Source organism: Sphingomonas sp. Leaf23 (assembly GCF_001421585.1).
GTDB lineage: Bacteria > Pseudomonadota > Alphaproteobacteria > Sphingomonadales > Sphingomonadaceae > Sphingomonas.
The window spans coordinates 1-56,640 of sequence record NZ_LMKR01000008.1 but is presented as its reverse complement, the minus strand read 5'-3'; the positions used below and the strand labels follow the sequence as shown (position 1 = coordinate 56,640).

56 protein-coding genes, 1 tRNA gene and 2 pseudogenes (1 of these 59 only partly in view) are annotated in these 56,640 nt (G+C 64.7%); 26 read left to right on the top strand and 33 right to left on the bottom strand.

Annotated features, from left to right (window positions below; genetic code table 11):
• The 4 genes in view from ASE67_RS17575 to ASE67_RS17560 are tightly spaced (at most 9 nt apart) and all read left to right on the top strand, a layout consistent with a single transcriptional unit that may run on beyond the window.
• A protein-coding gene (locus ASE67_RS17575) for a sodium:solute symporter (protein ID WP_055764341.1) crosses the window boundary here: on the top strand, positions 1-602 show its 3' end. Its footprint begins 961 nt before the window's first position; the window shows 602 of its 1,563 coding nt (coding positions 962-1,563); its start codon lies off the left edge, out of view; it ends in the stop codon at positions 600-602.
• Complete coding sequence (locus tag ASE67_RS17570) at positions 599-1,480, top strand: N-acetylmuramic acid 6-phosphate etherase (RefSeq protein WP_055764338.1); 882 nt, start codon at positions 599-601, stop codon at positions 1,478-1,480. The genes ASE67_RS17575 and ASE67_RS17570 overlap by 4 nt, the downstream gene beginning before the upstream one ends.
• A complete protein-coding gene (locus tag ASE67_RS17565) occupies positions 1,480-2,208 on the top strand; it encodes a GntR family transcriptional regulator (RefSeq protein ID WP_055764335.1) in 729 nt (242 codons plus the stop codon). Before ASE67_RS17570 ends, ASE67_RS17565 begins: the two co-directional genes overlap by 1 nt.
• 9 nt (positions 2,209-2,217) lie before the next feature.
• Positions 2,218-3,417 (top strand): FAD-dependent oxidoreductase, encoded by a 1,200-nt coding sequence (locus ASE67_RS17560; RefSeq protein WP_055764332.1) that lies wholly within the window; start codon positions 2,218-2,220, stop codon positions 3,415-3,417.
• A 31-nt stretch (positions 3,418-3,448) separates the two neighbouring features.
• Here ASE67_RS17560 and ASE67_RS17555 read toward each other — a convergent pair whose 3' ends face one another.
• A complete protein-coding gene (locus ASE67_RS17555; RefSeq protein ID WP_055764329.1) occupies positions 3,449-4,525 on the bottom strand; it encodes an aldo/keto reductase in 1,077 nt (358 codons plus the stop codon).
• Positions 4,526-4,604: 79 nt separating this feature from the next.
• On the opposite strand from ASE67_RS17555, the gene ASE67_RS17550 reads away from it, so the two are divergent.
• Both ASE67_RS17550 and ASE67_RS17545 read left to right on the top strand, forming a co-directional pair.
• Positions 4,605-5,264 (top strand): TetR/AcrR family transcriptional regulator, encoded by a 660-nt coding sequence (locus ASE67_RS17550; protein WP_055764326.1) that lies wholly within the window; start codon positions 4,605-4,607, stop codon positions 5,262-5,264.
• Positions 5,265-5,305: 41 nt separating this feature from the next.
• The gene (locus ASE67_RS17545) at positions 5,306-6,004 is read left to right on the top strand and encodes an NUDIX hydrolase (RefSeq protein ID WP_055764323.1); all 699 of its coding nucleotides are present in this window, start codon (positions 5,306-5,308) and stop codon (positions 6,002-6,004) included.
• 34 nt (positions 6,005-6,038) lie between these two features.
• On the opposite strand, the gene rtcA is transcribed toward ASE67_RS17545, so the two are convergent.
• The 5 genes from rtcA to ASE67_RS17520 form a co-directional block, all read right to left on the bottom strand.
• On the bottom strand, positions 6,039-7,052 hold the full coding sequence (gene rtcA / locus ASE67_RS17540) for an RNA 3'-terminal phosphate cyclase (RefSeq protein ID WP_055764320.1): 1,014 nt from the start codon (positions 7,050-7,052) through the stop codon (positions 6,039-6,041).
• On the bottom strand, positions 7,049-7,846 hold the full coding sequence (locus ASE67_RS17535) for a nucleotidyltransferase domain-containing protein (RefSeq protein WP_082457257.1): 798 nt from the start codon (positions 7,844-7,846) through the stop codon (positions 7,049-7,051). Before ASE67_RS17535 ends, rtcA begins: the two co-directional genes overlap by 4 nt.
• Positions 7,847-7,925: 79 nt before the next feature.
• Positions 7,926-9,152 (bottom strand): RtcB family protein, encoded by a 1,227-nt coding sequence (locus ASE67_RS17530; protein WP_055764370.1) that lies wholly within the window; start codon positions 9,150-9,152, stop codon positions 7,926-7,928.
• A gap of 413 nt (positions 9,153-9,565) precedes the next feature.
• Positions 9,566-11,101, bottom strand: coding sequence for an RNA-binding protein (locus tag ASE67_RS17525; RefSeq protein WP_055764314.1), 1,536 nt, complete (start codon positions 11,099-11,101; stop codon positions 9,566-9,568).
• Positions 11,102-11,125: 24 nt separating this feature from the next.
• Positions 11,126-11,197, bottom strand: a tRNA-Pro gene (locus ASE67_RS17520).
• A gap of 251 nt (positions 11,198-11,448) precedes the next feature.
• On the opposite strand from ASE67_RS17520, the gene rtcR reads away from it, so the two are divergent.
• The 5 genes from rtcR (at position 11,449) to ASE67_RS17495 (ending at position 15,296) form a co-directional block, all read left to right on the top strand.
• Positions 11,449-13,035, top strand: coding sequence for an RNA repair transcriptional activator RtcR (gene rtcR, locus ASE67_RS17515; protein WP_055764311.1), 1,587 nt, complete (start codon positions 11,449-11,451; stop codon positions 13,033-13,035).
• Between the two features lie 135 nt (positions 13,036-13,170).
• A complete protein-coding gene (locus ASE67_RS17510; protein ID WP_055764309.1) occupies positions 13,171-13,635 on the top strand; it encodes a nuclear transport factor 2 family protein in 465 nt (154 codons plus the stop codon).
• Positions 13,632-14,213, top strand: a complete 582-nt coding sequence (locus ASE67_RS17505; RefSeq protein ID WP_055764307.1) for a TetR/AcrR family transcriptional regulator — start codon at positions 13,632-13,634, stop codon at positions 14,211-14,213. Before ASE67_RS17510 ends, ASE67_RS17505 begins: the two co-directional genes overlap by 4 nt.
• Before the next feature lie 61 nt (positions 14,214-14,274).
• Positions 14,275-14,883 (top strand): pyridoxamine 5'-phosphate oxidase family protein, encoded by a 609-nt coding sequence (locus ASE67_RS17500; protein ID WP_055764368.1) that lies wholly within the window; start codon positions 14,275-14,277, stop codon positions 14,881-14,883.
• Complete coding sequence (locus ASE67_RS17495) at positions 14,880-15,296, top strand: VOC family protein (protein WP_055764304.1); 417 nt, start codon at positions 14,880-14,882, stop codon at positions 15,294-15,296. Before ASE67_RS17500 ends, ASE67_RS17495 begins: the two co-directional genes overlap by 4 nt.
• 498 nt (positions 15,297-15,794) lie before the next feature.
• Here ASE67_RS17495 and ASE67_RS17490 read toward each other — a convergent pair whose 3' ends face one another.
• Genes ASE67_RS17490 through ASE67_RS17480 form a run of 3 tightly spaced genes read right to left on the bottom strand, consistent with a single transcriptional unit; the run spans position 15,795 to position 17,419 of the window.
• On the bottom strand, positions 15,795-16,574 hold the full coding sequence (locus tag ASE67_RS17490; protein WP_055764301.1) for a sulfite exporter TauE/SafE family protein: 780 nt from the start codon (positions 16,572-16,574) through the stop codon (positions 15,795-15,797).
• 7 nt (positions 16,575-16,581) lie between these two features.
• On the bottom strand, positions 16,582-17,100 hold the full coding sequence (locus tag ASE67_RS17485) for a rhodanese family protein (protein WP_055764298.1): 519 nt from the start codon (positions 17,098-17,100) through the stop codon (positions 16,582-16,584).
• Positions 17,101-17,104: 4 nt separating this feature from the next.
• Complete coding sequence (locus ASE67_RS17480; protein WP_055764295.1) at positions 17,105-17,419, bottom strand: ArsR/SmtB family transcription factor; 315 nt, start codon at positions 17,417-17,419, stop codon at positions 17,105-17,107.
• 68 nt (positions 17,420-17,487) lie between these two features.
• Between ASE67_RS17480 and ASE67_RS17475 the strand changes: the two genes are divergently transcribed.
• Positions 17,488-18,357, top strand: a complete 870-nt coding sequence (locus tag ASE67_RS17475) for an MBL fold metallo-hydrolase (RefSeq protein ID WP_055764293.1) — start codon at positions 17,488-17,490, stop codon at positions 18,355-18,357.
• Positions 18,358-18,438: 81 nt separating this feature from the next.
• Here ASE67_RS17475 and ASE67_RS18695 read toward each other — a convergent pair whose 3' ends face one another.
• The 5 genes and pseudogenes from ASE67_RS18695 to ASE67_RS17445 form a co-directional block, all read right to left on the bottom strand.
• Complete coding sequence (locus tag ASE67_RS18695; protein WP_268795384.1) at positions 18,439-18,735, bottom strand: alginate export family protein; 297 nt, start codon at positions 18,733-18,735, stop codon at positions 18,439-18,441.
• 147 nt (positions 18,736-18,882) lie between these two features.
• A complete protein-coding gene (locus ASE67_RS17465) occupies positions 18,883-19,566 on the bottom strand; it encodes an alginate export family protein (RefSeq protein WP_082457256.1) in 684 nt (227 codons plus the stop codon).
• On the bottom strand, positions 19,488-19,829 hold the full coding sequence (locus ASE67_RS17460; protein WP_156348706.1) for a hypothetical protein: 342 nt from the start codon (positions 19,827-19,829) through the stop codon (positions 19,488-19,490). Before ASE67_RS17460 ends, ASE67_RS17465 begins: the two co-directional genes overlap by 79 nt.
• Positions 19,830-19,936: 107 nt before the next feature.
• Positions 19,937-20,999, bottom strand: a pseudogene (locus tag ASE67_RS17450) (endonuclease/exonuclease/phosphatase family protein).
• A 52-nt stretch (positions 21,000-21,051) separates the two neighbouring features.
• Positions 21,052-22,353, bottom strand: a complete 1,302-nt coding sequence (locus ASE67_RS17445; protein WP_055764274.1) for an SLC13 family permease — start codon at positions 22,351-22,353, stop codon at positions 21,052-21,054.
• 115 nt (positions 22,354-22,468) lie between these two features.
• Here ASE67_RS17445 and ASE67_RS17440 point away from each other — a divergent pair, with 115 nt between their 5' ends.
• Positions 22,469-23,362, top strand: a complete 894-nt coding sequence (locus ASE67_RS17440) for a hypothetical protein (RefSeq protein ID WP_055764271.1) — start codon at positions 22,469-22,471, stop codon at positions 23,360-23,362.
• An 11-nt stretch (positions 23,363-23,373) separates the two neighbouring features.
• Here ASE67_RS17440 and ASE67_RS17435 read toward each other — a convergent pair whose 3' ends face one another.
• From ASE67_RS17435 to hsdR, 11 genes and pseudogenes are all read right to left on the bottom strand, one after another.
• Entirely contained in the window at positions 23,374-24,333 is a 960-nt protein-coding gene (locus ASE67_RS17435; RefSeq protein WP_055764366.1) for a serine hydrolase, read from the bottom strand.
• Between the two features lie 266 nt (positions 24,334-24,599).
• Positions 24,600-25,340 carry an arsenical resistance protein ArsH gene (arsH, locus tag ASE67_RS17430; RefSeq protein WP_055764267.1) on the bottom strand — a complete coding sequence of 247 codons (741 nt, stop codon included), beginning with the start codon at positions 25,338-25,340 and terminating at the stop codon, positions 24,600-24,602.
• Positions 25,340-26,626: an arsenic transporter gene (locus ASE67_RS17425; protein ID WP_055764264.1), complete on the bottom strand. Its 1,287-nt coding sequence runs from the start codon at positions 26,624-26,626 to the stop codon at positions 25,340-25,342. Before ASE67_RS17425 ends, arsH begins: the two co-directional genes overlap by 1 nt.
• Positions 26,626-27,054 carry an arsenate reductase (glutaredoxin) gene (gene arsC / locus ASE67_RS17420; RefSeq protein ID WP_082457255.1) on the bottom strand — a complete coding sequence of 143 codons (429 nt, stop codon included), beginning with the start codon at positions 27,052-27,054 and terminating at the stop codon, positions 26,626-26,628. Before arsC ends, ASE67_RS17425 begins: the two co-directional genes overlap by 1 nt.
• Before the next feature lie 11 nt (positions 27,055-27,065).
• Positions 27,066-27,396: pseudogene (locus ASE67_RS17980) on the bottom strand (ArsR/SmtB family transcription factor).
• Positions 27,397-28,125: 729 nt separating this feature from the next.
• Positions 28,126-29,370 carry a type II toxin-antitoxin system HipA family toxin gene (locus tag ASE67_RS17410; RefSeq protein WP_055764258.1) on the bottom strand — a complete coding sequence of 415 codons (1,245 nt, stop codon included), beginning with the start codon at positions 29,368-29,370 and terminating at the stop codon, positions 28,126-28,128.
• Positions 29,370-29,651: a helix-turn-helix transcriptional regulator gene (locus ASE67_RS18765; protein ID WP_268795383.1), complete on the bottom strand. Its 282-nt coding sequence runs from the start codon at positions 29,649-29,651 to the stop codon at positions 29,370-29,372. Before ASE67_RS18765 ends, ASE67_RS17410 begins: the two co-directional genes overlap by 1 nt.
• A gap of 101 nt (positions 29,652-29,752) precedes the next feature.
• Entirely contained in the window at positions 29,753-30,673 is a 921-nt protein-coding gene (locus ASE67_RS17400) for a restriction endonuclease (protein ID WP_055764252.1), read from the bottom strand.
• A 14-nt stretch (positions 30,674-30,687) separates the two neighbouring features.
• Positions 30,688-32,154, bottom strand: a complete 1,467-nt coding sequence (locus ASE67_RS17395) for a restriction endonuclease subunit S (protein WP_055764249.1) — start codon at positions 32,152-32,154, stop codon at positions 30,688-30,690.
• On the bottom strand, positions 32,151-33,632 hold the full coding sequence (locus ASE67_RS17390) for a class I SAM-dependent DNA methyltransferase (protein WP_055764246.1): 1,482 nt from the start codon (positions 33,630-33,632) through the stop codon (positions 32,151-32,153). Before ASE67_RS17390 ends, ASE67_RS17395 begins: the two co-directional genes overlap by 4 nt.
• 33 nt (positions 33,633-33,665) lie before the next feature.
• A complete protein-coding gene (gene hsdR, locus ASE67_RS17385; protein WP_156348705.1) occupies positions 33,666-37,070 on the bottom strand; it encodes a type I restriction-modification system endonuclease in 3,405 nt (1,134 codons plus the stop codon).
• A 218-nt stretch (positions 37,071-37,288) separates the two neighbouring features.
• Here hsdR and ASE67_RS17380 point away from each other — a divergent pair, with 218 nt between their 5' ends.
• The 4 genes from ASE67_RS17380 (at position 37,289) to ASE67_RS17365 (ending at position 39,882) form a co-directional block, all read left to right on the top strand.
• A complete protein-coding gene (locus tag ASE67_RS17380; RefSeq protein ID WP_055764242.1) occupies positions 37,289-37,660 on the top strand; it encodes a hypothetical protein in 372 nt (123 codons plus the stop codon).
• Between the two features lie 42 nt (positions 37,661-37,702).
• Positions 37,703-38,356, top strand: a complete 654-nt coding sequence (locus ASE67_RS17375) for a hypothetical protein (RefSeq protein ID WP_055764238.1) — start codon at positions 37,703-37,705, stop codon at positions 38,354-38,356.
• Positions 38,357-38,405: 49 nt separating this feature from the next.
• Positions 38,406-39,257, top strand: coding sequence for a hypothetical protein (locus tag ASE67_RS17370; RefSeq protein WP_055764235.1), 852 nt, complete (start codon positions 38,406-38,408; stop codon positions 39,255-39,257).
• Between the two features lie 103 nt (positions 39,258-39,360).
• A complete protein-coding gene (locus tag ASE67_RS17365; RefSeq protein WP_055764232.1) occupies positions 39,361-39,882 on the top strand; it encodes a hypothetical protein in 522 nt (173 codons plus the stop codon).
• 1,169 nt (positions 39,883-41,051) lie between these two features.
• Here ASE67_RS17365 and ASE67_RS17360 read toward each other — a convergent pair.
• On the bottom strand, positions 41,052-41,702 hold the full coding sequence (locus ASE67_RS17360; protein ID WP_055764229.1) for a BON domain-containing protein: 651 nt from the start codon (positions 41,700-41,702) through the stop codon (positions 41,052-41,054).
• A 283-nt stretch (positions 41,703-41,985) separates the two neighbouring features.
• Between ASE67_RS17360 and ASE67_RS17355 the strand changes: the two genes are divergently transcribed.
• The 3 genes from ASE67_RS17355 (at position 41,986) to ASE67_RS17345 (ending at position 43,356) form a co-directional block, all read left to right on the top strand.
• A complete protein-coding gene (locus ASE67_RS17355; protein ID WP_055764227.1) occupies positions 41,986-42,642 on the top strand; it encodes an NAD(P)H-dependent oxidoreductase in 657 nt (218 codons plus the stop codon).
• A 179-nt stretch (positions 42,643-42,821) separates the two neighbouring features.
• Entirely contained in the window at positions 42,822-43,001 is a 180-nt protein-coding gene (locus ASE67_RS17350; RefSeq protein ID WP_055764224.1) for a hypothetical protein, read from the top strand.
• A gap of 85 nt (positions 43,002-43,086) precedes the next feature.
• The gene (locus ASE67_RS17345; RefSeq protein ID WP_156348704.1) at positions 43,087-43,356 is read left to right on the top strand and encodes a hypothetical protein; all 270 of its coding nucleotides are present in this window, start codon (positions 43,087-43,089) and stop codon (positions 43,354-43,356) included.
• An 18-nt stretch (positions 43,357-43,374) separates the two neighbouring features.
• Here the strand turns inward: ASE67_RS17345 and ASE67_RS17340 are convergent, their stop codons facing one another.
• The 5 genes from ASE67_RS17340 to ASE67_RS18760 all read right to left on the bottom strand — a co-directional run bounded on the left by ASE67_RS17340 (position 43,375) and on the right by ASE67_RS18760 (position 46,733).
• A complete protein-coding gene (locus ASE67_RS17340; protein ID WP_055764358.1) occupies positions 43,375-43,785 on the bottom strand; it encodes a low affinity iron permease family protein in 411 nt (136 codons plus the stop codon).
• Complete coding sequence (locus tag ASE67_RS17335) at positions 43,778-44,221, bottom strand: response regulator (protein ID WP_055764218.1); 444 nt, start codon at positions 44,219-44,221, stop codon at positions 43,778-43,780. The genes ASE67_RS17340 and ASE67_RS17335 overlap by 8 nt, the downstream gene beginning before the upstream one ends.
• 78 nt (positions 44,222-44,299) lie before the next feature.
• The gene (locus tag ASE67_RS17330; RefSeq protein ID WP_055764215.1) at positions 44,300-44,932 is read right to left on the bottom strand and encodes a response regulator transcription factor; all 633 of its coding nucleotides are present in this window, start codon (positions 44,930-44,932) and stop codon (positions 44,300-44,302) included.
• Positions 44,925-46,478, bottom strand: a complete 1,554-nt coding sequence (locus tag ASE67_RS17325; protein WP_235511982.1) for a PAS domain-containing sensor histidine kinase — start codon at positions 46,476-46,478, stop codon at positions 44,925-44,927. Before ASE67_RS17325 ends, ASE67_RS17330 begins: the two co-directional genes overlap by 8 nt.
• Positions 46,479-46,601: 123 nt before the next feature.
• Positions 46,602-46,733, bottom strand: a complete 132-nt coding sequence (locus tag ASE67_RS18760; protein ID WP_268795059.1) for a hypothetical protein — start codon at positions 46,731-46,733, stop codon at positions 46,602-46,604.
• A gap of 253 nt (positions 46,734-46,986) precedes the next feature.
• Between ASE67_RS18760 and ASE67_RS17320 the strand changes: the two genes are divergently transcribed.
• The 3 genes from ASE67_RS17320 (at position 46,987) to ASE67_RS17310 (ending at position 51,487) form a co-directional block, all read left to right on the top strand.
• Complete coding sequence (locus ASE67_RS17320) at positions 46,987-47,685, top strand: VIT1/CCC1 transporter family protein (protein WP_055764212.1); 699 nt, start codon at positions 46,987-46,989, stop codon at positions 47,683-47,685.
• Between the two features lie 161 nt (positions 47,686-47,846).
• A complete protein-coding gene (locus ASE67_RS17315; protein ID WP_235511981.1) occupies positions 47,847-48,845 on the top strand; it encodes a L,D-transpeptidase in 999 nt (332 codons plus the stop codon).
• A 56-nt stretch (positions 48,846-48,901) separates the two neighbouring features.
• Positions 48,902-51,487: a cation-translocating P-type ATPase gene (locus ASE67_RS17310; RefSeq protein WP_082457253.1), complete on the top strand. Its 2,586-nt coding sequence runs from the start codon at positions 48,902-48,904 to the stop codon at positions 51,485-51,487.
• On the opposite strand, the gene ASE67_RS17305 is transcribed toward ASE67_RS17310, so the two are convergent.
• On the bottom strand, positions 51,488-52,771 hold the full coding sequence (locus ASE67_RS17305) for a glycoside hydrolase family 130 protein (RefSeq protein WP_082457252.1): 1,284 nt from the start codon (positions 52,769-52,771) through the stop codon (positions 51,488-51,490).
• Between the two features lie 145 nt (positions 52,772-52,916).
• Positions 52,917-53,471, bottom strand: a complete 555-nt coding sequence (locus tag ASE67_RS17300) for a GNAT family N-acetyltransferase (protein WP_082457258.1) — start codon at positions 53,469-53,471, stop codon at positions 52,917-52,919.
• 281 nt (positions 53,472-53,752) lie between these two features.
• Between ASE67_RS17300 and ASE67_RS17975 the strand changes: the two genes are divergently transcribed.
• The 3 genes from ASE67_RS17975 (at position 53,753) to ASE67_RS17970 (ending at position 56,202) form a co-directional block, all read left to right on the top strand.
• Positions 53,753-53,965, top strand: coding sequence for a BON domain-containing protein (locus ASE67_RS17975; protein WP_082457251.1), 213 nt, complete (start codon positions 53,753-53,755; stop codon positions 53,963-53,965).
• On the top strand, positions 53,962-55,095 hold the full coding sequence (locus tag ASE67_RS17295; RefSeq protein ID WP_055764206.1) for an AI-2E family transporter: 1,134 nt from the start codon (positions 53,962-53,964) through the stop codon (positions 55,093-55,095). The genes ASE67_RS17975 and ASE67_RS17295 overlap by 4 nt, the downstream gene beginning before the upstream one ends.
• Positions 55,096-55,206: 111 nt before the next feature.
• Entirely contained in the window at positions 55,207-56,202 is a 996-nt protein-coding gene (locus ASE67_RS17970; protein ID WP_235511980.1) for an L-lactate dehydrogenase, read from the top strand.
• Positions 56,203-56,640: the final 438 nt, after the last annotated feature.

Here is a 56,640-nt window from a genome sequence, read left to right as displayed (position 1 = left end):
CGGGCCAGGCATTCGAGGGTGAGAAGATCAGCATCTTCATGCACTATATCCTGACGGAGCTGCCGGGCGGTTTGCGCGGGCTGGTGACGATCGGCATCTGCGCCGCCGCGGTCGCGACGACCAATTCGGCGCTGAACGCGATGTCGTCGGTGCTGGTGCAGGACTTCTATCGCCCGTGGCGCGAACTGCGCGGGAGCGTGGCGGAGCGGCATTATGTCAGCGCCGGGCGCGCGGGCATGGGCGTGATCGGCCTCGCCATGCTCGTGATGGCGGTCGCCTCCTATTACTGGCAGCGGCATAGCAGCATGGGCCTGCTGGAGTTCGCGTTGCAGGTGATGGTGTTCACCTATGCCGGGCTGCTGGGGGTGTATTTCACCGCGTTGTTTACCGCGCGGGGGAACACGAACTCGGTGGTGGCCGCGTTGCTGGTCGGCTTTGCGGTGATCGTGCTGCTGCAACCGGGCATCGCGCGGGCGATCGGGTTGCCCGGCATGCTCACCGGCCTCGCCTTTCCGTTTCAGCTGTGCATCGGCACGCTCGTTGCATTCCTCGTCTGCGCTGCCCCGGCGGGGCGGGGCCAACCGGATGGACTCCTGCCATGAATACCGAAACGCTGGACCCGCGCTATCAGGGCGTCGAACACTGGCCGACGACCTGCGCGGTCGAGGCGATGCTGGAGGGGCAGATGGCGGCGATCGCCGCGCTGCAGACGCAGACCGCCGCGATTGCCGCCGCTGCGGATGCTGCTGCGACCAGGCTGGCGACGGCCGGGCGGCTGGTGTTCGTGGGGGCCGGCACGTCGGGGCGGCTGGCGGTGCAGGACGGGACCGAGCTGCACCCGACCTTTGGCTGGCCGGGCGAGCGGCTGGTGTTCCTGATGGCCGGTGGTGCCGACGCGCTGACCCGCGCGCGGGAGGGCGCGGAGGATGACGCCGATGCCGCTCGGGCGGAGGTTGCCGCGGCCGGGATCGGCGCTGAGGACGTGATGATCGGCGTGGCGGCGAGCGGGCAGACGCCCTTTACGGTCGCCGCGATCACAGCGGCACGGGACGCGGGCGCACTGACCATCGGCATCGCCAACAACCCCGCCACGCCGCTGACGCAGGCCGCCGAGCATGTCGTGGTCGCCGCTACAGGCAGCGAGATCATCGCCGGATCGACCCGGATGAAGGCGGGGACTGCGCAGAAGGCCGCGCTGAACCTCTTGTCGACCACGATCATGATCCGCTTGGGCCTCGTCTATGACGGGCGGATGGTCGCGATGCGGGTGTCGAACGCCAAGCTGCTGCGCCGCGCGCGGGCGATGGTGGCGGAGCTGACCGGGGTTGAGGCGTCTGCCGCCGCCGATGCGCTGGCGCGCGGCGGCAACGACATTCGCCGCGCGGTGCTGATCGCGCGCGGGCTGGCGCCGGATGCGGCGGCGGCGTTGCTCGACGCGCATCATGGGCGGCTGGACGCCGCGATCGCGGCGATCGGCTGATGCGCCAGATCGCATGGCCCAGCAGTGACGAGGACACGCCGCTCTACCTGCAACTCGCCCGCAGCCTGCGCGATCATATCAGCGACGGCGGGATCGGGCCGGGGGGCGCCCTCCCGTCCGAACGCGACCTGAGCGAGATGGCCGGCCTGTCGCGGGTGACGGTGCGCAAGGGCATCCAGCAGCTGATCGACGAGGGCATCGTCGTGCGCAAACAGGGGTCGGGTACCTTCGTCGCCCCCCGGATCGAGGCGCGCGGCAGCCGGCTGACCAGCTTCAGCGACGACGCCCGCCTACGCGGCGAGGCGCCCGGCGTCGTATGGATCTACAAGAGCTATGCGCTGCCGACCGAGGAGGAGGCCGCCGCGCTGGAGGTCGCGGCCGATACCCGCGTTGCGCGGCTGGGCCGGGTGCGGCTGTCGGGCGGCGATCCGCTGGCGATCGAACATGCCGTGGTGCCGGCCGAGTTCATGCCCGACCTCGCCCGGCTGCAGGATTCGCTGTACGAGGCGCTCGAGGCGCATGGCTTTCGCCCGGTCGGCGGCACGCAGCGGGTGCGCGCCTCGCTCGCCACCGCGACCGAGGCGGGGATATTGTCGATCGAGCAATTGTCCGAAGTGCTGCGCATCGAACGCCGCACCCGCCTGTCCGACGGGCGGATCGTCGAATTCACCCGCTCGGTCTATCGCGGCGACCGCTATGAATTCGTCACCGAGCTGAACGAGGTATAGGCTGACGCGATGCAGCGTCTCCATATCGCCATTGCCGGCTGCGGCCCGGCCGGTCTTGCCACCGCGTTGCTGCTGCACCGCGACGGACACCATGTCACGCTATTCGAACGGTTCGATGTGCCGCGTGCGGTCGGATCGGGGCTGATGATCCAGCCGACCGGCTTTGCCGTGTTGCGCGAACTCGGGCTGGACGGCGCACTGCTCGACCATGGCGCGCGGATCGACCGGCTGCATGGCGAGGCGGGCAGCAGCGGGCGCGTGGTGCTGGGCGTGCGCTATGCCGCGCTTGGCAAGCGCGCCGGGTTCGGCGTCGGGGTCCACCGCGCCGCGCTGTTCGCGCTGCTCCACGATGCGGTCGCGGCCGAGGGGATCGCGATCGAGACCGGCTGTGCGGTGATCGGCAGCGACGCCGCCGCCGGCGGTCGCCGCCTGCTGGTGCTGGAGGGCGGACGACGGACCCCGCCGTTCGGCCTGATCGTCGATGCGCTGGGCACGCGCACCCCGCTTGCCCCACCCTGCGGCCGGGCGCTGGCCTATGGCGCGCTGTGGGGCACGCTCGACTGGCCCGAGGACGCCGGCTTCGACCCCGCCGCGCTCGAACAACGCTATCGCCGGGCGAGCGTAATGGTCGGCGTGCTGCCGATCGGGCGCTTTCCCGGCGCGCGGCGGCGGCAGGCGGCGCTGTTCTGGTCGCTGCGTGCCGATCGGCTGGCGGCATGGCACGCGGCGGGGCTGGACGCGTGGAAGGCGGAGGTCGCCGCGCTATGGCCGGCGACGCAGGCGCTGCTCGACCAGATCGCGTCGCCCGAGCAACTGACCTTCGCCCGCTATGCCCATCGCACGCTCAGCACCCCCGCCGAGCCGGGCATGATCCATATCGGCGATGCGTGGCATTCGGCCAGTCCGCAGCTGGGCCAGGGCGCGAACATGGCGCTGCTCGACGCATGGGCGGTGGCGCGGGCGCTGCGGCGGGCGTCCGATATCCCCGCCGCGCTGGCCGATGCGGTCGCGATGCGGCGGCGGCACGTCCATCTCTATCAGGCGCTGACCGCGCTGTTCACGCCGGTCTACCAGTCCGACAGCCGCGTCCTGCCGTTCGTGCGCGACCGGATCGTCGGGCCGCTGTCGAAACTATGGCCCGCGACGCGTATCCAGGCAGCGATGGTCAGCGGCCTGATCGGCAGTCCGATGCGGCCGCTGTTCGACTGAGGCAGCGGGAAGGCCGACCGGGCCGGCAATCTCAGTCACCCCACCCCACGACGTCGTGCCCGCCATAGACCATGCGGCGGATCGTGGGCGAGGTCAGCGCGGCGCTGAACCCCGCCGGCGGGGTGCTCGCCTCGTCCAGCAGCGCGAGATGCGCGGCATCGAGGTGCAGGTCGGTGGCGGCGATGTTGCTGTCGAGCTGCGCGACCTTGCTGGCGCCGATCAGGGTCGATCCGACGCCCCGTTGCGCCAGCGTCCAGGCGAGGGCGACCTGCGCCACCGGGCGGCCAAGGTCGGTTGCCACCTGCTCGACCGCTTCGAGGATCGCCCAGTTACGATCGGTGAACTTGCTGTCGCCGAACGGATTCGCGCCACTCAGACGCCCCTTGCCGGCGATATCGCCGCGCCGGTATTTTCCCGACAGGAACCCGCCGGCCAGCGGGCTCCACGGCATGATGCCCATCCCGCCATCGCGCGCCGCCGGGAAATGCTCCGCCTCCACATCGCGCGCGACGAGCGAATATTCGACCTGCAGCGCGATCGGACCGGGGACGCGCCGTTCCGCCGCGATCGTCGCGGCCTTCGCCGCGACCCATGCCGGCATGTCGGACAATCCGTAATAGCGGATCTTGCCGGCGCGTACGAGGTTGCCGAGCGTCTGGACGATCTCCTCGACCGGCGTCACCCCGTCCCAGATATGCATCCAGTACAGGTCGATATACTCGGTCCCCAGCCGCCGCAGCGAGGCGTCGAGCGCGCGGTGGATGTTCTTCGCCCCGGCACCGCCCGCATTCGGATTGCCCCGCCCCGCCTGCGCCGCGGCCAGCGGACTGGCCGATCCATTGAAGGCGAACTTGGTCGACAACACGATCGCGTCCCGGTCGCCGCGCTCGGCGATGAACCTGCCGACCAGCCGCTCGCTTTCGCCGCCCGCATAGATATCGGCGGTGTCGATGAAATTGCCGCCGGCGGCACGATAGGCGTCATACACCGCCCGCGCGGTCGCTTCGTCGGCACCCCAGTCGCCGGGGCCGAAGGTCATGGTGCCCAGCGCCAGCGGGCTGACGATCAGGCCGGAGCGGCCAAGGGCACGGAAAGCAGTCAGGGACATGGCGAATCTTTCATAGCGGTCGTTATGGAAGTCATGCTAGGAGTCGGGCTGACCGTCAACGAGTTTCCGAGTGAATACTATGAAAGTGGATCAGGCCCCGGCCGCGCGAAAGACCAGGACCGGCCGCCCGCTGTCGTTCGACCGGGATGCGGCGTTGGAACGCGCGATGCTGACCTTCTGGCGGCATGGCTATGAAACCACGTCGATCACCGACCTGACCGATGCGATGGGGATCAGCACCCCCAGCCTGTACGGCGCATTCGGTGACAAGCGGCGGCTGTTCCTCGAAGCGATGCAGCGCTACGCCGGCGATCCGGCGGCGACGGCAGCGGCGATCGACGCCGCGCCGACCGCACGGGCGGCGGCGGCGGAGCTGCTCGCCGGAGCCATCGTGCGCTATACCGGCGAGACGACCCCGCCGGGCTGCCTGCTGGCCAGCGCGACGGCCAGCGGATCGGCCGCCTCCGCCGAGGTCCAGCGGGCCGTCGCCGATATTCGCGGTTTCGTGATCGACCGGCTGCAATCGCGGATCGCGCGCGATGTCGCGGCGGGCCTGTTGCCGGCGGCGACGGAGGCATCGGCGCTGGCCGGGCTGGTGATGGCGATGCTGCAGGGACTGTCGGTGCTGGCGCGCGACGGGCTGGACCGGGCATCGCTGCACGCGATCGCCGAAACCGCACTACGGGCCTGGCCGGAAGCGGGCGGTCGCAACGGCGATGCGCTTGCGACAGGCGCATAACGAACCTATCTAAAGCGCGTAACGCATATAAGGTTGCCGCGATGGATGAGGCCGCTTTCCTCGACAGCTATGACCCGACAGCGTTCGAGCGGCCATCGGTGGCGGTCGACCTGATCCTGACCAGCGTCGTGGACGGTGCGCCCGCGGTGCTGCTGCACCGGCGCGATGCGCCCCCGTACCGGGACAGCTGGGCGCTGCCGGGCGGGTTCGTCGGTATCGGCGAGAGCATCGACGATGCGGCGCGGCGGGTGCTGGCGGCAAAGGCGCGGATGGATGGGGCCTATCTCGAACAGCTCTATACCTTTGGCGCGGTCGAGCGCGATCCGCGCATGCGCATCGTCAGCGTGGCGTATTTCGCGCTGCTCCCGGCCGAGCGTTTCGCCGCTGCGCCGGGCCTGACGCTCGCGCGGGTGGCGGCAGACGGGGATGGCGTGGCAACCGCGTGGGTGGATGGCGCCGCCGTCCCCCTCGCCTTTGATCATGGCGCGATGCTCGACCTTGCGATCCGGCGGCTGCGCGGCAAGCTGGACTGGTCGCCGGTCGCCTTTGCCCTGCTGCCCGAACGCTTCACGCTGCGCGCGTTGCAGGACGTGCACGAAGCGATCCTGGGCCGTGCGCTCAACAAGCCCGCCTTTCGCCGCCGGCTGATCGAGAGCGGACGGATCGCCGCCACCGGCGAGCGCGAAACCGGCGCATCCTTCCGCCCGGCCGAACTCTATCGCTACACCGGAGGGCGTTGACGGCCCCGGTCAGGGGGCTGCACCCGTGCGTGCGTCAGGCGATCGTCACCGCATGGGTCCCGCCCGCCTGCTGCACGAACCGGGTGCGACGCCCCGTAAAGCGCTCGATCACCGCCGCCGCCGTGCGGGCATGCTCGCTCGGCTTGACGGTAGTGAACGCGCCGCCGCCCGCCAGCGCCATCGGCAACAGCAGTTGGTCGGCGAGATACGGCCCGGCAAACGCATCGCATGCCAGATAGCCGCGCATCCGCCCGATCGCCGTCTTCGCGACGCGCTCGGCGGTTACGCCCAATTGTGCGAATCCGCTGACGATCTCGGTCGCCTGTTCGAACCGCGCCTCCAGCAGCAGGATGTTGCCCGGCCCCTGATCAACGGGCAGTTCGCGGACGAAGCATTCGCGGTCGCTCCAGTCGAACGCCTTGCGCACCATCGCAATCTCCCGCTCGGCGATCGACAGCGGCAGTGCCGCGATCAGCGCGCAGGCCGATACACTGACCGGCGCACCGCGCGTCAGGCACGCGATCGGCTGCAGCGAACCGGGGGTGATATCCACCTCGATCCGCCCGCCGCCGCGCGGGTAGAAGCCGTGCCGGATCAACCGCGCCTCGACCTGTCCGCCCATCCGCCGGACGACCGGCAGGAAGCAGCGATCGATGAACTCGAACGGCGGGGCCAGCATATTGTGGGTGCCGCCTTCCAGCACCAGTCGCGACGGCGCGTCGGCGAGCAGCAACGGCATCAGCACCGTCTGCAACACCAGCCCCGTCGATCCCGCCGTACCGACCGAAAAGCGATAGTCGCCGGCGACGACCCGGCCGGGACGGAAGGTCAGGTCGCACGATCCGACGACCAGCCCCTCGCAGGTCGCGTTCCCGATCGCGCACGCCGCCTCGATCGCGGTGACGTGCTGGCGCATCAGCCCCGGCTTCGACCGTTTGGCGCGGATGTTCGTGATGCGAACCGCCGTACCCGTGACGAGCGACAGCGCGCACGCGTTGCGCACGACCTGTCCCCCGCCCTCGCCTTCGGCACCGTCGATTACGATCATGTGTTCACCAGATGCAGGAACAGTGCCTCCGCCCGCTCGCGCGAGCGCGGATCGATGGTGCCGCCCGGCACCTCGCCGGCGCGGGAAAGCTCGTCACGGATCAGCGCGTCGAGCGCGGGGATGCGCGCGGTATTGCTTCGCTCGTTGCTCCGCCGCTTCGCCGCCACGAGCGCCGCGATATCTTCCGCCAGCGCGTCCGACAGGCCGACGGCATCGACCAGCGACTGCAGGTCCATCGGCGGGCGGCCCCTACCCTCGCGCCGCAGCCAGCGGATCGCGAGCGCCGGACGCAGCGCATAGAAATATTGCTTCACCGGCACCGCGCCGTCATCCTCCAGCCAGCGATCGGCGGCGTTCCGCCCGAGGCTGGCATAATGCAGGGCGAGCGATCGCGCATCGATCACGCTGTCGGCCAGCGCCGCGAGGTTGGCGACGATCGCATCGTCCGGGCGATAGCGGATCGGGCTCTCGATCCATTCGCTGACGACGGCATTCGACTTCAGCAGCAGCCCGAGCGCCTTGCGGATGTCCCAGCCGCTCAGGTCGATGTCGTCGACGATCGGTGCCTCGATCACGTCGCGGCCGGGCGTCAGTGACAGATACCAGTCGCGCGGCCGGACATAGACGAAGCGCACATCGTAATCGCTGTCGGGTGACGGAAATCCCCATGCGCGCGAGCCGGATTCGACCGTTAGCAACAAGCGCACCCCCTCGTTCGCCTCGACGGCGGCAAGGCGCGCGTCGATCTCGGATCGCACCCCGGCGGGAATGGCTTCGTTCGTCAACGGCAACACGGTTCGTTCCTTTCATCCTTCCGCCCGATCAGGCAGCCGGCGAAGCGGCGGCGACGGGCTCCCCGCCCGTTGCCCCGCCTCACCCCTTCACGCACACCACCTGTTTCAGGGTGTGGACGATCTCCACCAGATCGGCCTGTGCGGCCATTACGGCTTCGATCGGCTTGTAGGCCCTGGGCGTCTCGTCGATTACGCCCTCGTCCTTGCGGCATTCGACGCCCGCCGTGTCGGCGATATGTTCGTCGAGCGTCACCAGCTTCTTGGCCGCCGTCCGGCTCATCACCCGACCGGCACCGTGCGAGCAGCTGTCGAACGACTCCGGGTTGCCGAGGCCACGGACGATGAACGACTTCGCGCCCATCGATCCGGGGATGATCCCCATCACGCCCTTCGCCGCGCGCACGGCCCCTTTCCGCGTCACCAGCACGTTCTCGCCGAAATGATTTTCGCGCGTGACGTAATTGTGGTGGCAGTTGACCGCCTCCAGTTCCGCCTCGAACGGCTTCGTGATCACCTTGCGCAGCGCAGCGATGACATTCGTCATCATCATCCGCCGGTTGAGCGCCGCATAATCCTGCGCCCAGCCGACCGCCTCGACATAATCGTCGAAATGGTCGGTTCCTTCGGGGAAATAGGCGAGGTCTTCGTCAGGCAGATTCAGGTGCCATTTGCGCATGTCCTGCTTCGCCAGTTCGATGAAGAACGTGCCGATCGCATTGCCGACGCCGCGTGAGCCCGAATGCAGCATCACCCACACCGCACCCGCTTCGTCCAAGCACAGTTCGATGAAGTGGTTGCCGGTGCCCAGCGTCCCCAGATGCACGAGGTTGTTCGTGTTCTTGAGCCGCGGATGCTTTTCGCACAGCCGATCGAAACGCTGGACGAGCGTCGACCACGCCGCGACGATGGCGGGCGGAGGCGAACCCCAGCTGCCATTGTCACGCTTGCCCCGCCCGACGCTGCGCCCATGCGGCACCGCCTGCTCGATCGCCGAGCGGACACCCTCCAGATGGTCGGGCAGGTCGCTCGCCAGCAGCGAGGTGCGCGCCGCCATCATGCCGCAGCCGATATCGACCCCGACCGCCGCCGGAATGACCGCGCCCTTGGTCGGGATCACCGACCCGACGGTCGCGCCGATGCCGATATGGACGTCGGGCATGGCGGCGACATGTTTGAAGATGAACGGCATCTGCGCCGCCCGCGCCAGCTGCGCACGCGCTCCGTCCTCGACGGGCACGCCGCGCGTCCATGCCTTGATCGGCACGCCGCCGGGAACGTCAGTATATTCGTACGTCGTTGCGGTCATCATGACCTCCTTTAGATTTCGGTGCCGGCGACGAGGATTGGCGAGACGTTTCCGGGTTGCCCCGGGGCGGATTCGAACCGCCTGAACCGATGTAGTCCCGCCGGCATTCGCCAGCTTGATAGGGTCACGGCGACGAGGGGTTGACCGGACATCTCCTGCTCTAACCACTGAGCTACCCGACCGAAGCCGGGGCGGGATTCGAACCCGCGACCTGGGGATGAAAAGTCCATGTAGTCCGGTCGGCATTCGCCGTGTTGAAATGGGCCGTAGCGACGAGAATTGGCGAGACGTTGGTCGACCTTGAGCTACATTCCCATGGCGGGATTCGAACCCGCATCTCCCGGTTGTCCGGGTGCTCTACTCTCCGGTCTGGCACGGGATGTAGTCCCGCCGGCATTCGCCACGGCCTTCCTTCAAACCTCCGTTTCGTTGATGCGTTCTACCCAGTCGCGCGTCTGCCCGGCGGCAAAGCGCGCGATCGTGTCGAACACCGCGTCGGAGAATCCCCCGACATTCAGTATCTCCGGCCGGCCCGCCGCCTGGGTGGTCCCATGCGGCTGGATGTCGACGCAGACGAGCCGCGCCGCCGGGTTGCGGCGCTTCAACCGGTCCCATTCGCGCATCGTCTCCGTCGCGCCATGCCGCGTGGCATCGACCCATGACTCATTGTCGGAGACGATGACCACCAGGTCGACCTTTGCCCCCTCCCGATTGAGCCGGGCGAGCGGGGCCGATACCGTGGTGCCGCCCCCGCCCACCGCCGCCAGCCGCGCCGCGTTCACGGCGAGACGGGCATGGGGATCGAGCGTGCAATTGACGACATCGACGGCGAACGGCAGCACGCGTGCATGGCCGTTGGTCCGCAGCATCGCCGAGGCGACCAGCGCCGCCACATCGACACAGCGCACCGTCGTCGACGCGCCCTTGCGATAGCCGGTTACCGGCGACTGCATCGAACCCGACACATCCGGACAGACCACGACGTTGCCCGGCACCACCGGTACGCTTGCCAGCGACGCCTCCAGCGCCGTCTCCAGCGCGGCCTGCACCGCCAGCGGCACCCCGCCCCCTACCGATCGCAGCGCGACCAGCAATTGGTAGGGCAATGCCCCCGGTGCCGGTACGGCCAGCCGCGCTGCGACAGCCTCGGTCACCCCCGGCACTCCGAATGCGCCGCTCCGCGCCAGCGTGTTGAGATTGATCCGGAGCGCCTGCCACCCCATCCGTGTCGCCAGTTCGCCCCATTGCTCCGCGCACAGCGGAAAGGCGGTCAGCCACTGAAACGGCACGGGCGGCAGCGGCAACGTGGTATCGCGCTTCCACGCCTCGAAGGCGGCGATCTCCACCGGCAAGGCGGCAAGGTCGTACGGCTTGCCGATCAGCCAGCCATAGAAGGCGCGCCGCGTCGCATCGGCCGGCTTCGGATGCACCATGCGGACGATATCGGCGAGGCTCGGGTCGTTGCCGGTCGCCGCCGCCATCAGATCGCGCATCGACGCCCGCTCAAGCCACTGCGTCACCAGCCGCTTCGGCCGCGTGCCGAGCGACGTCCGCCCGACCTGCCCCGAACGCAGGATCTGCACATAGCTGCGCAGCATCCGTCCGGTGTCGACGACCTGCCCGAACACCGGCACCGCAAGGTCCGGATCGGCAATCGTCAGATAGGCGGCCAACAGCGCCGGCATGTCCTTCATCGCCCCCGCCCGCCGCGCATAGATCGCGGCCTTCGCAACGAACATCGGATCGCAGGCCCGCGCCGCCGCCAGCGCCTCGACAAGATGCTGCTCGGCAGGCGCGTAGAAGCTGTCGGCCAGCGTGCCGGTTGAGACAAGCTGCGCCAGTTTCGCCTCCGGGCCATAGGCATAGGCCGCCGCCCCTGCGCGGTTCAATGCGTCGGTGCGCGGCAACAGCCGCGCCACCGCGCTTGCGAACAATCCTCTGTTGGCCATCGTCCAACTCCCTTCAAAATCCGGTCAGGGCGGCAGTTCGACCTGCGACATCCTGCTCCCAAAGCAGGCGCGCTTCGCGGACTGGGCCACGCCCTGTTCGCTTTGGGGGCGGTCGGCCCATTCCGACCGCCCCTGCCGCGCATCGGGCCGTTCGATACCATGCGACCCGATGCCGAATACTTTGCGAGAGACGTGCCAACTTCCCCCAGACAACCAAAATTACCTATAATATCGTTTATTTTCAGATTTTTATTGGATTAACGGGCAGATCGAACGTATCGGCGGCCGGAAAGCTGGCTACCGGATAAACGATCGACAGCAATCGTATTTTATCCCATAGGATAGACATGCGCCCAACGACCGTTATCGGCTTTCTCGGCTCCACGCTCGACGCGAGCAAGTTCGGCCCGTCCCGCTGGTCCAAGTGGCGACCAACCGTCGGCCTGACGATGCACGAGGATTTGCGGGTCGACCGGCTGGTCCTGCTGCATGGCACGCGTCACGAGCGACTGGCCCATTATGTCGCCGAGGATATCGCCTCGGTTTCCCCCGAAACGCGGGTGGAGCCGCATGTCCTCGACTTCACCGATCCGTGGGATTTCGAGGAGGTGTACGGCAAGCTGCTCGACTTCGCGCGGGCCTATCCGTTTGATCCGGAAAGCGAAGATTATCTCATCCACATCACCACCGGCACGCACGTCGCGCAAATCTGCCTGTTCCTGCTGAGCGAGGCGCATTACCTGCCCGGTCGCCTGCTCCAGACACAGCCCAGCCGGGGCGGGGGCAGCGCAGCGGGCAACTGGAACGCGATCGACCTGGACCTGTCGCGCTACGACAGCATCGCCACGCGCTTCGCCGCCGACCGCGCCGAAGGCACCAGCTTCCTGAAATCGGGGATCGACACGCGCAACACCGCCTTCAACGCGATGATCGACGAGATAGAACAGGTCGCGATCCGCAGCCGCGCGCCGCTGTTGCTGATGGGGCCGACCGGGGCGGGCAAGAGCCAGCTCGCCCGGCGCATCTACGAATTGAAGCGCCTGAAACGGCAGGTGAAGGGCCCGCTGGTGGAGGTGAATTGCGCGACGCTGAAGGGGGACAGCGCGATGTCGGCGCTGTTCGGCCATCGCAAGGGCGCGTTCACCGGCGCTGCCGCCGATCGCGCGGGCCTGCTGCGCACCGCCGATACCGGCGTCTTGTTCCTTGACGAGATCGGCGAACTGGGCCTCGACGAACAGGCGATGATCCTGCGCGCGATCGAGGACAAGCGCTTCCTGCCGGTCGGCGCCGACCGCGAGGTCGAAAGCGAATTTCAGCTGATCGCTGGCACCAATCGCAACCTTGCCGCCTGCGTGGCGGAGGGCAATTTTCGCGACGACCTGTATGCCCGGCTCAACCTCTGGACCTTCGCCCTCCCCAGCCTTGCCGAGCGGCGCGAGGATATCGCCCCCAATCTCGACTATGAACTCGATCGCCATGCCGAGCGCGAGGGCGATCGCATCACCTTCAACAAGGAAGCGCGCGACCGTTATCTCGACTTCGCGACCAGCGGCCAGGCGCGCTGGCCCGGCAACTTTCGCGACTTGGCGGCCAGCGTGACGCGCATGGCGACCTTCAGCCCGGAAGGCCGGATCAACGTGGAGTGCGTCACGACCGAGATCGCACGCCTGCAACGGCTATGGCGCGGCGGAACCGAAGCACCCGACCCGTTGACCGGCCTGTTGACCGCCGGGCAGCTGGAGGCGCTCGACCCGTTCGATCGCGTTCAGCTGGCCCATGTCGTCGAAACCTGCCGCGCCAGCCGGTCGCTGTCCGACGCCGGCCGCACGCTTTTCGCGGCGTCGCGTCGCCAGCGAAGCTCGACCAACGATGCCGATCGCCTGCGCAAATATCTCGCGCGGTTCGATCTTAGCTGGGCGCACATTGTCGACTGACTCCGGTTCGCTCACCCAAACAACGACATCTCTTCAAAATCATCTTGTACCGATCGGTATAGCTGTGTACCTATCAGTACAAGATCAGCGCAGGCGCCCCGCGCCAACGCGTGTCACGACCGGAAAGGAAGCGAGATGTCCCGTCCACCCCTGCCCCCCTTCACCCACGACAGCGCCGTCGAAAAGGTTCGGCTGGCGGAGGATGGCTGGAACACCCGCGACGCGGCAAGGGTCTCGCTCGCCTACACGCCGGATACCCGCTGGCGGAACCGGGTCGAGTTCGCCGCCAATCGCGACGAGGCTAAGGCTTTCCTGACCCGCAAGTGGAACAGGGAACATGACTATCGGCTCATCAAGGAATTATGGGCCTTTACCGGCAACCGTATCGCCGTCCGCTATGCCTATGAATATCGCGACGACAATGGGCAGTGGTTCCGCGCCTATGGCAACGAGAACTGGCTTTTCGCCGAAGACGGGCTGATGGCGAACCGCCATGCCAGCATCAACGAAATGCCGATCGCCGAGTCCGATCGCAAGTTCCGCTGGCCGCTTGGCCGCCGTCCCGACGACCACCCGTCGCTGAGCGATCTCGACCTGTGAGGGCAAAGCGCGTCCTCACCGATCGGCAAAGCGCCCTGCCCGCGCTCGCCGAGGCGTTTCGCGAACATGGCTATGACGGCGCGAGCCTGGCCGTGCTGACGCAGGCGACGGGCCTGGGCAAAGGCAGCCTCTACAACTTCTTTCCCGGCGGGAAGGAGGAGATGATGGCGGCGGTGCTCGACGATATCGACCGCTGGTTTACCGAGGCGATCTTTCGGCCGCTAGAGGACACGACCGACCCGGCAACCGCCATCGCGGCGATGTTCGATGTCGTTAGCACCTATTTCCTGTCCGGCAGGCGGGTGTGCGTCATCGGCAGCCTTGGCCTGAACGCCGCCGGGGAGGTCTTTGCCGCGCGGGTGCGGCAGTATTTCGCGCGCTGGATCGGGGCCGTCGCCCGCTGCCTCGAACGGGGCGGCGTCCCACCTGCCCTGGCGATCGAGCTTGCCGAGGAGGCGGTGTCGGGAATCCAGGGCGCGATCGTCCTGACCCGCGCGCTGGGCGACGAAGCGGCCTTTCGGCGGGTCGTCGACCGGCTTCGATCGTCGCTGCTCGCCGCGCTCGATCGCGGCGGTTGAGCGACGAAGGGGTCGGCCGCATCGGTAGCCGGCCGAACCGCTCCAAGGAGACATGCATCCCATGGCACAGACGTTCCTGAAGACCATGTTCGGCCCGGGGTCGCGCGCGTTGCAGGCGCTGGACGGCTCGCGCGCGTCCTATGCGCGGATGGAGGCGCAGGCGGGCGAGGCCGACCTGCTGACCGACCGGGAAGCGGACTTCATCGCCGCGCGCGACAGCTTCTACATGGCCAGCATCAGCGAGGAAGGTTGGCCTTACCTGCAGCATCGCGGCGGGCCGCCGGGGTTCCTGCGCCGGTTGTCGGGCAACCGGATCGGCTTTGCCGATTATCAGGGCAATCGGCAGTTCCTGTCGATCGCGAACGTGGCGCGCGACGACCGGATATGCCTGTTCCTGATCGATTATCCGACGCGGCGCAGGCTGAAACTGATCGGACACGCGCACACCAGCGACGACCCCGAACAGGTCGCGGCGCTGATGCCGCCCGGATATGCGGCCAGGGGCGAACGGGCGTTCGTCATCGATATTGTCGGGTTCGACTGGAATTGTCCGCAGCACATCATGCCCCGCTTTACGGCCGCCTCGGTCGAGGCGGCAACGCAACCCCTCCACGAAGAGATCGCCCGCCTGCGGGACCGGATTTCCGCTTTGCAAGGAGCACGACCATGACCGACAAGCTGACGATCGGCGTCCACCATGTCGGGCTGACCGTGCCGGATATCGATCAGGCGCGCCGGTTCTTCTGTGACGTGCTGGGCTTCGATGTCGTCGGCGGGAAGCCGGAGTATCCCGCGGTTTTCGTGTCCGATGGCCGCATCCTGCTGACGCTGTGGCGCGCCGCCGATCCGGCTGCGGCACGCCCGTTCGACCGGCGGGCGAATATCGGACTGCACCATTTGTCGCTGGCGGTCGCGGACGATGCCGCGCTCGACGCGGCATGGGCGCGGGTGGGTGCGCATGCCGATGTGGTCGTCGATGTTCCGCCCGTTGCGATGCAGCCGGGATCGGCGACCCGGCATTTCATCGTGTTCATTCCGGGCGGCATCCGACTGGAATTCGCGACCCCCTTCGTGCCGGATTGAAGGGGGATGCGGTGCCCGTCATTTTGCTCGCATGGATAGCCTTCACGCCCACCAACCGAACGGGTGCGACCGATTTTGTGCCGTGATCCAGATGTTCGGATTGTAGACTGGCTGGGGCGGCAGGACCGTCACGCCAATAGATTAACCATCTAAGCCCATGTTTTGTCGTGGGATCATCTGAGGCTCGTTAATCAGGATAACCATGCACTGGTCGCATGGAAAGGCATCGGACTTAAAAAATCCACGGCGGCCGGCGACTGTTCAAAATTGACCTGATCTGCTGATACCAACGCGGTAACTCTCGCCAACCCTGCCCGCTTGCCGACCGATCCCAGCCGAGGCCATTCCGTAGCGGCGCTCGACTTCAGGTCACCCGCCTATTTCCCCGATACTCCATGTCCCATGGAGCATTTGGGGAACAGGAACCGACAGGACTGAGCAGACGCGACCGAAACGCAACTCTTCTCTTCGCATGTTCGTTTGCGAAAAAGGGGCGCCTCAGATCGATGACACAATGATATAGGCCCCAATCGCAATCACCGCGGCGGCGAATCCACGTTCAAGCAATCCCTTGCGGGTCCCAAGAACCTGACCTAGCGCGATGCCGCCGATCGTCCCGACGATACCGCCCACGACTAGCAGCGCCGTCACGCCCCAATCCACGAGTCCCGACATGGCATAGGAGGTGGCGGTCGTCAGCCCCAGCACGCTGACAACGACCAGCGACGTGCCGATCGCGAACGGCAGCGGCATCGCGGTCGCCAGGATCAGCCCCGGCACGATCAGGAACCCGCCCCCGATGCCGAAGAACCCGGCGGCAAGCCCGACGCCCAGCCCGATCGGGATCAGGCGCGGCAGCAGCGTAATGGCGCTGTCACGGGTCAGGCGCACATTGGGCGCTTCCGCCGTCCGATGCTTGCGCAGCATCGACAGCCCGACGCCGATCATCAGCAGCCCGAACAGGACGAGCAGCCGCTTGCCGTCGAACGCCTTGCCCAGTTCCGCTCCCAGCGCCGCGCCGATCATTCCCGACACCGCGAACACGCCGGCGCAACGCCATTTCACCCGGCCGGCGCGGGCATGGCCGATCAGGCTGGCCAACGCGTTGAACGTGACGGCCACCGCCGCCGTTCCGATCGCAGCGTGCGGCGATCCGACCCCGACGACATAGATCAGGAGCGGCACGGCGAGGATCGACCCGCCCCCGCCGACGAGGCCAAGGATCAGGCCGATCACCCCGCCCGATGCGAGCGCGGCGAGGGTGGCGGCAGTGCCCATGTCCGCCTCAGGCCGCCGCGCGCCGGTTCCACGGCAGGACGCGCAGCAGCTTGGCCATGCCGCACCACCCCGTCACGCCGGCGAACATCAGCCCCGCCCCCACGAACGCCGGCAGCCAAAAGAAGCCGGGCGCCACGAACGTGCCAAGCAGCACGCCGGTCAGCACCAGCGCACCGGCAGTAATCTGGACCTGCCGCATGATTGCCAGCGGTTGCGATCGATCGGCGACGGTTGGTTGTCCTGTCTGCCGCCACGCATCGATGCCGCCCCCAAGGATGTAAGCGGGTGCGCCACCCGCTGCTGCGCCAAGCTGCGCGGCATTGGCGGCGGTACGCATCCCCGACTTGCAGTGGAAGACGACCGGGCGGCCGTCACGCGGCAGATCGCCGATCCGGTCGAGCGGCACGTTGATCGCGCCGGGGATGCGCTCGCGCGCATGTTCATCGCCCCCGCGAATGTCGATCAGGCGCGCACCGGCATCGATCGCGGCGCGGGTGTCGGCGGGGGAAAGGGTCGCAAGCGTCATCGCATCAATCCTTGCAATAGAGCTGATAAAGGGTGGCGAGCAGCGTTTCGACGCGGGCGTCCGCAATGGCGTACCAGAGCGTCTGGCTCTCCCGCCGGTAGGTGACGAGGCCTTCGTCGCGCATCTTTGCTAGGTGCTGCGAGCAGGCCGATTGCGACAGGCCGACATCACGCGCCAGATCGCCGACCGTCACCTCGCCATGCTCGACCAGCTTGCACAGCAGCATCAGTCGACGCGCATTGCCGATCGCCTTCAGCATGTCGGCCACCTGTCCGGCCTTCGCCTCGAATGTCGCCAAGTCCATTGGCTTGAGCATCATTGCCACTCCATTAGGTATTGCTTATGTAGCATCATCTAATATATTAGCAAGCCCTAACGGAGGACATCATGACCCAACCTTTCATCGAGGCGTTTTTCGACGAGCCGACGAACACGATCAGCTACCTCGTCGGCGACCCTGCAACGCGGATCGCAGCGATAATCGATCCGGTGCTCGACTTCGACTTGGCGAGCGGCGTCGCCGACACCCGCTCGGCCGAGCGGATCGTCGCCTTCGCCCGCGCGCAGGACTGGCGGATCGCGATGGTGCTGGAGACGCACGCCCATGCCGACCATCTGTCGGCCGCTCCCTTCATCAAGACGCATAGCGGCGCATGGATCGGGATCGGCGCGCATATCCGCGACGTGCAGAAAATCTTCCGTCCCGTGTTCGCGATGGATGACTTGAAGACCGACGGATCGGACTTCGACCGGCTGTTCGAGGATGGCGATCGCTTCGCGATCGGCGCGCTTGAGGTCGAGGTGCTGCACGTCCCCGGCCATACTCCGGCCGATATCGCCTATCGAATCGGCGATGCGGCGTTCGTCGGTGATACGCTGTTCATGCCCGACTATGGCACCGCCCGCGCCGACTTCCCCGGCGGGGATGCGCGGATGCTCTATCGCTCGATCCGTCGCCTGCTGGCGTTACCCGACGCGACGCGGCTGTTCCTGTGCCACGACTACAAGGCGCCGGGTCGCGACGACTATCGCTGGGAGACAACCGTGGGCGAGCAGCGACGGTCGAGCGTTCACGTCCATGACGGCGTAAGCGAGGAAGATTTCGTCGCCATGCGGGAGCAGCGCGATGCCGGGCTGTCCGTGCCGAAGCTCCTGCTGCCCTCGATCCAGGTCAACATCCGCGCGGGCCATTTCGAACCGGCCGAGGCGAACGGCGTCACCTACCTGCGTATCCCGGTGAAGTGCCGCGATGGCTGAGGTTCCGCGATCCAGTGTCCAATCGGCGGATCGGCGCTGAGGGGAAAGACGCTGCCTGCCCGTACACCCATGTGCCGACGGCTAGAAGGAGAACATGACCGAGGCGTAGCCGGAACTGACATCGCGCGGGTCGGGTGCGTTAGGCGCTTCGCGCAGAAACCGCCCCTTGAACAGCCGCGCATAGCCGAGATCGAGCGCGAGGATATCCGCGACCAGGTCATATTCGACCTGCAGCTGCATCTGCTGCCCGGCGTTGCGCCCGGCGCGCCCGGTAGCGTCGCGCACGTCGCTGTTGCTGAAACGATCGACCGCACTGGCGAGGCGGAGCAGGCGGTAATCGCCCATCACCGACAGCCCGCCTGTCGGGGCAGCCTTCAGCCGTACGCCGGGAGAGCATGTTCGACCGGTCCGCCGCGCCGAACAATTCCGTCGGCCCGAATTCGAACCGTCGGGCGCCGTACAGCGTGTCGAACCGTCCGATCCGATCCTCCCGCCTGTTGCCGGTATAATAGTCGAAGAATGCGGTCAGCTCGGGTTTCCATCCGCCTGTAAAGCGATAGCCAATGTCGCCATGGAAACCATAGGCCTCGACCGGCACGACCGGTTTCCACTTTCCGGACTGCCGTCGCGCGCGCGTCCATATTGCGCCATTGCCTCGACTTCGAACGTCATGCCCTGGTCGGCCCGGGCGAACAGGCGCACCCCCGGCGTGAACAGTCGCCGGTCGCTGCGATCCGCCTGGCTTTCGCCGCGTTCGAGCAGACCATAAGCATAGGTTTCGAGACGGATTTCGCCGCCGAGAGGCAGGCGGTTGAAGGCGCCGAACAGTTGCAGGTCGGTATTCTCGCGATCCCATTGCGGCCGGTTGTGCCGGATCGCGGTGGTGCCGGTCGGCAACCGGACGGTAGGCATGGTCCAGAAAGCGACGAATGCGCGATCGTCGTCTCCCTCGCGCGTCAGCCGCAGCCCGGTGAACGACGTTGCCGAGGTCCGAAACCCCTGCCGCGCGACGAGCCGTTCGGACCCCAGTTGCATCGTCATCCGACCGGCCTTCAGATAGCTGGTACTACCGCTACCCAGTGCCTCGCCAAGATCGCCCTGGGCATAATATTGCGAAAACTCGAGCGCATTCACAACATCGGTCCCGACCGACGATCCGCGCCGCTGGAAATAGGCGCGGGCGTCGTGGAATTCCGCACCAAACCGCACCGGCCCGGCCCGGCATCATATTCGGCGAACAGCGTCGTGCGCAGCGCCAGCACCTGATCGCGGTTGACCGCGTCCTCGCGAAACTGACCGTCGATCGCCTCGAACCGGGCACGGACGCTGCCCGACAGGTGCCAGTTATCGGGCGCGCCGACCGCTTCGTGCAGCAGACCGTCCTCGGTGATCTGCGCCACCGCTGCGGATGGCATGGCTACCGTCAGCAGCGCCAGCAATCCAAAGGATGTGATGTTGGCCAGTTTGCGCACGCCTGCTCCCGTCGGCGAGCTGGTTCCATGCGGCGCTTCTTCGAAGTCCCGCCCGCCATCCGGCTTGAAATATCGACCTTGCCGATCGATCCACCGCACGGCGCATGTCAGGGGCGACGTTGCTCCTCGTCATATTCCTGCAAGACCTCCTTCACGTCGCGGCGGTCCTCGCGCGATACGGATTCGGGGCGCTTGCTGTCCGCAGGCCGTCCGGTCAGGCACAGGCGGGCATGGACCGGCAGATGGTCGGAGCCGACATCCTCCAGCACCGCCACATCACGCACCGCAAATTCCGGCGTAACGAACAGATGATCGAGCGGCCAACCAAGCAGCGGTGTTCGTGCCGGAAAGGTGGCGAACGTGCCGCGCCCGATGCGCGGATCGAGATAGCCGCCGACGCGCTTGAACAGCTGTGATGTGTGCGACCATGCCACGTCATTGAAATCGCCGATCGCTAGAACCGGCAGTCTGGTGCGGGCAGCGCGCCGTGCCGAAATCGCTATTTCGGCGTCGCGTGCTTCGGTATCCTGTCCTGGCAAAAGTTGGCCGGGGATGCAACGCAACCAACCGGAACGGGTCCCCCGCCGTCATTTCGGCATGCATTGACGGCGTGTTCTTTTCGGCGATCGTTTCGATGCTGGCGTCGCGCATCGGCAGCCGGGTCGCCAGGATCATACCATAGGTGTTGCCGAGAGGGCGTTCGAGCCGGTTTAAATAGCGTGCCAGTTGCGGTGCCAGCGCCGCTGCCCAGCGCTTGTCGGTTTCCATCAGCAACAGGAGGTCGGGGCGGACCCGATCGATCAACTGTGCCGTCCGGCGATATTCGCGATTTGATTCAAGGACGTTCAGCGAGAGTATACTGAAGCAACGATCCGGTAAGGCGGAACCGACTTTCGCGAACGCCAATTCCGTTCGGGCGAGCGGCGTATAGGGATAGATGCGATATAGCTGCCACCCCGCAGCGACCGCGCAGCACAGTGCGACCCAGCGCCCAACCCGTCGATCCAGCCACAGTGCCGCCCCTCCGGCGAACAGCAGTGCCACGAGGATCTGGACTCGCGGGAAATCCCAGATCCTGATCCACCATTCATTCGATTCGACGATGCTGAGCGCGGTGACCAGGATCAGCAATCCGGCAAGGGCGCGGACGAGATAGACGAGAATGCGCATGGCAGGATTCCAGAGGTGGCGCGGTCGAACGGCGATCGGGCCGCTGCATCGTTCAGAACGGAAAGAAGACCGGGATCGTCACGATCGCAACGGCGAAGGTGATGAGGTTCAGGGGCAGGCCGACCTTCACGAAGTCCATGTAGCGATAGCCGCCCATCTGGTAGACGATGACGTTGGTCTGGTATCCGAACGGCGTCGCGAACGCGGCGCTGCCCGCCATCATCACCGCGACCAGGAACGGGCGGGGGCTGACGCCGAGGCTCTCCGCCAGCGCGACCGCGATCGGCGTGACCAGAACGGCCACGGTCGCATTCGACAACAACTCGGTCAGCACCATCGTCACGCCGTACAGCACGATCAGCGCGGTCAGCGGTCCGAACTCCCGCATCGATCCCACGAGCGCCCCGGTCGCCGTCGCGGCGAGGCCGCTTTGCTCCATCGCCAGCCCGATGACGACCATGCCGGCGATCAGGATCAGTATCTGCGGCCGCAACCCGCCATAAGCCTCGTCGGCGGTGATGACGCGCAGCAGGATCAGCAGCACGGCCCCGGCAAAGGTCGATGCGGCAATCGGCGCGATGCCGGCGGCGGCCACGGCGATCGCGCCGGCGAAGACGGCGAACGCGATCGCCGCCTTGGCAGGTTGAAAGACGCGATGTTCCGCGAACAGCGTCGGATCGCCGACCTGGGCGTTCGGTACGTCGACGTCGCGTCGGTCGGGAACCGGGCTGTCATCGGCGATGCTGCCGCGCATCAGCTTGCCACTGAACAGGAACAGGTAGATCGCGCCCGCCAGCGCGATCGGCAGACCCACGGGGGTGATCTCGAAGATGCCGAAGCGCGGTTGCCCGGCATTGCGCGCCATGTCGTCGACCAGCAGGTTTGTCGACGTTCCGATCAGGGTGCAGCAGCCAGTCAGCACCGTAATGTACGACAGCGGCATCAGATAACGTTTGGGCGGCAGTTTCAGGGCGGTCGCGACATCGCGCACGACCGGCGCGCCCAGCACGACGATCGGCGTGCTGTTGAGGAAACAGGACGCGACTCCGATCGCACCCAGCATCAACCAGATGCCGGCCGACCCCAGCCGCTTGCACATCCTGACCGCCGCCTCGATCGCGCGGTCGAGCAGGCCGGACAGTTCGAGGGCATAGGCGATGACGAACAGCGAGGCGAGCGCGATGATCGCCGGGCTGGCGAAGGCGCTCTGCACGTCGATCGGCCGCACGACGCCGGCAATCAGCAAGACGGCCGCACCGCTCAGCGCCACGACGTCCGAGCGTACCTTGTCCCAGATCAGCGCCGCGACGACCAGCACCAGCACCAAGAGCGTCAGCACCTGATCGAAGGTCACGCGGGTATCGCCCGGGCAGAGGAAATGCCGTGATCGGGCAGCACGTCCGGGATTACATCGTCGGATGTCATGGCCTTGGGTATGCCAATTTGGCGGGCTTTGCTATCGGTGGTGTATGAACGAGCCAACCTTGCGGAACAGCCGGCTTGCGCTGGCAGGCGGCCTGGCGATTGCCTTCGCGGTCGGCGGAACCGGGTTCCTGATCGGGCGGGGCACATCCCCGCGCGAGGTCGCGCCGCCCGCCGCTGCACCGGTCGCGACGGCACCTGCGGTTGTCCAACCGGCGCCCTCGCTGCCCGACCCACGCGATATCGTCAAAACCCGTGCCGACCTGATCGCACTGGCATCGCAAGCATCGGATGCGCTTGCATCGGGCCGCCCGCTGCCGAAAGCGGCGGCCGATCTGGCAGGGCAGCGGTTCGAATTGCGGCTTCCCTTCGGATGTCGCGGGCCTTCCGATGCGGACAGCGACAGCCCGATGCGCTGGCGCTACGATGCCGAGGCAAAGGCGCTGCGGGTCCATGTCGCGCCAGTCGTCTGGAACGGCGCGGATCTAGGCGCGTCGGAGGATGGATCGGTGATCGGCACGATCGCGGAAGGGTTCTGGATTCCACGCCCGTGGACGGCGAGCGAAACCTGCCCGGCGGCGCAGGACAGCGCCGCGCCCACCGGCGCCGATGCGGTCACCCTGCCAGGACAGACATTGGCGGTCGCCCAATTTGCCGATGGTGCCGGGCAAGGGCTGCGCGATGGAAAGCCCTACGAGACCGTAGTGCGCGCGGACCCGGACGAGGTGCCCGCGGATCAGGGTCTGCAACTTCGCCTGCGCGGCAGGATCGGCGGAACGGCGGATCGATCGCCCGTGGCCTGTCGACAACCCGCCGGCCCCGAGCAGCGCCCGATCTGCGTCATCGCGGTGACGCTGGACGATGTAGCGATCGACAACCCGCAAACCGGCAAGACGCTGGCCACCTGGAGCGCCGATCGGGCTAGCCTGCCCGATCGATAGGGCAAAGCGGGTTACCGACTGGCCGCGGCGATCACCGCCCGCGTGACATCGCCCATCAGACGCATCCGCGCCGGAATGGGCTGGCGCGTGCTCGCGATCATCACGGCAAGCGCATAACGATGCCCGTCCGGCGCCACGAGCAGACCGACGTCGTTATAGCCGGTAGACAATTTGCCGAGATCCTGCCCGGTCCCGGTCTTGTGTGCGAGCGTCCAACCGGGGCGAAGGCCGGACTTCAGGCGTAGCGGACCGGTCTTGCTCGCTCGCATCAGCGTCAGCAGCGATGTGGTCGACCGGTCGCTCAGCAGCCGGCCCTGCGCCAGCAACGATAGTCCAAGCGTCACGCCATTGGCCGATGCGCCGTCCAGCGGCGCTTCGAGATAGCGGCGCAGCGCCTTGTCCCGCGCCGCATAGGTCAAGGCGGCGCGCGCCTGCAGGAACCCCCAGCCACCAGCCCATTCGGGACGCCACGCCAGCCCGGCGGTACGCGCCTGCAACTGCCGTTCGCCGGGACCGAAGCGAACGCCGGCAACACGCTTGTCCTTCAACATCCGATTGACGGCTGCGGGACCGCCAATCCGCCACAGGAGGACGTCGTTGGCCGTGTTGTCGCTGCGCGTCATGGCCCCGCGCAACAGATCGCCGACCGTGGTCCTGTAGCCGGCCTTGCCCACCACCGTCCGGATCGGTTGGTGGAACACGGTCAGATCGGCGCGGGTGACGGTCACCGGATCAACAAGCGACATGCGTTTGCGGTCGATCGTATCCATGACCCCGATGGCGACCCATAGCTTGCTGACGCTCTGCTGCGGACGCGGGATGTCGCCCTGCCAGTCGACGACCCAGTTTTCGTCGATATCGCGCACGCTGATGCCCACTTGGCCTTCGAAACCTGCGCCTAGTGCTTGCACGGCGTTCAGCAGGTCCGCCGATGGCTGCGGTCGGGCGACGACCAACGGCGCTTCGGGAATGACGGATGCGGGAGCACGAACGGCAACCGGGACACGAGGCAGCGGGACGGCAGGTCGACCGGCCGGAACGCAGGCGGGCAGAACCGCCAGGACAGAAACTGCACTGGCGCAGCGAAACAACAATCGGATCGTCAACAGGGCTTCCCTTTTTGGGTCTTGTAACCAACTGACGAGAAAGCGAAAATCTGCTCAAAACGCCTTCGACGCAGCCGCTGCTCCGTCCAGCGCAGGGAAGGTTCGTTCCGTTCCGGTCGCAGCCGCCCGCATCAAGGTTTCGTGGCGATACTCGACGGGTCGGTGGCGGTGTCGATCGCCGTGCCGGCTTCCTTTCGCTCCGAATAGCGATCGACCAGCTGGGCGGTATGCGGGCGCAGCAGGACGGTGAAGCGCACCAGTTCCTCCATCACGTCGACGATCCGGTCGTAATAGCTCGACGGCTTCATGCGGCCGGCATCATCGAACTCGGCGAACGCCTTGGCGACCGACGACTGGTTAGGGATCGTTACCATCCGCATCCAGCGGCCCAGCACGCGAAGTGTGTTGACGCTGTTGAACGACTGCGATCCCGCTGACACCTGCATGACCGCCAGCGTACGACCCTGCGTCGGGCGCATCCCGCCCATGCTGAGCGGTAGGTGATCGATCTGAAGCTTCATGATGCCAGTGATTTGGCCGTGGCGCTCGGGGCTGCACCACACCTGCCCCTCTGACCACATCGATAGTCCGCGCAGTTCGTGGACGGCCGGGTGATCGTCGCCCGCATGCTGGTCGGGTAGCGGCAGCGTCGATGGATCGAAGATACGCGTTTCGCAGCCGAAGAAACGGAGCAGCCGTGCTGCTTCCTCGATACACAGGCGCGAATAGGATCGCTCGCGCAGCGATCCGTAGAGCAGCAGGATGCGCGGCGGCGGATCGCCAGCCCCCAGCCCGAGGGCGGGCCGATCGCGTGCATAGCGCCGGTCGAGCGCGGGCATATGGTCGGGGTCGGCAAGGTCGCGGACAGGCATCAGGCAATCCCAATTCGCAGCGCGAGCGCCGCCAGCGTGATGAGCAGGACAGGCACGGTCAGCGTGACCCCGACCCGGAAATAATAGCCCCATCCAATGCGCACGCCTTTTTGCCCGAGGACGTGGAGCCACAGCAGGGTCGCGAGCGAGCCGATCGGCGTCAGTTTGGGTCCGAGGTCGCAACCGATCACATTGGCGTACATCATTGCTTCCTTGACCGCCCCTGTCGCGTGCGCGGCATCGATCGACAGCGCCCCCACCAGCACGGTCGGCATGTTGTTCATCACCGACGACAGAACCGCCGCGATGACGCCCGTACCCAGTGCCGCGCCCCACACGCCACCTTGCGCGGTGCGATCGAGCAGCGCCGCCAGATGATCGGTCAGGCCGGCGTCCCGCAGGCCGTAGACGACCAGGTACATGCCGAGCGAGAATAGGACGACCTGCCATGGCGCGCCGCGCAGCACCTTGCCGGTCTGGATGACATGGCCTCGCCCCGCGACCGCCAGCAGCAGGATCGCGCCGGCAGCGGCGACGGCGCTGACCGGCACGCCGAGCGGTTCGAGCAGGAAGAAGCCCGCGAGCAGGACGGCCAGGACGATCCATCCGGCGCGGAAGGTCGCGCGGTCGCGGATGGCGTCGGCGGGTGTCCGCAATGCAGCCACGTCATAGTCGGTTGGAATGTCGCGTCGGAAAAACAGCAGCAGCGCGCCCAACGTCGCGGCGATCGACACCACATCGACCGGCACCATCACGGCCGCGTATTCGCCGAAGCCGATCTTGAAGAAATCGGCCGACACGATGTTGACGAGGTTCGAGACGACCAGCGGCAGGCTGGCGGTGTCGGCGATGAACCCTGCCGCCATGACGAACGCCAGCGTCGCCTTGTCCTCGAACCCCAGCGCCCGCAGCATGGCGATGACGATCGGCGTCAGGATCAGCGCCGCGCCGTCATTGGCGAACAGCGCGGACACCGCCGCGCCGAGCAGCACGATCAGGACGAACAGCCGGCGACCATGCCCCCCGCCCCAGCGCGCGACATGGAGCGCCGCCCATTCGAAAAATCCGGCTTCATCGAGCAGCAGGCTGATGACGATGATCGCGACGAACGCGCCGGTCGCGTTCCAGACGATGCCCCATACCACCGGCACGTCGGACAGCGTGACCACGCCCGCGAGCAGCGCCACCACCGCCCCGCCCATCGCGCTCCATCCGATGCCGAGGCCCCTGGGTTGCCAAATGACGAGCGCGATCGTCGCGACGAAGATCAGGACGGCAAGGAGCATCAGGCGACGCGCTGGCCCGAAGCATCAACCACCTGTTCGCCGTCTTCCTTGGCGAACGCGGCGAGCTGGGCACTCGGCAGCAGATCGAGGACGGCTTCGGACGGGCGGCACAGCTTCACGCCGAGCGGCGAGACGACTAGCGGCCGGTTGATGAGGATTGGGTGCGCCATCATCGCGTCTATCAGCGCGTCGTCGGACAGCGACGTGTCGCCCAGCCCCAGTTCCGCATAGGGCGTCCCCTTCTCGCGCAGCAGCTCGCGCGGCGTCATGCCGGCGCGGTCGATCAGTTCTGCCAGCAGCGCGCGGGCCGGAGGGGTTTTCAGATATTCGACCACATGCGGCTCGATGCCGGCATTGCGGATCATGGCGAGGGTGTTGCGCGACGTACCGCACTCGGGATTGTGATAGATGACGATGTCGACGGCCACGGGACGTCCTTTCAGCAACAGGGGGTCAGTTCGGCAACGAGCGGCGCGCACAGTTCCGCGTTGCCCGCAGCAATCCTTGACGAGGAACAGTGTCAGCGCGCGCAGGCCGTCGAGATCGGCGCGGTAGATGATCGACCGGCTATGACGCTCGGAATGGACCAATCCCGCGCGGGCGAGAATGCCGAGGTGCGCCGACATGGTGTTTTGCGGCACGTCGAGCTGACGGGCTATTTCACCGGCCGCCAGTCCGGTTGGTTCATGGCGGACAAGCAGGCGAAACACATCGAGACGCGTTCCCTGTGCTAGCGCGCCAAGCGCAGCGATAGCCGAATCGGTTTCCATATATCCAGCATAGTAGATATGCGGGCTAGAACTAGGGTTGATTTGTCTGCCGCAACCGGACCTGCGGCCGGGGCATGACGAACCTGGGCATGATGAAAATGATAGCCGTAAAGCCGGAAACCATCAGCGCCGCATCTGATTCCGTAACCCACCGAAGCAGAAATTACCCGAACACCATTTGTGCCGGAGGTCGGCATCGCCGATGCCGGGGAGGAAGTCCTCCGTACTAAAAAAACCGAAAACCCGAATAGATATGGCGATCGCAGCATTATGCCCTAAGGTTTCGCTTTTGCGCAATATTATTGCAAGAATTTTCCCCGATAACCCTAATTTTGCCTCTCCCGTGGCGGTAAGTCAGCTTAAAAGGACACATAGTTTCATTAATTTAAGCCTAAAAATTTTGATATGTTTGTTATTTAGTGTCCTAGTGTTGGAATATAGTTACGTTATCGAGAGTTATTCGGGTTTTCGGGTAAATTTTGACCGCGACCTGTGATTTTTGCCAGGAAAAGGCTGCTTTCTCTAAAAAACGCCGAAATTAGGGTTATCGGTTTTTTAGGCGCAATACCTACAATATGGTGCAACTGCGTTTCACCATATTGTATGCGGCGTCGCCTTCGGCGCCGCTTGGATCGGCGCTGATGCGCCGAGTTTGGCATCGCTCTCGCGATGCCAGCGCTAACGCGGGAGTTGCTGCTTCGCAGCGTCGGACGGGGCACAGCCGCCCCGCTACCCTTCGAGGTCCTGTAGGACATACGGGTTAAGAAACTGACGCTTGTGCAGGAGGCCACGGTCGACAACGGAAAGGGCAGCTTCGTCACACACGGCGTCATAGCGATCGATAATGGTCGCAATTTGGTTGTCGATGATGGCGTCAGCCGCCTCGCGGGTCAGCAGGAAAGTACCAGCTGCGTCGAGGCAAAGCCTTAACTGACTGTCGCGGCGCGCGCCATGGATCAGCATCGCTTGGCCCGCCGCGCCACCCGCGCGGGCTTGCGGACAGATGTCATAGGCAGGCGTCAGCGCCAGTGAGCTGCCGCTCCAAAACGCCGCGTGGTTGCGCGCATGGTCGTCAGTGTTGCCGCAGAGGATATTGAAGACCAGCCGGCCGAACAGCTCCCGCAACGTCTCTCGCGGTTTGGTGAAGCGGTGGCGAATGATCTCGGCCAGCACCTCATAGCTAGCGTAGCGTGCCATCATCTCGTCGAGTTCGAGCAGCGTCAGCGCCGACACCATCGCCCGGCGCGACCACCCCTCGCCGACGGCCACACGATCGAAGCGCTCGACCAGCAGCACGTCCTTGCCCTGCGCCTGCACCAGCCGTACCGGCGCGACGTTCAGCCCGGCCTTGGCGGCGAGCCGCATCGCGACATATTCGGCCTTCACGACATTATGGACGTCGCCAGCTGCGGGAAATTTGGCGACATATTTCGTCGTCCCGTCGGTCAGCAGCGCCTTGGGCCGTGCGCCGCCCAGCGAACTGCCATGATGCAGCGCACGGTCAAGCTCAGGCGTCAGCGGGATGCCGGCCTCGACCCGCTCCGCCGACTGGACCAGTTCCTCCAGCGTCGCGCCGATCGCAGCGCGCGGAACATAGTCGGTTGCCGAGGCCTGAAAATCGAGCGCGCCGATCCGATCGGACCCGGACTCGAGCAGATAGCTCAGCTCGTCGATGCGATCGACATCGCCATCCCGCGCCTGCCGCCCCAGCAAACGGTTGAGGATGACCCGACGTCCCCAGGCATCGGGCGCGGCATCGCGCAAGCTGCTCGGTATCGAAAGACCGGGCAACGGCACGATTGCGCCCGGGACGAGCGGCAGTTCCGGCAGGTACAGCGGCATCGCGTCCACGCGTGCCAGATAGCTGCGGCCATAGTTGAACGACAGCCTCTGCCCGTCGCGAAAGATACGGCCCGCCACGACCGGCTCGGTGTGTCCGGGCAGCCAGACCCAGACGAACGCCTGATCCGCCATCAGAAATCGTCATCCACGGGAGCCCGGCGGCTGTGAACAGCAGCGGGCAACAGCGCGAGCCGATCGGCCACGCGGTTAGCCTCGCGCGCCACTTCCTTTTCGTCGAGGCCGAACAGCGGCACCTTCAGAATCGCCGCCAGTTCGAACACGGTACCGATCGCACAACCCGGTTCCCCGCGTTCGACCCGCACGAGCAGGGATCTTGATATTCCCGCCCGACCGGCGAGGTCCGCTTGCGATAGGCGCTGCTCTGTTCGCGCGGCGCGTAGCGTATCGGCCATTAACTTGAGCGCATTTTCGGCATATCGCGACTGGGCTACCATTCCCAATATTTAGCATCAAATATGCGTCATATCTACTGATGTGTCGCATATTTGATCCATCACTCGTCCGCGAAGAAGTCTTCGTCCAGCCGCTTCACCACGATGGTGCGGCTCACGCGAACGCCGACGCCGTGTTCGATCATTAGTTCGGCGAGGCGCGCGCCGTCGATCAGGACCACGCGCTGCGGCAAATGGCGGACGAACTCGATCGCGGGGGCGCTGAAGCTGGAGGTGGTGACGAACACGCCCTTGGTCGCACCGAAGCCGACCAGGCTGCCGACGAAGCCCTGCACGTCGGGCCGCCCGACGCCGACATGCGGGGCATAGCGCTTCGCCTGGATATAGATGCGGTCGAGGCCCAAACGATCCTCGTCGATGACACCATCCACGCCGCCGTCGCCACTGCGGCCGAGGCTGAGCGCGGCACCCTCATGGCTGCCCCCATAGCCCATCGCCACCAGCAGATCGACGATCGTGCGTTCGAAAAAGGCCGGGCTCTGCGCCAGCACACGCTGTAGCAGTTCGGCCTTCAGTGCCGCGTGGAGGACGCCCTGCGCGGCGTCGATCTGCTCCTCGGGCGTGGCGGTCGCGGTGGCGGCGGCTTCGGCAACCTGTGCCTCGGCGGGCGAGGCCTGCGGGTCCCCGGCATAGAATTGCGCGAAGGCGGGATAGGTCTTCAGCGTCTCGACCGTGATCGTCGCCGGCTGGGTCGAGAGCAGCGCCTTTCCTTCTGCGCTGGCGACGAAGCGGCCGCGTTCGGGACTGTCGATCAATCCCGCCTTGGCCATGTAGAATTTCGCCCAGTGGATGCGGTTGTGCAGCACGCGCTGCCGCCCGCTGGGCAGCATCTCCTCGCGCTCCGCCTCGCTCAGCCCGAGCTGATCGGCGATCGCCACCGCCGCATCGGGCACGCGCGTGACGCTGGTGGCGGCGAGGCGCAGCACCGGCAGCATCAGCGTCTGATAATCGGGAATGGCCATGTTCTCCTCCCCGCTCAGCCCACAGCCTTGCGCGCACGCCCGCGCTTCGCCTTGGGCGCGGCGGCACGTTCGGCGCGGATGCGGTCGAGCAGTACGCTAGCCGGCTCGTCCTTCGGGTCCTGCGGCACCAGCTCGCCGCGAAACGCCTTGGCGAGGATCGCAGCTTCAAGCCGGTCGAGCAGCGCGCGGGCGCGGGCGGCTTCGGCTTCGAGGCGGTCGGCGCGGGCGAAGGTGGCGCGAAGCACCGTCGCAATCTGCCGTTGTTCAGCCAAGGGTGGGATTGGCAGCACCATTCGGCGGAAGGAATCCAAGCTGATTTTCTGTTGGGCCACACCTTTAGTTGCGGCTCTAATCTGCTCCTGCACACACGGAAAACGAAGGCAGAATAGGAGATAATCCGGTTCTGCGAGTTGGCTGTGCGCGCGGAGCTTGATGCAGTCCGCCGTAATGATCGCACGCGCGTCGCCGGTGAAAAGCGCCACATCGCCCGGCGGATCGCCCATTTTGGTCACAAGCAAGTCGCCGCTCTCGACCATATGCGCCTTTAATTTCTCAGCCTTTTCGCCGTTAACATATTTCGCGCCTAACTCGCCGAACTGTTGCGCCCTTACATCTCGCACAAAGACGAGACGCGTTCCCGACTCGCGGTAGTCTGCCTTGACCAAGTCGCTCCCGAACGGACCAATGCCGATCGAATGGGGCGCGTCGGCAGCTATTTCGTCCGGAGAGACTTGCGCCCATGTCTTTGGCAACGCAAAATTGAGGGAAATGCTAACGACCCGCCGGACAGGTTTAGGTCTCTTTGTCCTAAGATCCCTCACCGCATCAAGAGCGTCGGCAGCGCTTGACGTAGCAAGCTGTGCTTCCCGCCAAGACCCAGATAATGAACCGAACTGGGCAAGGCTCAACGCATTTTGCCGCAGGCTTTGAGCTAGCATCGGGATGCGATCAAGATCATCCCGTGCCCTTGCAAGACGGACAGCCAGACCGTCGACTTTCGCGACGATACGCCGTTGTTCGGCTGCGGGGGGCAGCGGAAAAGGTACTCGTTGCAGGGCCACCTGCGGCAGATGCTTGATCGTAGTCCCCGTGAAGAGGTGGGAAAGTCCATCTCTTGCAGCAAGATGGGTGAAAAGCGCGGCGATGTATTCGGCGTTCACTGCGTCAAGCGGCCGGACGCGATGAATCGCCTTTTGGAAAACCAGATCCCGCTCGCCCCCACGCCAAACAGCACACCGTCCCGGCTCGCCCCCCTCACACACGAACAGGTCGCCATCGCGAACCGCCAATTCGTCACGCTCCTCAGCCGTGACTCGCATCTCGAGTAAATCCGAGAGATCGAAGGCACCCCACCGCACATTGACGTTGCGAAGATAGGCGACGGGCTCACCCTTATTCTTGTTCGCGTCGAGCATCTTGCCGAGCTTCGTCGCGGAGACGTCGCCAACGGTCGTCTCAATCCACCCCGTCGGCAACGTCATTCCGCCGCCTCCACGATTACCGGCTCTTCAGTCTCGCTCCCCAATTCTGCCACCAGCGCGCCGATTTCCTCCAGCGCGGCCAGCAGATGACCCTCGATCGCCGCGGCGATGTCCTCGGGCGTGTCGAGGCCGTCTTCGGCGTCGGCGCTGGTGTCCTTGAGCCAGCTGATGTCGAGATTGTCGCCCCGCGCCTCCAGCGCGGCGCGGTCGAAGCGGCGGAAGCGGCCGGTTTCGCCTTCGTCGGTGCGCGCCGCGCGGCCATGCGGATCGTCGCCGAACGCCGCCACGAAGCCTGCGAAGTCGGCGCGCTTTAGCGGGTTGGTCTTGCCATAGGCGGGCGCGCCCGCGCGCATGTCGTAGATCCACACCGCCTGGGTCGCGTCCTCGGCCGGATCGGCTTCGGTCGATCGGGTGAAGAACAGGACGTTGGTCTTGACCCCCTGCGCATAGAAGATGCCGGTCGGCAGCCGCAGGATGGTGTGCAGGTCGCAGCGGTGCATCAGCATCCGCCGGAGCGCCTTGCCGCGCCCATCGTCGAACAGGACGTTATCAGGCACCACCACCGCCGCGCGGCCGCCGGGAGCGAGCGCGCGGATAATGTGCTCGACGAACGGCAACTGGTAGGAGGAGACGCGGTCGGTGATGGTCAGGTCGTCACGCGTCGGCGGCCCGCCCGCCGGGCCGAAAGGCGGGTTGCTCAGAATCAGGTCGGCGCGTTTGAACGCCGCCTCGCTGCCGCGCGGCGACAGCGTGTCGCCCAGCACCAGATCGGTCGGGTCGATCTTGTGGAGGTGCAGGTTCATCAGCAGCAGGCGGAAGGTGTCGGGGACGTTCTCGATGCCGCGAAACGCTTCGCGCAGCTGGAACGCCTGTTGCTTGGGCGACAGCTCGAAATAGTCGTCGGTGCCTTCGCGCATATGGCGGTCGGCGGCGATCAGGAAGCCGCCCGTGCCCGCCGCCGGGTCCTGAATCACCTCGCCCGGCTGCGGCTGCATCAGCGCGACCATCACGTCGATCAAGACGCGCGGGGTGAAATACTGCCCTGCCCCGCGCTTGGTCTCCTCCGCCATTTTCTGCAGCAGGCCTTCATAGGCGTCGCCGAACGCGTCACGCTCGGCGGAAAACCAGTGCAGCCCGTCGATCGCGTCGATCAGGCGGCGCAGATTGGCCGGCTCGCGCACGATGGTCGAGGCGTTCTGGAAGATGGCGACGACCGAACGGTCGGGGACCTTGGCGGGATCGCCCAGGTCGATCAGCGCGCGCTTGTAGACGGTCAGCAGTTCCGCCTCGTTCGCCGCCTTCAGCCGAGACCAGCGATAGGCCTCGGGAATGCGGCTCTCGTCCTTTTGCTCCGACGCCATCTTCAGGAACAGCAGATAGGTCAGCTCGGTGACGTACTGCTGATAGGTGATGCCGTCCTTGCGGAGCATGGCGCAGAGCCGCCACAGCTTGTTCACCAGTTCGGCGGAGGGGTTCACGGGGCGTCGTCCTTTGTCGTCAATTGGGGCGGATCAGGCCGCCTGGTCGGTATCGCGGCTATCCCAGATGGCGACGTTCAGGTCCATCAGCACATCGCGCAGGTGGTGGTCGAACTCGCGATCGATCGCGTCGAACCCGCCATTCTGGGCGAACAGCGGATCGGACAGGATCGCGGGATCGCCGACCGGCTGTTCCTTCAGCGCGCGGCCGATGCGTTGCAGCCAGCGGCGCTGGATCGGCGTCCAGTCTCGGCTCGCCAAGATGCGCTCGACCCCGCTCTCGACGCGCGTGGCATAGGGGACCAGCGGATCGCCGAGCGCCGCCTGCCGCACGAAACCGATGATGTGCGCGGCGATGTCGGCATTGCGGACGCGGCCATAGGCGGCGCGCAGATGCGTTTCGGAAAAGCCGTGCGTGTCGAGCAGGACGGAAATTTCCTTCAGCTCGGCGCGGGTCAGGTCGCGCGGGCGCTGCGTCGCGGCGATCAGCGCGGGCACGACGTTCATCTGGCTTCGGACATAGGCCTCGAAACTCTCGATATAGTCGGCCGGGCTCGCGTGATCGGGGAAGACGTCGTCGACGCCGATCAGTTCGTCGTCATGGGCCGAAATGAAGACGCCGGGATCGGTTCGCTCGCGCGGTCCCTGGTCTAGGATGTCGACCAGTGATGGATGCCGCTCAAACAGCGCCAATGCCTCGGCGGGCGTGGCGTCGCGCAGGCGATCGGGCAACGCATCGGGTGCGCCAAGCAGTTGCTCGATCCGCTCCCGCGCCGTTGGAGCAAGCCGGGGCAGCCGCTGGCGCAGCTTCACCACTATCTGGTCGCGGACGAAGGCGCGATCTTCCTCTTCGGTGGCGCGCGCCAGGTCGCCCAGCAGCGTGGCGAAGCTTAGCGCCGGATCGACCACCACCGGCCGCATATCGGTCACGTCCTGAAGATGCGCGTAGAGGTCGACCGCGTCGAAGATGCGAAAATGGGTCTTGCCGATCTCATCGCAGCGCCGCGTCGCACGGCCGATCATCTGGTCGTAGAGAATACGGCTGTTCACCCGCCGCACGAAAACCAAGTTGGTGATCGCGGGCACGTCGATGCCGGTGGTCAGCAGATCGACCGTGACGACATATTTGGGGCGCGGGTCGTTCTTAAACGCCCTGATCCGCTCCAGCGGGCGATCGACGGTACCCGTGATCTTCTCGACCAGTCCGCCGGGCAGTGCGCCGTATTCCTCGGTCAGCGCCTTCGCGAGTTCGTCGACCAAGATGTCGGCATGGTCGTTGCTGACCGCGAAGATCAGCGTCTTGCCCGGCTGGTCGGGCGGGCATTCCTGCGCCACCGCCTGCGCCACTGCACGGTTGAACGCCTGGGTTAACACCTTGCGATTGAACGCCGCGACCTCGAAATCGACTTGGTCGGGCAGCGTCATCAGCTCGATCTCGCCAGTCTGGCGGTCGACGATCTCTACCTCGTCGCCCGCGTCGAAGCGGATCCCGGTCTGGCTGAGCGCGGTGGTGATCCGGCGCGGCGGACGATGGTCGATCAGCCATCCGTCGATCACCGCCTGCCGATAGCCATAGCGATAGACCGGCAGGCCGAAGATCTGCGTCGTGTGCAGCGCGGGCGTCGCGGTCAACGCCACCGTCGCCGCGTCGAAATAGTCGAGCACTCGGCGATAGGCGGACAGATAATCGTCGAGATTGCGGAAGCCGAGATCCTCTTCGCGCAGCTCGGCGTCCAGCGTGTAGCCGCGATGGGCCTCGTCGACGATGATGAGGTCATAGGTGCCAGGCGTCGGGCGCGCTGCATCGGGATCGTCGAACAGGCGGCGGATCATCGCCTGCACGGTCGCGACCTGCACCCGGTCGACGGCTTCTGGCAGCTTCTTCTCTAGATCGGCAACGCCGAACACCTGGTCAAATTTCAGGAAGCCGCTGGTGTCGGTCACGCTCATGGCGTCAAGCGTCTGGCGACCCAGCGCGCTGCGATCGACCAGGAACAGGATGCGGCGGAAGCGATTGGCGCGCAGCAGCTCGTACATCAGCGCGATGGCGAGGCGCGTCTTGCCCGTGCCCGTGGCCATCGCGACCAGCATGTCGCGCCGACCGGCACGGATCGCGTCCTCGACCGCGGCGATCGCGTCGCGCTGATACGGGCGCAGGCCGGCGACCCCCAGTTCCTGATCGGCGACATGCGCACCGGCCGGGACGATCGCCTGTGCCAGCCGCTCCTCCAGATCGCGCGGACTGAACCATTCCGGGAGCGCACGCGGGACCGCGCCCGGCGTGCGTGCATCCCAGAACCAGATGCCCGATTTCGTCGCCAGTTGCTTCACATAAGCGCGCCCGTTGGTCGCAAACAGGAACGGGACGCGATAGCGGTGTTCGCCGTCCAACCACGGACCGCCGCCCGGCAATTCGTCGGGCGTCAGCGCGATATCCTGGGCATAACGCCGCGCCTGTCCCAACATGGCGGGGACGTCGGTCTTCTTTTTCTTCGCCTCAACGACACCGATGCAACGGCCGTCGATGAACAGCGCATAGTCGACCCGCCCCTTCTTCGTCGGCCATTCGGCGATCGCCATCGCCTCGCCATAAGCAGGCCGGGCACCGGCGGCGTGGGTCAGCGTCTCGCTGTCGACGGTCCAGCCGGCAGCGCGCAGTTTCGCGTCGATGAGAACGCGGGTGGCGTCCTCGTCCAGCTCCACCTTCTCTGCCGCGCGCGATGCCGCCGCGGACAGCAGTTGCATGTCTTGGGTCGGCGCCGCCTGTGCCTCGGCTCGGATCGCGGCCAGTTCTTCACGGGCCTTGGCCAGCGCAGCTTCGGTCTCTGCCGCATAGTTTTCCCAGAACGCGCGCTGCCGCTGCTGCTCGTCGATCGATGCCGCCAGTCGTTCCCGTTCCGCCTCGGCATCCTGCGCGCGCAACCGGGCCTGCGCCTCCGCGTCATGGCTGTCGGCAACCGCGTTGCGTAATCTGGCAAGTTGTTCGCGCAACGCGGCATCGGCGTCTGCTGGCGCAATCGGAGGCACGAACGGACCGGGATCGAAAGACGCCGCATTCCGATAGGTGCGATGGTACCAGACACCGATCGCGCTCGCGAACTTCAGCGCGTTCAGGGCATCGCTTGCGGACCCGCGGTCCTCATGGGCAGCGGCATTGCCCCAGCGCCTGATCTGGAACAGCAGGTCCGCAACCTGCTGCGGGAATATATTGCGAGCCTTTCCCTCGCGCAGCACCTCGTCGAAGGTCGCCGACGACGAAGACGACAGGCCATGGCGCGCTAGAACCTGTTTCGACAGCGCCTCGCCGAACAGTCGCAGTTTGAGCAATGCGGCCGGCGGATCGGAACGGAAATAGCTCTCCGCCAGTGCGCCCAGCCGCGCCAACTGGCCATCGCGGGCCGCCAAAAAACCGAAATTGCCGCCCTGCTCAGTATCCACATCTGCTTGTTAGCACGGCCCGCATCGTCTTCAATCACTGACGAAATGGATAATCGCGCAGAGCAAGGCGGCGATGCGAGGTTCCGGTGCGCGCCAAATTTGAGCGATTACCGTATCGGCAGCATCGAAAAGAGCGCCGGTAGCGCTGAACTAGAGGGAAGGCGAAGCGAAGGTTCTGAAGAGAGGAAAATGAGAGTTGGCACCCGCCGGCTCTGCCCTTGATCGGGATCTTCACCGTCGACCGGCGCTGCCGGCCCTTCCCCACCATCCGTGATCCTCACCCCAACCGCTTCGCGCGGTTTCGGCTGAGGGTGCGCGCCTGGAGCACAGCACACATGCGTCCTATACCTATCATCGCCTTGGCGAGCGTGGCTCGCCTCGACGGCGGCCATCGTCTCAGTACCAATCGGCAACTAAATGCCGACACGATCACCGCGGTCCGGCAAATCATTCGCCGCCTCACCCAAGTGATCCCCTTCGGCCAGGGCATCGCAACGGCCCTCCGCCCCTATTCCGCCAGGTGGTTGGTCGGAGCCGATCACCCTGCCGTCCAGCTCCATATCGCGGACCTGCTGCAAGCTGCCGATTGATCCAACCCGGCCGCACTGCAGCCAATTCCTAAGGAAAACACTATGTCTCTCATCGACCTGTCGATCGAGGCGCGAGGTTTCGCGCCCTCATCGATCGCACTTGCTGTGCGTACCATCGGCGCCTGTCCCGCTGCCGGACACCGGCCAGATGCTCGCATCCTATGCGGGGTCGGCATGCTCACGGTTACCCCGGATAATGACGACTACCGCTTTGTCGGCGACGCTCGCTGTCTTGGCGAGGACGACACCGTCAACGACCTGATCAACTGGCTCGAGCAGCGCATTCCTGCGGACGGCGTTATTATCAGTTGGGATAATTGGGGCAGCGTTCCTCGCCGACTACAGGCGCTCGCGGATCTGACGCAGCATCCACGCATCCGTTCCGCCGCTGGCGACACGGCCGGGCGGTGGCGCGACATGCCGCGCGGGCACACATGGCATGTCCGTCAGGCGCGTGCGCCTCATATGCCGTGCATCTGCGGCCCGGGCACATCCGTCACCGAATGCGACGCGGCCATGCCGACCGTCCTGCTGCCGGAGCCGGCAACCACCGCCGTGGAACTGATCAACGAGGCGGTGGCCGGGTGGCAGTGCTGGGCGAGATTGTTCGGCGATTTCGATGACGCCATTCACCCTGCACAAGCCGCGCTTCGCACCCTCGACCGCTGGCGCATCCATCGGCCCGCCACCCGCTGACCTTTCCTTTCCTCGACACGCGGGCGCGACAGCCCGCCGGAGAACCACTATGCACCACGACCTGACCTCGCTCTGGAAGAGCAACACGCCCCGCTTCGTCGTCATTCTTGATGCCGAACTCGCCTATGACCATGAAGCGCACGCGCGTTACCAGGCGGCCGAACGCTTCCTGCCCGCCGATGCCGCGCATCTTTCTCCCCGCGAACTGCGTACCGACCCGCGCGTGACGCCGCGCTGGCCCTGCCACCGGATCACGACACTGAGCTGGCTGGTAATGACCGAGGCTGCGGACGGCCTGCGCCCGGTTCGGCTGGAAACGCGCGGTCTGCCGGAAATGGATGAAGCCGCTATCCTGAAAGCCTTCTTCGCCGATATGGAACAGCTCGGCCGTGCCCAGCTAGTGACATGGGGCGGGTTCCATTCCGACCTGCCGCAGATCCTGATCGGGGCGATAGATGCCGGGCTGCGGTTGCCGGCAAGCCTAGCCGGCCTGCTGTCGCCATGGCGGCGTGATGTTTCCGGGCACGTCGATCTTTGCACCGAGATGTGCGGCGGGGCCGCACCAGCCCATCTCGCCGAAGTCGCCGCCCGGCTGGGCATTCCAGCGAAACTGACCTCCCGGCCGGATCTTGTTTCCCAACTGATGCAGCACGGCAAATGGTCGGCGGTCCGCTCGGTTTGCGAGGGCGACGTACTGACCACAGCGGCGCTGTTGATGCGCTGGCGCCATCTGACCGGCGGCACCACTTCCGTGCTGGAGGCGACGCGGCGGCTGACCGGCTTCGTCGCCGAGCACTGCACCCACCGGTCTTACGCCGCCGACTGGGGACACTTTGGCGACCGCGTGCTTCACGACGTCATCGCGACAGAAACCCATAAGCAAGAACTGCTCGCGCCCTGAGCCAGACCAAAACTGACAGAGATAAAGCGCCTATTGGAGGGCGGAAAACAAGAAGATCGGCGCGTGGCTCTGCCTGCGCCGATCACAATCAAAGGAATTGAATATGATCGAACATACGCCTCAGCAGGTGGCCGCCAACCTCATTATCGCTACCGGCCATCTATTGACCGGCTCGTTCGGCCGGCAAGCCGATCTTGATGACAATCTTACGATTATTGTTGGCCCACCGATCCACCCTCTCAATCTGCTCCACTGGACCAATTGGGTTCAAAATTCGCGCCGGAACATCATTCACATATTCTTTTCGCAGGATTGTAATGGCGTTCCCAACGTCGCGCTGATTTTCCTCGACGGCGACCGCTCCCTCGTTGCCGAGCACTGCTGGCTCTGGCTGCCGCAGAGCGGCGGCCGTTGCTGGATCATCCCTGATGGCGAAGGTTGGGGCGCATACCGGCTCGACACCGACCTGAAGCTGCGCCGCCATTCACGCGCCCCGGCGCGCGGCGAAAAGGCGATGCAGGATGGCTGTCTTCGCGCCTATCAGCGCTTTGCCGATATCCTAGACGGACAGAGCACCAGCAGCGTCGAACTACCGTTGCCGGAGCGACTGCGTACCGCAGCATGATACCATCATCAGCCTCGTTGGTGTGTAAGACGCGCTTACCAGCAACGCTGACGGGGCTGTTACGTCGTTTGGCGGTCAAATGGACGATGTCATTCATATGCCCACCGTTTAGTAGTCCGCTTTCGACCAAAATTGGCCGTCCGCGTTCACTCCGGCAAATGTCTGGTTCCGACAGTAGCCGCCGTTCGCCCTGATCAAACCACGAGACCGGAACACGCCGAATGGACGACCGTCTGCGCCGCCTCCAAATGTTCGGCGGCGAACTGGCATGTCGGAACTTTTGTGGACGGCGAAATTGCCGCTATCGGGAAGGCCGGAAGCGGACGTTCGTTCAGCCTGAACTGATCGGTTGGCGTTGGTAAATCGCAACTGCAATTTAGCATGAAATTTCGGGAGTTTAGCCCACCCGCGCGCCATGAACCCGATCGCTGGTCGCGGACGATCGCGTGGATGGCGTCGGCTTCGCCAAGCCGCTAGATCGCGACGAGTGACCTACCGGTGCGACGCCAGACCTCATTTATTGAGCCCAAGGGCGCCTCCGCCCCGTTTGAATGTTTCGACAGTACGGCACGATCGTAAAGGTAGCCGAGCGCCAGGACCTACAGGCGTGGGCTTTGTTCGGGTGCGTGTGGCGCGTGGCACGAATGCTCACCTTCCAATCTTGAGCAGGCAGCGTTCAAGATGCCCATGTTTAACGTCCCCGCGAAGGCCGCAGATAATCGCGCGCAATGTCGTTGGACAGGTCGCTGCGATCCGTGGATCGTGACGCCAATGGCACCCTGCGAGCGCGCGGTGGCGGCGGTCCTCGAGAAGACGTGTACGTTTTAGGGCCGCGCCGACATTCGGCGCATCGCCGAGCCGGCGAGCATCAGCTGGCGCGGTGAAGCGCTGGGTGTCGGCGCGGCATATCACCGTGACAACGCTCTCCATGTTAAAGGACCCCACCGTCTGCCTCCGTTGCCGCAGCGCGAAACCCCAGCGCAAATGCGCTAAGTGACTGCGAATGCCACTGCGCGCAGCGGTTTCGTGCACTTGGTCTTGGCGCTGCCTGCTCGCTCAAAGCTCAACATTTGATTTGAACACGCTACATCCGGCACGACCGTTTCCGGGCCTTCTCATCCGCAACTATCCCGCCTTAGCAACGGGCCGGGCGGGATAGTCTGTGCTGATCAGGCGACGATCAGATCATTCTCGACGGATGTGGCACCAGGAGCCGCCCACGCCGTCGATGCAGCGGTTTTCCGCTCGGCCAAAGATCCGACGGTTCCGGTAAGCGTCACGCGGCCACCCTGCGCCCGGACATGCACGTTTTCCTCGTCGAAAAACCACGAGCGGTGAAGCGCATGCTGAATTTTGTCACTAAGTCGGCCGGTATCGACGTGGGACTTGATCGTGATCTGGTTGGAGATCCCTGCCACGCCCATGAGGTTGCGGAGCTCGCGTTCGGCCGCCTCTTTTTGATAGTGCCAGTCGACTTCGCCGGTGAGCGTCAGCCAACCCTTTTCTACTTTTACCTTCACGACGTCGCGCGGGGTTCGAGTGTCCCAGGCAAGCCGATCCACCGCGGCCTTTGCAATGTCGGCATCATCGCGGGTTATCAAAAATGGGAGCCGGACCTCGATTTCCTCTGCCACAGCCTTCACGCCCTTGACGCGCCCTGTTGCCATTTCGGCCGCATGCTTCTGTCCGTAGCTCTCGACATGTCCGGTCAGGGTGACCGTGCCGTTGTCCGCAGTTACACCGATATGTGCGGCGGTAATGCTCGGCTCCCACTTCAGTTCGGCAAGTACAGCCTTTTGCAGTTTATCGTCATGCGACATGATGTAGCTCCATAAACGAGTTCGTTCGGCATGCTTGCCTAGTCTATCCTCTGGGTGACAGACTCGGAAACTACGCAGAGCAGGCAAGAACGCCGGTCCGGGAGCCTAATTTGCACGGATTTTTCACCATTATATGCTGGGAATTACGTAGTTTCCGAGGATGCGTCCTAATGCCTATAGCGTATATTCCGGGTTTTGCTTAGCGGGATAGGAGCAGTAGTCCGGCGAGTATCCTACCGGCTCCCGCCGTCCTCCGCTGCTTCGCAAATGATCGGGCAATACGATGCGCATACAGGACAAGGCCGCAACGCAAACCGGGCGGCATGCTGTCATCCTGTGTACTCCCGATCCACACAGCTTTAACCGTGCGATCGCCGACTGCTATTGCGAAGAGGTTCACGCGGCCGGACAGGAAACTGTGCTGCGCGATCTGTATGCCATGCATTTCGATCCAGTACTGTATTCGAATGAGCGACCAACCCTTGCAACACTGGTGCTGGCAAAAGATGTGATCGCGGAAAAAAATATCCTGTGGGGATGCGACGTCTTCGTCCTGATTTATCCGATCTGGTTTGGTTCGGCTCCTGCCATGATGAAGGGGTATGTCGAGCGCGTATTCGGTGCCGGCGTAACGCCGGAAGACGTACGCCGTCAGGACAGAGGCACCCTGCTGGGTGGGAAAAGATTACTGAGCTTCACCACCTCGGCAATGTCGCAGTACTGGTTAAGTGAAGCAGGGCAGGATATTGCGCTGACAACGATTTTTGACGACTACATTGTGCATGCGTTCGGCATGCATGCGCGGGAACACAAGCGGTTCGGGCAAGTCACTAGCGAAATGGACCAAAAATCCGTAGAGCAGCATCTTGCGAGGGTTGCAAGACAGGCGCAGCGAACATGCGGGCAGGTCGCATCAGCCGTGAGAAAACCTACGCCCTAGGCACGTCCAAACGGCATACGATGTCGGTACTGCGCAATCTTAAGTGTTCCGATGCGGTGGCTCGTCACCTCTAGGTATATCCCGACCGTGTTGCCCCGACGCGCCAAGGCCTATCGAGATAGGCAGCCGTTCGAGGACGATCATTCCGATCGTCTGGCGCACCGAATCAGGAGATCGCGATGTACACGGACCCGGACGAAGCCGCCTATTGCATCACGCGGATCGCACGCTCTCGGGCGCTGGCGGCGGCGTCGATCGACAGCGGCGCGCGCGCTTCGCATGCCGGTATTGCCGATGCGTATATCAATCGACTGACGTCGCTGACCAGAACGCCGGTCCGGATCGTGTTCGATGTGTAAGTCTGGCGTACAGCCGACGGCTGCCGCGTTTCGCGCCGAAGCGCTCGCGCGTTGGGATAACGAGGGCGGGGCGTTGTCTTACGGCGTGACGGTCGTACCGCCCGTCGTCGACGCCAGCCATCACTTGTCCCATGATGAGCTGGTCCATTTGCGAAGTCGGGTGATCGCGCTGGAACAGGCAATGATCGCAATGATGGCCGGCGGCTCTGACGACCAGCGCGCCCTGATCCACGATATGGCTGCGTTCGTTCGTCCGCCGATGGATGCCGTGCAAGACCCGCTGATGATGCACGCTGCCGATCTGATGGATCATATGGCCGATCGGGCGACGCTCCTTGCCCGCGTTCTCGGCTGAACGGGCTTTAGACGGTCGTCAAAGGCGGCGTGTGAGATTGGCGAGACTGACGGCCGGTGAAACCCGGCCCGCGATATCGCCGCATTCCTGCTCCAGATCGGATCGCACTTTCTCTATCTCACGATCGGTCAGGTGTTCGATCCCGATGAACTGCGATCGGGCCGCGTCGACGGCCCGGATCAATTCATCCAGTTTGGCCTGCATGGCCGCTGCATCCCGGTTCTGTGAGTTCTGGATCAGGAAGACCATCAGGAACGTGACGATCGTCGTCGCTGTATTCACGACCAGCTGCCATGTGTCCGAATAGCCGAAGAGTGGCCCGGTAACCGACCAGAGGAGGATGATTCCGACCGCTGTCGCGAAGGCACCGGGTTGGCCGGCAAACCCGGCGATCCGCGTAGCGGCGACCGTGAAGAGGCGGTCAAGCATCGTCAGCATTCGAAGAAGAACCGGCGGGCCTGCGCGCAGGGGCGTCGCCATTGATCGATGCGGCGATTGCGATCAGCAGCGCGCGATCGCCGATGCCGCGCTGGAGCACGGTGTCGCCGTGACGTTCGGCCTCGGTCAGCACCGGGCTGCCGGGGGCAAGGCCGTCGAGCAGCAACGCCCTGCCGCGCCAGCCACTGGTCCGCATTTCGCGGAGGAGGGCAAGACCGTCGATAGCCTCCATTTCCATGTCGAGAATGATGCAGGGATAGTCCCGCGCGCGCGGATCGGCGAGCAGGGCGGCACAGGTGGCGTAAGACCGAACGGCATAGTCTTCGGAGCGGAGCATCAGCTGTCGGGCGTGACGAACCGCGGTGTCCCCATCGACGAGCGAAACGCCGGTCGCTCCCGGCGACGCGGCGCTGGTTTCATTCTGCATGCGAATATCCTTGGGTTTCTGCATGGATCGCATGCCGGTAAGGTCATGTCTGTACGTAGAAGACGAGGGCCCGGCCGGTTATCGCTCGGCTCCGTCGTCGCCGAGGCCCGCCGCGAACGCGATCCGCAGGACATCGGACAGACTACGCGCGGACAGCTTGTCCATCAGGTTGGCGCGATGAACCTCGACCGTCCGCGTGGCGATGCCAAGCTCGAACGCGATCAGCTTGTTTGGTCGTCCCAGTACCATGCCATCCAGAACATCGCGCTCGCGCGGTGTCAGCGCTGCCAGTCGAACGGTTGCTTCGGCGGCGGCGATCCGGCTGCGGTCGGTCCGTCCGGCGAGTCCCAGTGCTTCGTCGATCGCGGCCAGCAGCGCTGTCCGTTCGAACGGCTTTTCCAGAAACTCTATCGCGCCGGCCTTTACCGCGCGTACTGCAAGCGTCACGTCGCCATGGCCGGTCAGCATGATTACTGGAAGCGCGATACCCTGCCGGGAAAGCCTTGCCTGTACCTCCATTCCGTCGATCTCCGGCATGCGGACGTCGAGCAGCGCGCAGCCGCTGGTTTCGCGAGTAACGGAAGCAAGGAATTTCAGGCCGGACACATAGCTCTTGACGCTGTAACCAGCCTTGCGGAGCAGGAAGCCGACCGACTGCCGGATCGCTTCGTCGTCGTCGACGATGTGGACGGTGCGGGCGGGATCAGACATCCTCGCGGCCTGCCAGCGGAACGCAGAAATGGAAGGCGGTTCCCGACCGGGCGCCCGCTTCCGCCCATATCCGGCCGCCATGCGCTTCGACAATCGTCCGGCAGATCGACAGGCCGAGACCCATGCCATCCTCCTTGGTCGTCGCGAAGGCTTCGAACAACCGGTCGCGAATGTCGGGGGACAGGCCGGTGCCCGTATCGGTCACGGTTACGCGCACCCAGCCATCGCGATCGGCCGCTGTCGCGATGATCAGTTCCTTGATGGGCGACGACACCATCGACTGAATCCCGTTGCGGATGAGGTTGACCAGCACCTGCTGGATCTGGACGCGGTCGACCAGCACCGTGTCGAGCCCCGCCGCGATCGGCATGGTCACATTGACCCCCGCCTCATGCGCGCCAAGCAGGGCAAGGCTGGTGGCTTCTTCCACCAGCATGTCGAGCCGTTCCGCCTTGAACCCGGTGTCGCCGCCATCGACGAATGCGCGCAGCCGGCGCACGATCGTGCCAGCACGAAGCGATTGCGCCGCCGCCTGGTCGAGGGCTTCGGCGATCTCGCCGAGCAGAACGTCGCCGGTATCGCCGATCATAAAGCGCATCGTTTCGAGATAAGCGGCGATGGCGGTCAGCGGCTGATTGATTTCATGCGCCAGCGTCGAGGCCATCGTCCCCATCGCGCTGACGCGGGAGACATGGATCAGTTCAGACTGCAGTTCCTGCATCCGCCGTGCGGTTTCGTGGCGGTGGGTCAGGTCGCGCACGAAGCCGGTGAAAATCCGCTCGCCCGCGATCACGGCCTCGCCAACGGCCAGTTCGATCGGAAAGGTGTCGCCGTTGGCACGTTGCGCCGTCGCGATGCGGACATTGCCGATATTGTGGGGAATGCCGGTCCGGAGATAGGTTCGTAGATGACCGTCATGCTCGCGTCTGTCAGCGGGCGGCATCAGCATGCTGACATTGCGTCCGATCACGTCTGCCTTGGCATAGCCGAACAGCCGTTCGGCAGTGGTGCTGAACGAGGATACGATGCCGCGTTCGTCCATCACGATCATGGCATCGGGAACGGTCGCGAGGATCGAGCGCAGATGATGTTCGCGCCGGACGACCGCCGCTTCCGACGCCTTCTGGTCGGTGACGTCGCGAATGACCTTGCCGAAGCCGCGCAGCTCGCCGGCCTCGTTGCGAAGCGCGGTGATTGTCACGCTCGCAAGAAACTCCGACCCATCCTTCCGAAGCCGCCAGCTATCTTCCGCAATGCGGCCGAACGCCGCCGCCCGGATCAGGTCATCGGCCGGTTTTCCGACGGCGACATCGTCGGGGGTGTAGAAGATCGCGGAATCGACACCGATGATTTCCGCCTCGGTCCACCCCTTCATTCGCTCGGCACCGCGGTTCCAGATCGTCACCCGTCCGTGCGCGTCCAGCATGTAGATCGCATAGCCCATCGCCCCGTCGATCAGCAGGCCCAGTTCCTCGGCCACGACCGCATTCCTGCGGGCGACGGCGTCGGCATCCAGTACGCTGCCGCAGGGCAGAGCGTCGTTCACGACGGCGGCGCGGTCTGTTTGCGGGTACGAAAATCGATCACGGGACGGCTCCGATCGGGTCATAGCCCGAACCGTCGGCAACCCATGCCGGCTCAACGCATCGCGACGCGATCGGGCGCAATGTCAGGCCAGCGGCCGGAGCAGCGTCATGGTGATCTCGCCAGCAACGAGCATCGAGAGCACGCCACCTCCGATCGAAACCCGTCGGTTCATACTGGCGATTGGCTGCAGAAGGGCGTGGAATGCGTCGATCATGATCGTCGTCCTCGATGTCTGACGGTGGCCTGCTCCCTATTGCGGATCGATCCTATTGTGGTTTCACACATTGCCGGACGGGCGCGAAGACAATCACAGTACGGGGACCATCCCGCACGGTCCGCGTAGTTCCCGATGCTGGGGTCACTCTCGTCAACCGCTATGTCCGGCGTTTAGCAGCCGTATTGGCTGGTATTCAGATCGGGGTGGCAACCCATGTCGATGACCACGCCTACTTCGACAGAGATATTCGATGCCCGCTGACGCGCATCGCGAGGGGCATGTCGTCAACCGCATCGGATGGCTGCGTGCGGCGGTTCTTGGTGCCAATGACGGGATCGTTTCCACCGCGAGTCTCGTGCTCGGCGTCGCAGCCGCGAATGCGCGGACATCGAACATTGTGATCGCCGGAACTGCCGGACTGGTGGCGGGGGCGATGTCGATGGCCGCGGGCGAATATGTCTCTGTCAGTGCCCAGGCCGATACCGAAAATGCGGAGATCGGGCGGGAGCGGCGCGAGCTTGCCGTCGATCCGGTCGGTGAACTGGCCGAGCTCGCCGGGATCTATGTCGAAAGAGGCGTCGACCACGCGACGGCGGTCGCGGTCGCTACGCAATTGATGGCGCACGATGCATTGGGTGCCCATGCCCGCGACGAGCTGGACCTGACGGTGGGCGCCCGCGCCCGGCCGGTACAGGCAGCGCTGGCATCGGCCGCGAGTTTCACGGTAGGTGCCGCGATGCCGTTGCTGGCAGTCTTTGCGATGCCGGCCGATCGGTTGATCGCGGGGGTGGCAAGTTCGTCGCTGCTGTTCCTGGCAGTTCTGGGGGCGTTGGGGGCCAAGGCGGGGGACGCCGCGGTGTGGCGCGGCACCTGCCGCGTCACCTTCTGGGGGGCGTTCGCAATGGCAGTTACCGCCCTGATCGGTCATCGGATAGGCAGAACGATGTGATCGCATCTTTCGGCGGAGATTGTCGTCACCAGCTCGGATCACAGCTGCGTAGTTGCCGATGCTGATACCGGCTCGTTCCGGTCAATAGGGTTCGTTCGCCGCTTGCGCCCGCCCCGTTGGGATCGCGCAGGGTCGGCCGTCAGCATCGGATACGACTTATGATGACCATCACTCGCGCGACCGACGTCCGAAGCCGCGACCGGTCCGGTGCGATCGGCAGGCAGGCGTTCGGACTGTTGCTCGCCATGCTGGCACCAGCCACAGCGTCTGCGCAGACCCCGCCGGTCGTCGTCGCCGATGGCCGGATCGAGGCGCTGAAGGCGGGTGAATATCTTTGGGCACCCGGCATCGCGCCTGAGGGTCCGGTTACGATCATCGTCAGCCTCAAGACGCAGAAGGCCTATGCCTATCGCAACGGCGTAGCGATCGGCGTGTCTACGGTTTCCACGGGCGCCGAGGGGTTCACGACGCCGACGGGGGTGTTCACGGTCCTGCAGAAGGACGCGGATCACGTGTCCAACCTGTACAAGGACGCTGCGATGCCGTTCATGCAGCGGCTTACCTGGAGCGGGATCGCGATGCATGCCGGCGAACTGCCGGGCTATCCCGCGTCGCATGGTTGCATCCGAATGCCGATGGCTTTCGCAAAACTGCTGTTCGGGATCACCCGGATGGGTATCACGGTCGTCATCACCAACGACGCACTGGTTCCGGTGACCGTTCAGGCGCCGGCGATCCTGATGCAAGGTGCCACGCGACGTGCCGCTGCTGCCTTTGTCTGGACCCCGGCCAGATCGCCGACCGGTCCGGTGTCAATCGTCATTAGCGGTCGCGACAAGCGGGTCGTCGTCCTGCGAAACGGTATTGAAATCGGTTCGAGTGCGATCCTGCTCGACGCGCCGATCGAACGTACCGCCGCCTTCACGCTCAAGTCGAGCGATGCGGCAGGCGGGCATTGGCTGCGCCTGCCGCTGCCCGGCGAAACCCGCACCGGCGAGTTGACAGTCGAAGATCGGGACAAGGCACGCCTGCCCGCCGGTTTTCGCGCCGCACTGGCAACGATCCTGACCCCCGGCGCGACGTTGCTGGTAACCCGCGAGACGCTGGCGAGCGCCGGGACCGGCACGGCGGTCACCATCATCGAGGCTGATCGACCGTGATCCCGGCGAGGCAGCGTGGCAGGGGCGATACTGTGCCGCCGCCCGCGTGGCATGCAATGTCGATTGCCGACGTTGAACGCCGCCTGCAGACATCGGCCGGTGGGCTGGTACCCGATGAGGCGGCAGTACGATTACGGTGCGATGGTCCGAATGCACTGGCCCCGCCACCCGCTCCCTCGACCCTTTTGCGGTTCGTGCGGCAATTCAACAGCCCGCTTATCTATCTGCTGATCTTGGCGGCAGCCGTATCGCTCGGTCTTGGACACAGAACCGACGCGGGCTTTATCGGTGTGGTTCTGGTCATCAATGCGCTCATCGGCACCATTCAGGAGGGGAAGGCCGCAGACAGTCTGGCTGCCTTACGGACCATGATGGGGCATAGCGCGCCAGTAAGGCGCGGCGGCGCTGTATCGGTCATCGATACCCGCGACATCGTCGTCGGGGACAGGGTCGAGCTGGAAAGCGGAATGGCCGTCCCTGCAGACATCCGCTTGTCGGAAACTTCCATGCTGCGAGTGGACCAATCGGCATTTACCGGGGAATCGGTTCCGGTCCTCAAGGATGATGGTGCGACTTTGCCCGAACGGGCGTCGCCCGGCGATCGGACGACGATGCTGCTGGCGGGTACGATGGTCGCCGAAGGCAGGGGCAGCGGCATCGTCGTCGCGACCGCTGACAATACTGCGCTCGGCGCGATCGATGCGTCGCTGCGCGATGCGAAGGCGACGCCTCCACCACTTGTCGTGCGCCTTGATCGGCTTGCGCGGCAGATCAGCATCGCCGCCATCGCGTTGATCGTGCCGTTTGCCATCGTTCTGCTGATGCAGGGGCGGCCGGGCGACCAGATCCTGCTGCTGGCGGTGGCGCTGGCGGTTTCGGCGATTCCGGAAGGGCTGTCGATCGCGGTCACCGTCGCGCTGGCGGCGGGTACGCGCCGGATGGCGGCGCGCAACGTCATCGTCCGTTCGCTGCCGGCGGTGGAGGGATTGGGCGCCTGCACGATCATCGCCAGCGACAAGACCGGCACGCTGACCCGCAACATCCTGTCAGCCGAGCGCGTCCTGCTGACGGACGGCCAGGATATCCGGCGGGCGGATTGGCCAGCGCATGCCAACGCGCTGGCCGCGATCCGTTATGCTGCCGCGCTGTGCAACGAAGCCTCGACCGGTCCCGACGGCGTGGCCGTCGGCGATACCGTCGACGTCGCGCTGCTCGGCTTCGCAGATGGCGGCGGCATCGATCTGCAGGCGCTGCGCGCGATCGTCAGGGTCGCTGCGTTGCCCTATGAGCCGGTCCGCAAATTCGCGACCGTCGTCGTCGATACGCCGCAGGGTCGGCGGCTGTTCGCGAAGGGGGCACTCGAAACCATCCAGACAATGTGTCGGCCGATCGATGCCGCCCTGACCGCGCGCGCGCTTGCCATGGCGGAAGCAGGCTACCGGATTATCGCCGTCGCCGCTTCCGATGGATCGACGGCGGTCGACGCGACCGCGCCGGGCGCTCTCGTCCTGTTAGGCTGGATCGGGCTGATCGATCCGGTCCGGACCGAAGTGCCCGCCGCGATCGCACTTTGCGCTGCGGCAGGTGTCGGCGTCCGCATGGTGACAGGCGATCATCCTGCCACTGCACTTACGATCGCGCGCGGGCTGGGCCTTGCGGTCCGCAAGGATCAGGTCGTCACCGGTACGCAGATGAGAGAACTGGCGGGCGAGAATTTGGCATTGTCAAGAATGGTGCTCGCCGGCCGCGTGTTCGCAAGGATCGAGCCGGTCCAGAAGCTGGAGATCGTCCGGATCCTCAGCGCCAGCGGCGAACTGGTCGCGGTTACGGGCGACGGCGTCAACGACGCACCCGCATTGCAGGCTGCGCATATCGGCGTGGCGATGGGTCTGGCCGGGACCGATGTCGCACGCGGCGCGGCGGACCTAGTGCTGGCGGACGACAATTTCGCATCGATCGTGGCGGGGATCGAGGAAGGCCGGGTCACCTATGCCAATGTGCGGCGGATCGTCATCATCCTGCTGGCCACCGGTATGGCGGAGATCGGCATGTTCCTCGGCGCGGTTGCGTTCGGTTTGCCGATGCCGCTGACCGCCGTGCAGTTGCTGTGGCTCAACCTCGTCACCAACGGCGCGCAGGACGTGATGCTGGGTTTCGGTCGTGGCGAAGGCGATGAATTGTCACAACCACCGCGCAGGCCGGACGAACCCATCCTCGATCGCAGCGCGATCATGCTGATGATCCCGCCCGCGCTGGTGATGACCGGGTTCGCACTGTTCCTGGTTCAGGCCCTGCACCGCGACGGCCATCCGTTGGCCGAAATCCAGAACGCCGTCCTGCTCATGACGGTCCTGTTCCAGAACGTCTATGTGCTGTGCATGCGCAGCGAGCGGCGGTCCATCCTGCGCGAACCGATATTGTCCAATCCATGGCTGCTGCTGGGCATCGCCGTCGCGATCACGTTGCAACTGGCCGCGATGTTCTGGCCGCCCTTGGGCAGCATCCTCGGGACGGGACCGGTATCGGGGCGCACGCTGTGGTTCTGTCTCGGCGCGACGGTTTCGACGGTGGTCGTCACGGAAGCGACCAAGCGCGCCGTCGCTGGCGTCCGTCGGGAACACCCGGTTCGTTCCTCAGCGTGACTATTGCATCGCCGCGAGCAGCCGGTCGACCGGCATGGTTGCAAAGGTCGTGAAACTGTCGGCTACGGCGTAAGGCAGGATCAGCGTCCGGCCATGGAGGAGCGCGCCGCAGCTATAGGTGACGTTGGGGACATAACCCTTGCGCTCGGTCGGACCGGCCCGGATCAGCGGACGGGTTGTACGACGCAGCAACCGCGACGGATCTTCACGATCGAGCAGGCACGCGCCGATCGCATAATTGCGCATCGCCCCCACTCCGTGGGTCAGCACCAGCCAGCCCTCCGCAAGCTCGATCGGTGAACCACAATTGCCGATCTGGACGAACTCCCATGGCCATCGCGGTTCAATGATAGTCGTGCCGGTTGACCAGTCGTACAGGTCTTGCGACCAGACGAGGGAAATGGTTTCATTGTCGGCGCGACTGAGCATGGCATAGCGGCCGCCGATGCGTCGCGGGAACAACGCCATCCCCTTGCCGGCACCGGCCGCGCCGTGAAGGGTGTCGAGCGTGAAGGAGCGGAAGTCGGCCGTTCGCAACAGCTCCTGACGAATGCCCTGCGCACTATACGCGGTATAAGTGCCGATCCACGACAGCGTTCCGTCATCGTCGACAAAGCGCACGAGACGCAGGTCCTCGATCCCGTTGCGTTGCGCCGGGGTCGACGGAAAGATGACGATTTCCGACAGGGCGTATCCGTCCTCGCACTGCATCCGGACCCTTGCGCCCCGCACGCTGGCTAAGGCCGCATCCTCGACCTGCGGGACGATCGCCCGCGCGCCCTGCGGTTCGAGGACGATATTGCCATCAGCATCGCACACGCCGGTCCGGAACGCGATCGAGGAGACATGTCCTTCGCCAACCGCGCGTAGCGACAGGACGAAGCGTATCGAACCCGCCGCGATGCCCCACTGGTCAGGGTGCGGCACGATGCTGGGGTTGAAGAGGGCCGCTGCCTGATAACCATATTCCTGGCAGAAATAGGCACCGATCAGCAGTGTGCGCGCGTCGCCAACCGGTTGATCGAGGCCGATGATGCCCTGCACCTCGGCATAGCGCCGCGCGAACATCGCCTCGACCTGCGGCTGATGCCCGGCAAAGTCGCTGCTCAGCGTTTGTAGTTCGGCCGCGACGGTCGTATCATCAAGCGCCACGACCCGCGCCGCGATCCGCCGCGCCCGCGCATGTTCTTCGTCGGCGCCCGGCACATAGGGCCGGATGACGACGCGGGATGGATCGGGGCGCAGGACGATGTCGAGGCGATGAACGAACGCGGCATTGGACAATCGACGGCTACCTTGATGATCGGACCTGTCACGATGGCTGCCGGCATGGAAATGGCGCAGTGCTGCTCGCCAACGCGCGTATCGCGAGGGCCATGATGTCGTTCCCCAGCGTACGATAGGGCTGCATCGTCAGGCGCCCCCTGCGTCAAAGCACCATGCGCAGCACGATCAGCGTAGGATCGCCGGGACAGGGCGACGCCGACCAGCCCATGTCGCGTTCCAGTTCGATCGCCTGGTGATTGTCCCGGCTTTCGATGGATTCCAGGGTCGCGATGCCTTCGGATCGTGCGAACTGCACCACGTGCTCGACGAGCGTCCAGCTGATGCCGCGATGCTTGAAATCCGACCGGATCGCCACCGCCACCTCGGCATTGGTTCGCGTTTCGTCTGCGGCGATCATCGCCGTCGCGATGACCAGACCGGTACCGCTCTCGATCGCCAGAAAGTTTTCGACGCGGTGGTGATCGATCGTCACCAATGCCGTCAATTGGTCGTGTCCGACCTTTCGAACCGTACTGAGAAAGCGAAACCGCAGATCCTCACTGCTGACATGGGTGAAGAACTCCGCGAGGGCAGGTTCGTCGGCCGGTGCCGCCGGGCGGACATGGAAGCGATATCCGTCCCGCGCCGTCAGGTCAGCACTCCAGTCGGCGTCTGATGAGGGCGATGCAGATGGCCCCGCAGGGCGGGGGGTGGCCATGTCGATCACACAGGATCCTCAGATAGCAATTGCGGGCGATGGCTGTGCCGCGACACACCCTCGCCCCAGATTCTAGACGGCCGAACCCTGCTAACGCAGACTCGGGAAACACGTAGGAGCGGTAGGCGCCAGGTGTTCACAAACACCGTCCGCGCGCTGCGTCGTGTAGTCCCCATGGCCCTGCGTAGTTTCCGATTCTTTGCAAACGCACGCCACGCGCTAATTTAATAGGGTAAGGTGGAGTTCAACCCGCCGTTCACCTCCTTTTTCAGGAAGTCACGATGCCCCATGACCGCGCGCTTCAGAAGGCCGTTCTTACCGAACTCGAATGCGAACCTAGCGTAGATGCCGCGCACATTGGCGCGCCTGCCGTTGGCGGCGTCATGACGCTGTCCGGAACGGTATCGTCGATGGCGGATCGCGCTTTCGCCTGCCGCACGGCATGGAACGCAAAGGCGGTTTCGACAGTCCAAGATCTTCTTGCAGTCGCATGAAGATGAACGCTCCATCGGTTTTTAGCCGGTTGGAGCGTGGACGGCAGCTCCGCATTGCCCTGCCAAATTTTTCACTTGGTCTTGTCGCTGTCACGGTGACAGCGATGTTTATATGGTCGATCTGGGCATTCGCTGGCGCCATCCTCTGGAGTGTCGTCGCTGCGATCATGTTCTCGCCGCTGAATGATCGTCTGCTGAAGATTTTCCCAAGGGAACGAACCGTTGCTGCGATCCTTACGCTTCTCGTCATCATCGCAATGGGCGTTCTTCCAGGCGTAGCACTGTTCATGTTCCTGCTCGATCAGGCGGGATCGATGTATGCGGAAGTGCAGTCGGGAAAACTTGATATCCCGGCAATTTTCGAGCGAGTTCAAGCTGGGCTGCCCGATTGGATCATTGCGGCCATGCGCCGCACCGGCGTAACCGATCTGGCGTCGCTGAGGGAACAACTGTCGATCGGCCTCACGGCGAGGCTGCAGATGCTCGCGTTGCATGCGATGACCATTGGACAAGGCGTTGCCAGCTTCCTTCTGTCCTTGGCTACGATGCTCTATCTGACCTTTTTCCTGGTGCGCGACGGACGTTCGATGGCGACCGCAATCGCCAGCACCGTGCCCCTTGCCGTCGACGACCGCCGGATGCTCGCGGACAGGTTCGTCAGCGTGGTTCGGGCTACGGTAAAAGGCGGGGTGCTCGTCGGTGCGGCGCAGGGGTTCGTCGGAAGCGGCATCATGGCCTTGTTAGGGGTTCCCAATGCGCTGCTTTGGGCGGTGGTGATTGCGCTTTGCTCGTTGCTGCCCGCAGTGGGAACCGGGATCGTGTGGGTACCGGTTTCCATCTATCTCTTCGCAACGGACGGCATATGGCATGGCTTGATCATGGCCGTGTCCGGGTTGGTTATTATCGGCTCGGTGGACAATGTTCTGCGGCCGATCCTGATCGGGCGCGAAACCAATATCCCCGATTTCCTTGTGCTGGTGACGACCCTTGGCGGGTTGGTCGCCTTTGGATTCAACGGACTCCTGATCGGCCCTGTTCTTGCGGGGATATTCATCTCCTGCTGGGATCTGATCGGTTCAAAGACCGGCACATTTTATAATGGCAAGGGTCGGCGTACTGTTAATGTTTAGATCCATCCCAAATAGGCCATGTAAGCCTAGCGGGAATTGTGGATTCAATTTTGAGGAAATGATGATGAGAAGTTCCATTTTTTACGCTGCAGCAGGTTTACTTGGGGCAGGTTGCAAACAATTCCCGATCCTGCAATCGGTGATGCTGTGACGACACACGCGGCAACGCCATCTTCGAACAGGATCGCATTTATCGGCGCCGGCCATGTCGGTGCGACCGCGGCTTACGCGATGATGCTTCGTGCTCTGTTCCGCGAAATCGTTCTGATCGACAGCAATGAAGCCTTGGCCGAAGCCGAAGCTGCCGATATTACGGATGCGAATGCACTAGCGAGACCGGCGCGGATTTGGGCTGGGTCCTACGCGGACGCTGCCACGGCCGGGATTGCGGTCATAACCGCCGGGGCGGCATCACATGGCAGCGAAAGCCGCCTGTCACTGGCCTCTGCCAGTGCGGGGATCGTAATCGAGTGCGTACAGCGTCTGGCGCGTGCCGGGTTCTCCGGGGTTCTTGTCATCGCTTCAAACCCGGTCGACATCATGACCACGCTGGCGATCCGCCATGCTGGACTTCCCCGGCATCGGGTGATCGGGACCGGAACGCTTCTCGACACCAGTCGCCTCAAGCAGGTTTTGTCAGCGGCTCTTGATGTATCGGCCAGCGCCATCGAAGGGTATGTTCTCGGCGAGCACGGCGATAGCGAGGTTACCGTTTTTTCAAGCGTTCGGATCGGCGGGCAATCGATTCACGACTTTGATGAGGCTGCGAAAGCGTTGGATCTACCCGCGATCGGAGCGCAGGTCCGCGACGCGGCATACGGGATCGTTCGAGGCAAAGGCTTTACATCATTCGGTGTCGCAACCGCCATCGTGCGCATTTGCGAAGCCATTGTTCGCAACGAGCGATGCGTACTGCCTGTCAGTACATGGATCGATCAGCATTTTGGTCATAACGAACTATGCTCGAGTCTTCCGTGTATTATTGGTTCGGGCGGTATTGAACGCGTTATCGTACCGGTACTGAATGCAAACGAGGAAGATGCACTGTCTTCCTCAGCGCGAAAGCTCGGCGACGCACTTCGAGCGTTAGATGGGCTGGCAGGTTAATACTTGGTAAAGATATCGGATAATATCAGAATCCAGACCTTGCTTTGCGTGATCCTGTTCGCTGCGCTGAAGCTTTCGATAATGTACTTGTGATGAACCATGCAGCCTTAGATTAGCCGTTATGCAGGTTGTTTGTTCCTGAGATATGACAATGACATATTTTGATTTTTACATGCCTTCTGTGCGAAGCGCATTGCCTTGAAATTTGGATGTTATAAGATGGAATAGTAAACCATGGTTGCTTAGAGGTCCTGTCGTGCAGAACTAACGAGTGGCGAAACCTCAAAAGTGCGGAGGCACATTCGGGTGTCCAATTGTGGGCGCATTCCGCCTATAGCAGGTGACGTGCTCCCCGGGAATCATGCCACTGGTAAGTTAGCTCGTCAGATGGAGACGAGCGATGCGGCGAGGCCGTTTTACCGAGGATCAGATCATAGG

Excerpts from the sequence above, each read along its gene's own strand:
- ASE67_RS17570 (WP_055764338.1), top strand. The coding sequence starts at position 599 with ATGAATACCGAAACGCTGGACCCGCGCTATCAGGGCGTCGAACACTGG.
- ASE67_RS17565 (WP_055764335.1), top strand. The coding sequence starts at position 1,480 with ATGCGCCAGATCGCATGGCCCAGCAGTGACGAGGACACGCCGCTCTAC.
- ASE67_RS17560 (WP_055764332.1), top strand. The coding sequence starts at position 2,218 with ATGCAGCGTCTCCATATCGCCATTGCCGGCTGCGGCCCGGCCGGTCTT.
- ASE67_RS17555 (WP_055764329.1), bottom strand. The coding sequence starts at position 4,525 with ATGTCCCTGACTGCTTTCCGTGCCCTTGGCCGCTCCGGCCTGATCGTC.
- ASE67_RS17550 (WP_055764326.1), top strand. The coding sequence starts at position 4,605 with ATGAAAGTGGATCAGGCCCCGGCCGCGCGAAAGACCAGGACCGGCCGC.
- ASE67_RS17545 (WP_055764323.1), top strand. The coding sequence starts at position 5,306 with ATGGATGAGGCCGCTTTCCTCGACAGCTATGACCCGACAGCGTTCGAG.
- rtcA (WP_055764320.1), bottom strand. The coding sequence starts at position 7,052 with ATGATCGTAATCGACGGTGCCGAAGGCGAGGGCGGGGGACAGGTCGTG.
- ASE67_RS17530 (WP_055764370.1), bottom strand. The coding sequence starts at position 9,152 with ATGACCGCAACGACGTACGAATATACTGACGTTCCCGGCGGCGTGCCG.
- ASE67_RS17525 (WP_055764314.1), bottom strand. The coding sequence starts at position 11,101 with ATGGCCAACAGAGGATTGTTCGCAAGCGCGGTGGCGCGGCTGTTGCCG.
- rtcR (WP_055764311.1), top strand. The coding sequence starts at position 11,449 with ATGCGCCCAACGACCGTTATCGGCTTTCTCGGCTCCACGCTCGACGCG.
- ASE67_RS17510 (WP_055764309.1), top strand. The coding sequence starts at position 13,171 with ATGTCCCGTCCACCCCTGCCCCCCTTCACCCACGACAGCGCCGTCGAA.
- ASE67_RS17500 (WP_055764368.1), top strand. The coding sequence starts at position 14,275 with ATGGCACAGACGTTCCTGAAGACCATGTTCGGCCCGGGGTCGCGCGCG.
- ASE67_RS17495 (WP_055764304.1), top strand. The coding sequence starts at position 14,880 with ATGACCGACAAGCTGACGATCGGCGTCCACCATGTCGGGCTGACCGTG.
- ASE67_RS17490 (WP_055764301.1), bottom strand. The coding sequence starts at position 16,574 with ATGGGCACTGCCGCCACCCTCGCCGCGCTCGCATCGGGCGGGGTGATC.
- ASE67_RS17485 (WP_055764298.1), bottom strand. The coding sequence starts at position 17,100 with ATGACGCTTGCGACCCTTTCCCCCGCCGACACCCGCGCCGCGATCGAT.
- ASE67_RS17480 (WP_055764295.1), bottom strand. The coding sequence starts at position 17,419 with ATGATGCTCAAGCCAATGGACTTGGCGACATTCGAGGCGAAGGCCGGA.
- ASE67_RS17475 (WP_055764293.1), top strand. The coding sequence starts at position 17,488 with ATGACCCAACCTTTCATCGAGGCGTTTTTCGACGAGCCGACGAACACG.
- ASE67_RS17440 (WP_055764271.1), top strand. The coding sequence starts at position 22,469 with ATGAACGAGCCAACCTTGCGGAACAGCCGGCTTGCGCTGGCAGGCGGC.
- arsH (WP_055764267.1), bottom strand. The coding sequence starts at position 25,340 with ATGCCTGTCCGCGACCTTGCCGACCCCGACCATATGCCCGCGCTCGAC.
- ASE67_RS17425 (WP_055764264.1), bottom strand. The coding sequence starts at position 26,626 with ATGCTCCTTGCCGTCCTGATCTTCGTCGCGACGATCGCGCTCGTCATT.
- ASE67_RS17410 (WP_055764258.1), bottom strand. The coding sequence starts at position 29,370 with ATGGCGGATCAGGCGTTCGTCTGGGTCTGGCTGCCCGGACACACCGAG.
- ASE67_RS18765 (WP_268795383.1), bottom strand. The coding sequence starts at position 29,651 with ATGGCCGATACGCTACGCGCCGCGCGAACAGAGCAGCGCCTATCGCAA.
- ASE67_RS17400 (WP_055764252.1), bottom strand. The coding sequence starts at position 30,673 with ATGGCCATTCCCGATTATCAGACGCTGATGCTGCCGGTGCTGCGCCTC.
- ASE67_RS17395 (WP_055764249.1), bottom strand. The coding sequence starts at position 32,154 with ATGACGTTGCCGACGGGGTGGATTGAGACGACCGTTGGCGACGTCTCC.
- ASE67_RS17375 (WP_055764238.1), top strand. The coding sequence starts at position 37,703 with ATGTCTCTCATCGACCTGTCGATCGAGGCGCGAGGTTTCGCGCCCTCA.
- ASE67_RS17370 (WP_055764235.1), top strand. The coding sequence starts at position 38,406 with ATGCACCACGACCTGACCTCGCTCTGGAAGAGCAACACGCCCCGCTTC.
- ASE67_RS17365 (WP_055764232.1), top strand. The coding sequence starts at position 39,361 with ATGATCGAACATACGCCTCAGCAGGTGGCCGCCAACCTCATTATCGCT.
- ASE67_RS17360 (WP_055764229.1), bottom strand. The coding sequence starts at position 41,702 with ATGTCGCATGACGATAAACTGCAAAAGGCTGTACTTGCCGAACTGAAG.
- ASE67_RS17355 (WP_055764227.1), top strand. The coding sequence starts at position 41,986 with ATGCGCATACAGGACAAGGCCGCAACGCAAACCGGGCGGCATGCTGTC.
- ASE67_RS17350 (WP_055764224.1), top strand. The coding sequence starts at position 42,822 with ATGTACACGGACCCGGACGAAGCCGCCTATTGCATCACGCGGATCGCA.
- ASE67_RS17340 (WP_055764358.1), bottom strand. The coding sequence starts at position 43,785 with ATGCTTGACCGCCTCTTCACGGTCGCCGCTACGCGGATCGCCGGGTTT.
- ASE67_RS17335 (WP_055764218.1), bottom strand. The coding sequence starts at position 44,221 with ATGCAGAATGAAACCAGCGCCGCGTCGCCGGGAGCGACCGGCGTTTCG.
- ASE67_RS17330 (WP_055764215.1), bottom strand. The coding sequence starts at position 44,932 with ATGTCTGATCCCGCCCGCACCGTCCACATCGTCGACGACGACGAAGCG.
- ASE67_RS18760 (WP_268795059.1), bottom strand. The coding sequence starts at position 46,733 with ATGATCGACGCATTCCACGCCCTTCTGCAGCCAATCGCCAGTATGAAC.
- ASE67_RS17320 (WP_055764212.1), top strand. The coding sequence starts at position 46,987 with ATGCCCGCTGACGCGCATCGCGAGGGGCATGTCGTCAACCGCATCGGA.
- ASE67_RS17315 (WP_235511981.1), top strand. The coding sequence starts at position 47,847 with ATGACCATCACTCGCGCGACCGACGTCCGAAGCCGCGACCGGTCCGGT.
- ASE67_RS17310 (WP_082457253.1), top strand. The coding sequence starts at position 48,902 with ATGTCGATTGCCGACGTTGAACGCCGCCTGCAGACATCGGCCGGTGGG.
- ASE67_RS17300 (WP_082457258.1), bottom strand. The coding sequence starts at position 53,471 with ATGGCCACCCCCCGCCCTGCGGGGCCATCTGCATCGCCCTCATCAGAC.
- ASE67_RS17975 (WP_082457251.1), top strand. The coding sequence starts at position 53,753 with ATGCCCCATGACCGCGCGCTTCAGAAGGCCGTTCTTACCGAACTCGAA.
- ASE67_RS17295 (WP_055764206.1), top strand. The coding sequence starts at position 53,962 with ATGAAGATGAACGCTCCATCGGTTTTTAGCCGGTTGGAGCGTGGACGG.